Here is a 57,671-nt window from a genome sequence, read left to right on the forward strand (position 1 = left end):
CCGCCGTCCCCGTCGTTGAGCCTGTCGGCGCCGATATGCACCTCGCCGCCTTCGATGACGAAGCCCTTGCTGAACATGTTCGCGGCGTTGAACACGACCGCGCCCGCGCCGGTGCCGCTCACTGTCACGATGGAGTCGGGGCCCTCGATCTTGCCGTTGAAGATGAGCCAGCCGACGCCGTTTTGCGCAATGGAGAGGTTCTTACCCAGCAAGTCGGTGGCATCGTATTCGAGGAGGATGTTCGCGCCGATGGTGACGTCGCTCACACCGGTTTGCGTGATGAAGCCCGAGGCCGAGGCGGTGCGCCCCTGAAAGACAAGGTTGCCGGGGCCGGCAATCGTGAAGTCCTCGTCGGAGGCTCCCACGAGGAGGAGATTGTTGAGGCGGCGATCACCGGACAGGGTGATGGTGGCGCCGGCGAGATTGGCGAGGTCGGTGTTGAAGGTGACTTGCGCGCCTTTTATGTTGGGCTGCGCATCGGGCAGGTGCAGGCCGTCCTGCTTCATCCAGTTGTTGTTCGCCCAAACGTTGTTGGTCGCGCCATCCCAGATAAAAATATCGTCGAAAGGCAGGAGCACGCGAATGCCCTCGTCGTTGCGCTGCGCCACAACAGAGGTGGCGGAGTTGCCGCCGAGGACAACGCCGTTGATGATCGTGCCCTCGGTGAGACTGGTGCGGATGAGCGTCGAGCCGAGGCCCGTGATGGGGTCGGCGTCCCATCCAAGGAATGTCAGCAGGCTGTCGGTTTCATTGACCGATATGGTCCCGGTGAGGATCGAGACGGGGTTGTGCGCGGAGCCGCCGGAAACGTCGATGATCGCGCTGCCGGTGACGTAAATCGCGCCGTTGATCGTCTGCGCGAGCTGGTTGATGTCCAGGGTGCTGTTGTTGGTGAGATAAATGTTTTGCACGTTGGCCAGCAGGTTTGCGCGGGCGAGGTTCACGGTGCCGGCGTTGAGCGTCCAGTTGAGGGCGTTGAGCTTGACGCCGAGGGTGTAGTTTTGGGTGAAAATATTGTCGGCGACGAGCACGCCCTCCTGTCCGACGGTGTCGGAGCTGGCGAGCCAGCCGTTGTCGGCGAGCACGGTGCTGACGTCGGTGCCGGTGATGCGGAGCTGGCCGTTGTCGTTCAGGACAAAACTGTTGCTGCCGGTCAGGGTAACCGTCGCGCTCGCGGTCAGCGCGGCGACTTCAAACGCGCCCGCCGTGCCCGCGCCGGAGGCGGTTTGCGCGCGCCAGACGCCGGTGCCGAAGGCGGAGTCCCCGGCGGCGTGCGAACCGACTTGCGCGTTGTCGCCGGCCACGGTCGTGCGCACGACACCGGCCTGGACGTCGATGCCGTCGGAGATTTCGTTGTCGGTGTTGAGCAGTTCGAGGATGCCCGCGCCGGTCTTGGTGATGCCGCCGGCGGTGGATGCGTCCTTGTCCGCGAGCAGGGATTCGATGGAGAGGACCTGGTTGGCGGTGGTGACGTTGACGGAGAGGTCCGACTTGCCGTTGCGGAGGCTGATGGAGCCGGTGTCGAAGATGAGCGTCGTGGCGGAGCCGGCGTTGGTGACGGTGATGCCGTTGGCGCCGAAGTTGACCGCGTTGGACATGCGGATGGAGGTGGCGTCGGGGTTGATGCTGTCGGCCCCCACATACGCACCGATGACGGCGGTGTTTCTTATGATGTTGAGCGTGCCGGTGCCGAGCGCGCCGCTGACGAGGGTGCCGCTATCCCAGAACGAGTCGCGGCCGATGTGGATGGTCGCGCTTTGGTGGTTGATGTTGCCGGCAAACTCATTGGCTCCGAGGAATCGGATACTGCCGCTGCGCCCCCAGCTACTTTCAGCACCGGTGACAAAGCCGCCCGCGCCCGCGATGACGTGATCCTTGCCGAAGGTGAGAACGCCGCTGCCGCCGAGGCCTTGGGTTCCGGTGACGGTGCTTTTCTGACCGGTCGCGCCGCTGTCCAGATTGAAGACCAGATCGCCCTGATAATTGTTGCCGGCGGTGATGTTCAGCACATTGGAGAGCATGATCGTTCCGCTGCTGGATTGAATGCGCCCCACGTTGATTCCGCCCGAAAGGGTGAGCGTGCCCGTGCCGAAGGCGTTGTCGTTTTTTATGACGGCCTTGCCGGCGAGGTTGTAGTTGCCGGTGTAGCCGCTGTTGTCGCCGTTGTAATAAACAAAACCGTAACCCGTCTGGTGAATGTTGGCCGATCCTGTGATGTTGCCGTTAAAAACCGTGGTGGTGTAGTCGCCGGCGGCGGTCGTGGCCTGGGCGTAGTTATTGATGGTGTAGGTGACGCCGGTGCCGAGCGGGTCGTCGAAGACGCCGTTGCCGTTGAAAACAATCCGGGAAACCTCGCCGTATTGTCCGTTTGTGACCAACTGGCCCAGATCGGTCTGGCGGCGGTGGATGAGGTTGCCGCGCAGGATGAAGTCTCCATTGATGAAGCGTGTTGTGCTTGCCGGGATGACGGTGTTGCTGGAGGCAAGCTGCTCGTTGTAGGTTTCCAGATAGAAGGTCTTGTTGGTGCCGTCGCCGATGACGAACGTGCCGCTGCCAAAATACGCCCCGCCGTAGCTGGCGGCGTTTGCGCCGCCGAGCTGGATGACCGAGGAATCCCGCCAGGTGAAACCGCCGGTGTAATCGCTGTCCTTGTTCATCAACAGCAATGTGCCCGCGCCGGTTTTGGTGATGCCGCCGGAGCCGCTGACCGCGCCGGTCCATTTCAGGTAGCTGACCGTGGCGAGCGTGCTGGCGGCCAGTTCGATGTCGTTTTTCAATTCCACGGCGCTGCCAATGGTCAGGATGGAGCCGCCGTCATGCAGGATTCGCGACGCGGCCCCGGTGCCGGTGCGCTCGAAAACCAGCGTGCCCGATCCGCCGAGCGTGACAGCAGTTTGCACCGAGGTGACGTTCAGGCGCGAGAGCGTGTGGTTGCCGTTAACGTCGATTGTCTTGGCCGCGAGGTTTTCGTCGATGTCCTTGATGGAAACACTGAGGTCCACGCCGTCGGGCGCGACGGGCGTGAGCCAGTTGTTGTCGTCGTTCCAGAGGTCGGTTGTCCCTCCGCCGGTCCATTCAACGGTGGCGGGCGCGCTGGCGGTGAGATACCAATAGTTGTCGGCACCCTGCGTCAGCGTGACTCCGGATTCGTAACCGGTCAGGGAAATATTATCGAGCGACGTCAGGCCCGAGCTGTCGGCAAAACGTATGTAGGCTCCGAGGTCGTTGGTATTCCAAATGCCGCTGGTGTTTTGGACGGAAAGCAGCGCGGCGGTGGTCCAGGTGCCCGCTCCCGCAAAAGTGATTCCGCCGTCGGCCCCGAGTAGCAGCGAACCGCCGCTGGCGAGCAAGTTTAGATTGTCGAAGGATTGCGCGGTGCCTTCCACGCCGAGCGCGCCGCCATTCAGGTTAACATTAACCAGCGAGATCCCGTTGGCTCCGGTGACCTGATTGTTCGCGCGGAGTTGAAGCACGCCGCCGTCGAGGAGCAGGTTGCCGGAAATATTGTAGGTCAGCTGGGATTCCATGCTCATCATGCCCGAGCCGGCTTTGACGATGTTTCGCAGGCCCTTCACAACGCCGGCGCCGTTGGAACCCTTGCCCACGCCGCCGCCACCGGGATTGGTTGTGGTGTCGAGGTAGAGGTTGACGTTCTTGCCCGTGGTGACGCCGTCGTCGCCGAAGATGCCGCCGTCGAGCATCAAGCTGCCGGAGACGCGGAACTGCGAGTTGTTAGTATTATTGCCAACAACCTGGCTATCGGTGCCGAGCGTCACAAGGCCGCCGTTGTTAAAAGACATGAAGGTGGAGCCCAGGTTGATGATCGCCTTGTCGCCACCAGTGCCCGAAACCAGGGTGTCATAACCCTGCGTGTCCACTTGCAGCGTGCCACTGGTGACACTGATGCTGCCGGAACCGAGATAGTTTTTGCCGGCGTCCAAGTGGCCGATCACCAGTCCGCCCGCGCCGACCGTGGTATAGAGAACGCCGGCCGTCACGCGCAGTCCGCCGGAAAAGGTGTTGTTGCCGCTCAAGATCTCCATTGAGTATGCGCCCGACTTGGAAAGTCCGGCGCCTCCCACGAGATTGGTGCTGGCGCTAAAGGTCAGGGAAGCGCGATGGCCGGCGGGGTTGATGACGGCCTCATCGACGTTCATGTTGTAGAATGGCTTGATGCCGGCATTAAGCAAAACATCGCCGTTCCATGTAAAAGCCGTGTTGTTGGCGTAACTAAGGTCGGCCTCGATAAAAATGCGATTGGGAACACTGATTTTATTTTGATTGGCCTGCCCGCGAATGCCGCCGCCCTTGAAGATGATGGCGTTGGTCTCGCCGGCGAGCAGCGCGGCACTGGTAATGTTTCCCCAAGAGTTGGCTCCCTGCCGGGAAATGCGCCCCTGACTGACAATAATGTTACCCGTCCAATTCTCATTCGAGCCCCCGAAACGGTTTTCATGGGCGCCGGTGCGGGCAATGATGATGTCGTGCGTGCCGGTGATGCTGGGATAAAAATAGAAGCTCGCGTCTCCTTCCAAGCGCAGGTCCGAGTCCAGCCGGACGTTGCCGTTGAGTTGATTCCAACTATAAGTGTTTACCGACAAAACCGCCGGCGTGCCCTCCACGCCGCTGTCAAACACCAACGTGACGCCGGCCCCGGGAGTCACGGTATAAGTGGCGCCCGAATTGTTGCTCATGAACAGTTTTCCCAGAGTCCAAGTGCTTCCGCTAACACCAAAGTTCGCGCCGGTGACGGTCTTGCCGCCAAGGGAGCCGCCGAGGTCGCCAAGCACGGCCACGACACCCGGCGCGTTGGGCTGGGCGAGCTGATGCGTGATATTGGTGCCGACAGTGCGCCAGTTGTTGTAATTGGCGGTATCCATCGTGTTGGCCGCGCCCGTCCACTCGACTCGCAGAAAGTCCGGCGCGCCGCCAACCGTGCCGCCGACAGTCGGCGCAAACAATTCGCCGCCGCTGACAATGGCGCCGGGATTGTAACCGTGGAACCAAACTTGGTTCGTCGGGATCGCGCCGCCGCTGTAATGAACATGGTCGGCGTTCGCGCCGTATTGGTAATTGTAAATGCTCAGGTAACCCGTGGCGCCAAGAAAGTTGACATTGTCGAGCGTGAGCGAGGTCGAGGTGTCGATGCCGCCGCCCAGGTCGATGCGCGCCACCGCGCCGGCGCCGATGGTCACGTCGTCGAATGTTTGCGACCAGCCGCCGAGCCGCGCCGCGCCGGTCGAGGCGCTGTCGTAAACCAACACGCCGGAGAACTGGTTGCCCGCGCCAAAAACAAGGTCGCCCGCGCCGATGCCGACGCCGCCGTTCGCGGTCAGGTATGAGTTGCCAAGGTCAAAAACGCCCGCGTCGAGCCGAAGGCGGTTGGTCAGCGTCAAGTTTGTGATCGAGTCGTCCAGCGTGACGCGTCCCGAGCCGGATTTGACAAGCGTGCCCGAAATCGCGACCGCGCCGGCGACCGTGCGCGAAAGTGCCTGCGCGCCGCCGCCACTGAGGTTGATGCGGTAGCCTGCGTTGTCGATGATGCCCGTGTGGCTGTCGTGAAACGCCACGTTGCCCGCGAAATCAAATCCCGCGGCGGGCGCGTTCACAATCGAGGTGCTGCCAAGTATGACATTGCCCTGGTAATCAAAAAGGCCGCTGCCGCCCAGGTCGATGACGCCGCCGAGGAGCCCGAGCGTGGCGTTGCTCAGGCGAAATGTAGCCTGGTTGCTCAGTGTGATGTTCGCGCCGGCGATAATGTTGAGCGTGTGGCCCGGGTCGGCGCCGCGCACTTCGAGCGCGGAGCTGCCGCCGTCCACGCGAATGGTGCCCGAGCCAAAAACGCCCGAGCCCCCGCCGATGGAAAGCGAGGCGCTGTTCAAGTAACCGACGACGCTGCCCGCGCGAATATCGAGCAACGAAAACGTGCTGCCCGCGCCGCCAAGCGTGAGCACACCCGACCCCTGCTTGACGAGCGTGCCGCCACTGAACGCCTGATTCGCGCCAAACGCCAGCCCGGTGAACGCGCTCACATTAATCGTGCGCGAGACGCCGATGCCGGAGACCGAGGCCGCGGTCGGGTTGAACGTGAGCGTGCGCAACACCGTCGCGCCGCCCAAGTCGTCCCGGCTGACATGCAGGTCGGACGCTGAAATATCCAGCGCATTGGAAAGCGTTTGGTCGGCGTTGCCCGCGAGGTTGATTTTTTTCTCGTTGATGTTTGCGCCGAGCACGAGCGTGCCGGTGCCCAGCACGTTGTTCGCGCCGATGACGAGCGTGCCGTTGTTGAAGTTGACCGGACCGGTGACCGACGCGGGCGAGGACGATTCGAGCACAAGCCTGCCGCTGCCGTTCTTGACAAGCGAGCCGGCGGTCAACGCGCCGGAAACGAGGATGTCCGCCGAACTGGTGTCATTATAAAACGTGACCGTGTTCGAACCGGCGTTGAGCGCGCCGAGGAGACTGATCTTGCCGAGCACCGCGCTGTTATTGTTGATGGTGAGGTTGCCATTCGCGACCATGTTGGCGGCAAGCTGAAGGTTGATGCCGCCGGAAAGGGTGATCACCGAGGAAGCGGCGCCAAAAGTAAGCGTCGGCGAAGCCGCCGAGCCGATGGTCAGGGAACGGGTCAAATCGACCCCGTTGGGTCCGATGACATTGAGCGCGCCAATCGTGCGCGCCTCCCCGAGCGAGATGGTCTTGTTGGCGAGCGAGCTGTTCGAGGCGGCGTTGAACACAGCCGTGTCGCCGGCGTTCGAGCCGGGCATCCCGCCGGACCAGTTGGCCGCGTCGCCCCAGTTGGCACCGTTTCCGGTGAATGTGCCCGATGTGGTCTGCGCCGAAATGCCGAGCGCAAAACCTGCAAGTGCAAAAAGGCTGAAAGTGAGACGGAAGGTTGTGGGTTTTGTGCGCATGTGCTGATTTGTTGAAAATGATTTGTGGAAAGCATCATCCAAGCGTCCACTTTCATTGGAGGAAACGCCTGCGTTGATTGTATGTCGGATCGCCGTATTGTAAGAAAAATTAGCACTTTGTTGCAAATTTTTTTACACTGGCATCAAACAAGACCTAATAGAGTCGGCTAATTTGGCAATACTTTTGCATGTAGAATCCTTTTGGTATGCCTTTGAATTCTATCCATGCTCTAAAATATGCCCCAAAAGCCGCGCCCGCCCTTGTTGCCGGGGGCACTAAAATGGAGATCATCCATGGGCTTTGTTTAAGAACCTTCCCGCCGCAAATCGGCGCTACCCCATGATTGTCAGCGCAATTCCGATCACCACACCGATCACCGCGGGCAGTTTTTTACGACCGTTGGACTCATGGAAAATCAACAGGCCGCCCGCAAAGGCCACGAGCACGCTGGCGCGGCGAAAACTGGACACGAGCGAAACGAGCGCCTCGGGATTGCGCAGGACATCGAAGTAAAGGAAGTCCGCCGCGAGCAACGCCAGCCCCACAAGCGGAATGCTCCATCGCCAGTGAAATTCATTGCGCGGCCAAAGGCGCGCTTTCCACGCGAGCGCGAGCGGCGCGAAGATCGCCGCCAGATAAATCGCAAACCACGCCTGCACCGTCGACGCCTTGAAACCGACCGTGCCGAGCAAAAACTTGTCATACAATCCGCTGACCGCACCAAGCAGCGTGCCGCAAATCAACAGCCAAACGGATTTGTTTTTTGAAAAATTGATGCCCTCATGCCGCCCCGCCACCGAAAGGCCGAAAAACGCGCCGATGGTCGTCACCACACCGAGGATTTGCAACCACGACGGACGCTCGCCAAGCACGAGCAGCGCGCCGAAAAGCGTCCACACCGGCCCTGTCGCGCGAATCGGGGCGGCGAGCGAAACAGGCAAATGTTTCACCGCAAAATACGAGCATACCCACGACGAGGCGACGAGGGCGGACTTGGCGAACAACAACAAATGCTGATGCGCGTTGAGCGGTTCCACCCACAAAATCTCCGGCACCGCGCCGGGACTCGCCACCCGCGCGCCCATAAGCGCGAGCCACACCGCCGCGCTGCACACATTCGCAAAAAACAACACGGGCAGCACCGCGTTCCCACGCACGGACGCCTTGGTGAACAAATCGTAACACCCGAGGAAAAACGCCGAAACAAGACTCGCGACAATCCAGTGCATGGGGAAAATTTTGACAATAAAGCCTTCCAGCGTAATCCGCCGCCCGCCATTGCCAAAAACAAAATACCCTTGCTTTTGCATCCCGGTTCTATGTGCTGCGCCGTCTCGTTAGAGAAACGTTAGGTCAACAGAAACTGGTGAGTCGTCAGGAGAGCGCAGTTGTTCGAGTGATGATTTCGAAACCCGATGGTCGGGAACGGACTGGCAGCCACGCTCGCTCTACGAACTCAGATAATATGACAGGTAATTCAAAACTCTACGTCGGCAATATGTCTTTCAAGACAACTGAAGACGAACTCCGCGCCGCTTTCGGCCAATTCGGTTCAGTGACCGACGTCTATGTCGCCATGGACAAGATGAGCGGCCGCCCCCGCGGCTTTGCGTTCGTGACCATGGGCACCCCCGAAGAGGCAAAACTCGCGGCGGAAAAGATGAACGGCGTCGATCTCGGCGGCCGTAACCTCACAGTCAATGAAGCTCGTCCCAAGGAAGAAGGCGGTGGCCGTTCCTTCGGTGGCGGCGGTCGCGGCGGCTTCGGCGGTCGTGAGCGTCGTGGCGGCTTCGGCGGCGGTCGCGATCGTCGCGACTAATCCAGCAGCACCCGACCAAACAAAACGATTCACTAATAAATCGATTTTAAAAACAAAGGCGAAGCCTCAAAAGGGCTTCGCCTTTTTTGCGTAAAAACAAATGCGCCGGCGCCATGCCCCTGCCGCCCATAGCCACCACACGCCACCTCGTTTTGGGCTTCCAAATACACCTGTCCTTTGTTCCCATTTGCCCCGTTGTTTTTCCAGACAAATCCCTCAACTCCGCGGCCTTTTCCCCGCATCACACACCCATGACACGCGTCCTCCTCACCACCACCTCATTCCAAGACACGCCCGGAGCCCACCACGACATGCTCTCCGGTCTCGGCGTCGAAGTTGTCCGCGAACGCGGCCCGCTCCCCGAGTCGCGCATGCTCGAGCTCGCGGGCGAATTCGACGCCTTCCTCTGCGGCGACGACGCCATCACCGCCGCCGTCATCGACAAGTCGCTCCCGCGCCTCAAGGTCATCAGCAAATACGGCATCGGCCTCGACAAGATCGACGTCGCCCACGCCAGCGCGAAAAAAATCCCCGTGCTCTTCACCCCCGGCGTGAACCACACCACCGTGGCCGAGCACACGTTCCTGCTCCTGCTCGCGCTCGAAAAACAACTCCTCTTCCATTGCGACTCCACCCGCTCCGGCGGATGGAAACGCAAGACCGGCCATGAGCTCCTCGCCAAGACCATCGGCATCGTCGGCCTCGGCCGCATCGGCAAGGAAGTCGCCATTCGCGCGCGCGCCTTCGGCATGGATGTGATCGCCTTCGACGTCTACTGGGACGAAGCCTTCGCCGCGCAGCACAACGTCAGGCGCGCCGCCACAAAGGAGGAAATCTTCGCCGCCGCCGACTACATTTCGCTGCACACAAACCTCACCCCCGAGACGCGCGACATGATCAACGCCAAGTCCATCGCCACGATGAAAAAAGGCGCGATCATCCTCAACTGCGCCCGCGGCGAAATCGTGCACACCGCCGACCTCGTTGAGGCGCTCAACTCCGGCCAGCTCGGCGGCTACGGCGCCGACGTGCTCGACCAGGAACCGCCGCCCGCCGACCACCCGCTGCTCAAGCTCCCGAATGTCGTCATCACCCCGCACATTGGCTCGCGCACCTACGAAAGCGTCGTGCGCCAGGCGTGCTGCTGCGTCTCGAACTACAAATCCTTCCTTGAAGGCAAAATCGTCAACCAAGCGAACAAATTCTAAAAATACATAGGAGTCAGAATACAGGAGTCAGGAGCCAGGAGAAAAACCCTTCGGCATCTTTAAGCCTTCTGCATTCTGACTCCTGACTCCTGTATTCTGACTCCTTTACCAATGGAAACCTACCACATCGTTCCCGAAAAACAGCACAACGACCTCGTCGCCGCCGCCTACATGCACCGCGGCTTCCACGCCGACGAGTCCGGCGAGGCCGCGCGCTTCTGCGCCGACGCCACGCGCCACGGCATCCGCACGCACAACGGCATCAAGGCCCTCCACCTCGACCACCTCTTCGGCTCCGGCTCTAAAGGCTGCGTGCCCGGCGCGCAAATCGAGGAAAAACCCTCCCGCTTCGCAGCGACGAAAATCTGGAATGCCAACAAAAAACTCGGCCAGGCCACCGCCTACCGCGCCATGGACGCCGCCATGAAACTCGCCGACCAATACGGCACCGGCACCGTCGTCGTTGACAACGCCTTCCACTATCTCTGGGGCGGCGGCTACGTGATGGACGCCGCGCGCCGCGGTTACTACGCCTACACGAACTGCACGGCGGCGCTCGCCGAGGTCGTTCCCTTCGGCGGCAAATTCCCCACGCTCGGCACCAACCCGCACTCGTGGGGCTTTCCCACCACCGACGCCATCGGCTTCCCGATCGTGATCGACTGGGCGACATCGGTCGTCGCCATGGGTCGCGTGCAACAACTCCTGCGCGAAGGAAAACAACTGCCGCCCAACGCCGCCGTTGACGCCGACGGCAACCCGACCACCGACCCCGCGAAAGCGAAGTCGCTGATGCCCTTCGGCGCGCACAAAGGCTACGGACTCTCGCTCATCAACGAACTCGTCGGCGGCATGATCGGCGGCTCGCTCCCGACAATCCGCAACCGTTGGGAGCAAGTTTCCGAGGGCGACAAGGGCACCTGCTGCTTCTACTTCCAAGTCATCCATCCCGACGCGATCAGCGGCGGCGCGTTTGCCAAGGGCCGCACGCAATCGCAAAACGTGAAAGCCGTCCTTGAGGACATCCTTGGACACGGCAACGACAAGTGCATCCTCCCCGGCCAGATCGAGGCGGAGTTCGCGAAGAAAACGGCGGCCGCCGGCGGCCTTCTCTTCAGCGCGGCGGAAATCGAGGCGTTTAACGAAATCGCCAGGGAAGCGGGCCAGCCGCTCTGGGACCCCGCCTCGTTCAAAACGGTGGAGTTCTAAACAAAATCGTTTTCAACATTCTCAAGGCTCACATGGCGGCGGAAAAAATTCCGCCGCTTTTTTATTTTTATAAACACGCCCGACAAGAAGACGCGACTTTCTCAACGCAAATTCCCCGTCCGTGTTTCTGGCATGCTCAAAAGCCAGCGAACGCCGGCGGTCACTCCGGTTTCCGGCACAGCGCGGCGAAGCCGAGGCAGAGTTTGGTGTTGCGGGAGAACTTGTCGAACAGCGCGCCGGCGATGTTGTTCATCAGATACAGCGGCGCGCCAAACACGCCGAGCGCGCCGAACAGATACATGTTCATGATTTGGAAAAACGCCGCCGCGGAACCGCCGCGCGACAGGAGCGTTTCCATTTCAAAACCGGAATCGACGGCGAGCCGCGCCACGCCTTGCTGCGTGAATCGCCAGTTGTCCGCCGGATGCGGATGATGGAACCACACGTGCGGCACGCTGAAAAGCAGGCGTCCGCCGGGACGCAGAATGCGGCGCAGCTCGCGCATCGCCGCCCATGGTTGCGCGCTGTGCTCGATGACTTCGGTGCAGAGCACAAAATCAAAACCATCCGCGGGCAGTCCGGTTTGCTCGACCGTGCCGACATGGTCGACTCCGGGGCCGGGAGCGATGTCGAGCGTCTCCAGTTTCCAGCCGCGCGCCTCGAAAAGTTTTTTATACGGGCTTTGCTCGCAGCCGGCATCGAGCGCGATTTTGCGCGGCGATTCCGATAGCTCCGCGACGGCTTGCGTGAAAAGTTCGTTGATGTTTTCGGCGAGTTTGGAGAGCACGAGGTAATCGTATTTCCAAATCGAGGGGCGCGTGCGGTCGGTGGCTCGGTGCAGCGCGCGGTGAAACGCGGGACGTCGCGCGGGCGCGGTTTGCGGAGCGGCGCCGCCGTTGTCGGGGAGGTCGATTTTCACTGCCAGATTTCCTCGGCGCGGATGCAGGCGACTTCGCGGTTGTCGCCGGCCTCGAGTTTTTCGAGCGGCGGCACGGCGGCCTGGCAGCGTTCTTGCGCGTGCGGGCAGCGCGGGTGAAACGCGCAGCCGCGCGGCGGGTTGATCGGCGAGGGCGGATCGCCGGGCAGGACGATGCGTTTGCGCGCGCGCTCGACGTCGGGGTTGGGCGTGGGGATGGCGCTGATGAGCGCGCGGGTGTAGGGATGGCGCGGGTGCTCGATCACTTCAACCGCCGGGCCGAGCTCGACGATTTTGCCGAGATACATGACGGCCACGCGGTCGGAGATGTGTTTCACGACGGAGAGGTCGTGCGCGATGAAGATCAGGCTGAGGTTCATCTTGCGCACGAGCTGCGAGAGGAGATTGAGGATTTGCGCCTGGATGGAAACGTCGAGCGCCGAGACGGGTTCGTCGGCGATGATGATTTTCGGGTTGAGCGCGAGGGCGCGGGCAATGGCGATGCGCTGGAGTTGTCCGCCGGAAAACTCGTGCGGATATTTCTGCATGAAGCGCGGCGCGAGGCCGACGAGCGTCATGAGTTCGGCGACGCGCGGCGTGACTTCGGCGGGCGCGCACACGCGGTGCACGAGGAGCGGCTCGGCGATGGTGTCGTGCACCGTCATGCGCGGGTTGAGCGACGCGTAGGGGTCTTGAAAAACCATCTGCATGTCGCGGCGCACGGCGCCGATTTCGTCCGCGCCGCCGGCGGTGAGATTTTTGCCCTCGAGAATGACCGCGCCGCCGGTGGTGGGCACGAGCTGCATGATCGTGCGCGCGAGCGTGGATTTGCCGCAGCCGGATTCGCCAACCAGCCCGAGCACCTCGCCGCGCGCAAGCGCGAGGTTGACGCCGTCAACCGCTTTCACCGCGCCGGCGTTGCGGCGCACGAGAAACCCCTGATGCACGGGGAAGTGCGTCTTGACGTCGCGGAGTTCGAGGATGGGCGGCATGAGATAAATTTTGGATTTTGGATTGGGGATTTTGGATTGATAGGACAGATCGGGCTAATCAGTCGGTTTCAAATTTCCCCGGCTTGCACGCGCAGGCAGGCTTGTTGGTGTTCGGGGGTTACGGGTTTGAGCTCGGGTTGTTGTTGACGGCAGCTTTCCCTGGCGAGTTCGCAGCGGTCGGCGAAGGCGCAGCCGGTGAAGTTTTTTGAGATGTCGGGCGGAAGTCCCTTGATCGTGAAAAGTTCGCGGCCTTTTTGTTGCAGCGAGGGGATCGAGCGTTGCAGGCCGATTGTGTAGGGGTGCCTCGGCTGGTAAAAGAGTGTGCGCGTGCCGGCGGTTTCGACGATGCGCCCGGCATACATGACTTGCACGCGGTCGCAGAGGCCGGAGACGACGCCGAGGTCGTGCGTGATGAAGATCACGGCCATGCCGGACTCCTTCTGCATTTTTTTAATGAGCTCCAAAATCTGCGCCTGCACGGTCACGTCGAGCGCGGTGGTGGGTTCGTCGGCGATGAGAAGCTCGGGGCGCGTGATGAGCGCCATCGCAATCATGACGCGCTGGCGCATGCCTCCGGAAAACTCGTGCGGGTGATAGTGAATGCGTTTCGCGGCGTCGTTGATGCCGACGGCCTCGAGCATTTCGAGCCCGCGGGCGAGCGCGGCCTTGCGGGAGATTTTTTCGTGGATGATGAGCGGCTCGATGAGTTGTTCGCTGATGCGCAGGTAGGGGTTGAGCGAGGTCATCGGGTCCTGAAAAATCATCGAGATGCGCTTGCCGCGGATCGACTGCAACCGGCGCGGCGCGCAGTGGAGCAGGTCAACGCCGTCAAACATCGCCACGCCGCTTTCGATGCGTCCCGGCGGTTGCGGGACGAGGCCCATGAGCGAGTAGCACGTGACGGATTTTCCCGAGCCGGACTCGCCGACGATGCCGAGCGTCTCGCCGCGCTCCAGGTCAAAACTCACGCCGTCAACCGCGCGATACACACCGCTGCGCGTGTGAAAATAGGTGCGAAGATCTTTGACGGAGAGAAGCACGGGAAGAGAAAGGCTGAAGGACTGAAAAACTGAAAGGCTGAAAATTCGGAGCTTCGTTATGGGCGCGATTTTTTGGAGGTGTCGGGCTTGCGGCGGGTTGGGGCCTTCAGCTTTTCAGTCCTTCAGACTTTCAGCCTTTCCCTCCTCCGGCAGGCCGAAGTGCTCGAAGAGTTTTCGCCAGAGCGCGGAGGGGGCGGGATTGGTCGCGAGAAAATCGGCGGGGGCCTCGTAAACATCGGTGAGGCGCGGGCGGCGCCGGCCGGGGCGAACGAGGCCGAAGCGCTGCGGGCTGCGCGTGGATTTGGCCTCGCGATCGGCGCGCGCGGATTCGTCAAGATTCACAAACACGTCGGGATATTCGAGGCGGAGTTTTTTGAAATAACAACGCGATGCCAGGGCGCCGCGCGGCAGCTCGCGCAAGTAGTCGGCGGTGCCGTCGTCGATGAGCGGCTTGAGCGCGTCGAGCGCGTCCGCCGGCGCGAGGAGCGTGAGCTGCGTGTCGGGGCGCGACCGGCGCAAGTCGCGAAAGATCGGCAGCGCGGCGGCGAGTTGCGCGGGCGCGATTTTGTCCGCGGGGAAGCGCACCCACACGCGCGTTTTTCGCGGCATGGTGGCGCGCGTGAAACCGTGCGCGGCGAGGTCTGCGTCGAGATAATCGTTTTTCGTGTGAAAGCGGAAGCGCAGGGTCGGCCAGTTCTGGCTGCGCCAGCGCCCGTGGCTCCAGAGCCACGACGCGCACATGTTGTCGTCGTTGGAGAGCGCGTTTTCGAGCCAGCGGTTGAGCGCGATGGTGGCGTCGATCGCGCCACCACCGGTGACGATGTCAACGCACTCGTAGCCGATGCGCCAGAATCCGTAGCGGCGCGGATAAATGATCGTGAGGCGCGCGTTGTATTTTTCGACGAGCGTGCCGGGAAACTCCGTCGTCGAGCAGACGCGCCCGAGAAATGTCGTGAGCGCGCCGTGGTGTCCGGCGTTTTGGTCGAAGAGAATGCTGATGACGCCGCGCCGCTTCATGACGCGGAAAATTTCGAACAATCCGTCGCGCCGCGAAAACAGTTTCAACCCGTGGCGTTCGCGCGTGGACTTTATCCATGTGTTGAGATCGTCGTTCTTGAGCGGACGGAACACGACGCCGACCTCGCCGCGGTATTCCGTGAAAAGCGCGAGCCACGTGAGGCTTTCCCAATACGCGAGGTGCAGTGTGCCGATGACGCCCGGCGATTCGGGATTCTCGGCGATGCGGCGCGCGAGCGCGGCGTCAAACGACGGCGTGGCGCGCGCGACGCGGCGCAACCGCGCGTCGGACATGAACGGGCTCGCGAGCGAAAGCATTCCCGTCTCGATGAGCCGACGCGAGCTCTTGAGGGCGATCTTGCGATGCCAGGCGCGCGCACGCTTGGGAAACGCGTGATGCAGATTGGAAAAAACGATTTGCCGGCGCTTGGGCAATAGCAACACCACCGGGCCGAGCAGCCAGGCGGTGAAATGCAGCAAAAACTCAGGCGTGTGGGCGATGAGCCAGCCGAAAATCTTGAGGAAAAGGAGTGTCACGCGAAACACAGATGAAAAGGCGCGCGGGGCTTTGTGTGAAGCGAGTTTTTCCGTTTTCGGACAAATGAAAATTCGCCCGGATTTCCGGCATAAAACCATCGCGCGATTCTTCATCCTTCCTAATTTTCAATTTCTAATCTCTAATTTCGCCCATGTCCAAATGGCTCCTCATCGACGGCTTTAACCTCGCCTACCGCTGCTTCTTCGCGATTCCCGAGCTCACGCGCGCCGACGGGTTTCCGACCAACGCGCTCCACGGCTGGATAAAATCCATCTGGCGCCTCATCGACCAGGAACGCCCCGGCGGCACACTCGTCTTCTTCGACTTGGGCGGCTCGCAAGACCGCCTCGCGCTCCACCCCGAATACAAGGCGCAACGCGAGGAAATGCCCGACGCGCTCGCAAAACAAATCCCGCATTTAAAAACACTCAGCCGAGCGATGGGCCTCGCCGTCATTGAGCAAAACGGCGTCGAGTCGGACGACCTGCTCGCCGCGCAAGCCGTCGCGTTTGCAAACGCCGGGGACGACGCCCTGATCGTCAGCTCCGACAAGGACTTCGCGCAAATCGTCAACGATCGCATAAAAATCCTGCTCCCCCCGCCGACCGGCAACGCCAGGCTCGGCTGGCGCAAGCTCGATGCCGCGGGAGTTGTCGAAAAGTTTGGCGTCCCGCCCTCGCAAATCGCCGACTACCTCGCACTCGTCGGCGACGCCTCCGACAACATTCCCGGACTCAAGGGCGTCGGCCCAAAAACCGCCGTCAAGTGGCTGCAGCAACACAGTGGCCTCGAAGCCATCATCGCGGCCGCCGACACAATCGCGCCCGAACGTTTCCGCGACGCCCTCCGCGCCAACACCGACCTGCTGCGCCTCAACCTAAAACTCGTCACGCTCAACCTCGCGCTCCCCGTGCTCGACACCGCCACCGCAAAACAAAACCAGGAGCCCTGCCGCGCCGAACTCCTCGCCTTCCTGGAAGAAATGGGCATGAAAACCGCCCGCACCGAAGCCGAAAACCGCTACAGCGGACAGATCGAGTTGTTTTAAGGCAAGTCCAGCTGCACCGCCTACGGGCACCAGCAATCAATCGGTCGCATTTCGGTATAGAGAAACCACAACCTCAGTGTGTGGAAACAGTTTCTTTATCCGCGCTTCTTCCCCTTCATCAATTCTGAAGCCCTTCAAAATCAGCCGCTTAATTTTTACTTGGGTAAGCTCGTCAGGAATTGAAATTTTATCCGTAAAGAAAAGCTCCAAATTATCTATTTCTCCCACGGAAAACAAAGCGGGCGGCACTGTGGTCACACGTAAACGAACCCACCCGCCCATCCCTTCATCCACGTCTTTCATATCCATCGCTATCTTTTGTTTAAGTGCTTCGTGGCGCACATCTTTTTTTCGGATCATCCAGCCAATTTTGGGTGTGAGAGCATAGTTTTCTCCATTTTGCTCAAGCCCCACAAACCCCGCCCACAGCTCAAGTGGCGTCGTGGTTTTCTTAATGAGATCAATATACTTCAAATCAACCTTGACGATCTCGTCCGGCAAATCATCACCGCCAACAAGCTGGCGAAGATCATTGCGCTTTCCTTTTTTATTATAAGGGAAAAACTTCACGATCCATCCATCAATAATATTAGGTGCTCCATATTGTTTCTGGGAATGATATTTAAACATGTTTCTCCAGAAAACCTTGTTCACATCACCTTTCGACGCCTTCACAAATTCCTCCAGTAGCGGCTCCAATTCGCGCGTCCACCACGAGAGATCATAATCTGCCAGAGCCTTTGTTTTATCGAGCACACGCTGCCAGTCTTCCGATGTGCCCTTAAGCGTTATTTCAGGGATCCCGCACATGGCACGCATTACGACAAATTCGAAATATGGTTTCATCGCCTCCATAATGGTAATTTGCGATGCGACCGCCTCGACGGGTGTGGTTGTGGAAAAATTTGCGGAGAGAGTTTCGACCAATCGATTTCCTGTATACTGTGCGATTTGTTTGGTGAATCCCGGGAAAATTTCCTCCCACGCCGCACCGGAATTATCGAGCATGTCTCCCTTTGCTTCCACAACGAGCGAAACTTGGCCTGAAAAATTCACAAAGCGCTCGCGCAGTTGTTCGGCATTGGCACTGACGTGACGCGCAAATCCCTGGCTGATCAAAAGCCACATCATATCAGGTGAAAGCACAAACGGCCGATGCTCGGCATAAGCCCGATACATGCCGCTAAAAAATGAGTTGTAGCCAAAATTGACGAGTGGCGTGTCAACTTTGCTCTGCGCGATTATCGCATAATGATAGTTAATGTCTTTCTCCGCATGGCCATAATCCGCGCCGTTATCCATACGGATCAATTTTTCATATATGCTCGTTATAGATTGCGCAGGGAGGGATTCCTTAGGTTTGGATAATCTCTCTATTTTGAATGTAATGCCGTCCTGCGCGGGAAGCAGAGTTGTGCCCAAAAACATAAACAGCGTTAGTAATTTCTTCATAGGGTATCGGGGATACTGACATCAGTGTGCGCCCATTCGTTCATGAGGAAAGCCAAATCAACCTCACGGAACACACCTCCAAAACATTCCCACCAATCCTTTCTCTTGCCTCTTTTCACGCCCCGCCCACATCATCGCCACCTATTATTTTATGGAAAAGCTAGCCTTACTCTCCGTCAGTGACAAAACCGGCCTCGTCGAATTCGCGACGGCCCTTGTCAAGCAACACGGCTTTCGCCTGCTCTCGACCGGCGGCACCGCCAAGCTGCTCGCCGAAAAGGGCCTGCCTGTCACCGAAGTCAGCCAGCACACCGGCTTCCCGGAAATCATGGAGGGGCGCGTCAAAACCCTTCACCCGAAAATCCACGGCGGGTTGCTCTGCCGTCGCGACAAGCCCGGGCACCTCGCCGAGGCCGCGAAAAACGACATCGCCATGATCGACCTCGTGGTCGTCAACCTTTACCCGTTCGAGGCCACCGTTGCGAAGCCCGGCGTCGCATTCGAGGAAGCCATTGAAAACATCGACATCGGCGGACCCTCCATGCTCCGCAGCGCCGCAAAAAACCACGAGAGCGTGACCGTCGTTTGCGATCCCGCCGACTACAACGCCGTGCTCGGCGCCTTCGCCAAATCCGACGACACCGCCGGCCTGCTCGCGTTGCGCCGCCGCCTCGCGCTCAAAGTTTTCCAACGCACCGCCGCCTACGACGCCGCGATTTCCGCGTATCTCGAAAAACAAGCCGCGGCCACCGCAGCCGCGCCCGATCTCGACGCGCTCGCCGGACTGCCCGACCAGCTCAATCTCTCTTACAAAAAAGCCCAGTCGCTCCGTTACGGCGAAAACCCGCACCAGAAGGCCGCGCTCTACGGCACGTTCCACGACCAATACCAACAACTTCAGGGCAAGGAACTTTCCTACAATAACATCCTCGACATCACCTCGGCGACCTACCTCATCGGCGAGTTCGAGCGCCCCACCCTCGCGATTCTCAAGCACACCAACCCGTGCGGCGTGGCCAGCGCCGACGACCTCGTGACCGCGTGGCACAACGCCTTCGCCACCGACCGCCAGGCGCCCTTCGGCGGCATCATCATCGTCAACCGCACGCTCGAGGCCGACCTCGCGAAAATCATCAGCGAAATTTTCACCGAGGTTATTATCGCCCCGCATTTCACCGACGAGGCGCTCGCCATTTTTGGCAAAAAGAAAAACCTGCGCCTCATGATTGCCAAGGGCGGCATCGGCGCGGATTCGCTCCTCGATGTGCGCTCGTGCGTCGGCGGCCTGCTCGTGCAGGATCGCAATATCAAGCTCGGCAACCAAGCCGACTTCAAAGTCGTGACCAAGCGCCAGCCCACGCCCGAGGAATGGGCCAACATGATGTTCGGCTGGCGCGTGTGCAAACACGTCAAGTCAAACGCCATCGTGTATTGCCGCGACGAACGCACGCTCGGCGTTGGCGCGGGCCAGATGGCACGCGTGGACAGCTCGCGCATTGCCGTGTGGAAGGCGGGCGAGGCCAAGCTCGACCTCAAGGGCAGCGCGGTGGTCAGCGAGGCGCTGTTCCCGTTTGCCGACGGACTCATCGCAGCGGCGGACGCCGGCGCGACCTCCGCCATCCAGCCCGGCGGCAGCATCCGCGACGACGAAGTCATCAAGGCCGCCGACGAGCGCAACATGGCCATGGTCTTCACCGGCATCAGGCATTTCAAACACTGAGATTTTCAATCGCGGAAGCGCGAAGGGGCGGAAACACGGATCAGGAATTTTAAAAAGCTTTTCCGCGCTTTCGCTCCTTCGCGCTTCCGCGATTAATCAACATCCTTCATGGCACAGTCCGCCCTTCCCTTTCGTCTTCCCGCCCCGCGCACCTCGCACGTGGACCTGCTCGTCATCGCGGGCGAGCATTCGGGCGACCAGCACGCGGCGCGCATGGTGCGTGAATTCCTCTCGCACGACCAGGGCAACAATCTTTCCGTCTGCGCGCTCGGCGGCCCCGAGCTCGCCGGCGCGGGCGCGCAGCTGCTCCACGACATGACCGCCACCTCGGTGATCGGCTTCGTGGAAGTGCTGAAACATTTCTCGTTTTTCAAGGCGCTCTTCAACGAAGTGCTTCGCTGGGTCTCCGTGTATAAACCGCGCGCCGTCTGCTTTGTCGATTACCCCGGCATGAATCTGCGCCTCGCAAACGAAATGCGCAAACGCGGCCTCTCGGTGAAAGGCGGCGGCCCCACGCGCACGCTCTTTTATATCAGCCCGCAAATCTGGGCGTGGAAAGCCGGGCGCCGTTTCTCGATGGCGCGCAACCTCGACGCGATGGCCGTCATCTTTCCGTTCGAGCCCGCGTGTTACGACGACACCTCGCTGAAAGGCTGCGTGGAGTTTGTCGGGCATCCCTTCGTCGCCGCCGACTACGCCGCGCCGGTCACCTACGATCCCGACGGCCCGATCCTGCTTCTCCCCGGCAGCCGCAAGCAAGCCGTCACGCGCATCTTCCCCGTGGTGCTCGCGGGATATGAGCGCTACCGTGCCACGGCCAATCCCCGCCCCGCCGTCGTCCTCTATCCAAGCGCGGAAGTGCTGTCCGTTTTGCGCACGTTTCCCATTCCCGACAGCATCACGCTGCGCCCCACCGGCGAGCCGGTCGCGGCCTCGGCGGTGCTCACCAGTTCCGGCACGATGTCGATGCACTGCGCGCTCGCGGGAATCCCCGGCGCGGTCGTGTATCGCATCAGCCCGCTGACTTATCTTTTCGGACGCCTCCTCGTGAAAGTGCCCTACATCGGTATCGCGAACCTGCTGCTCAAGGAGCCGATGTATCCCGAGCACATCCAGGGCGCCGCCTCGCCCGAGGCGCTCGCCGCGCAACTTCACGACTGCATTGAAAACCCCGCCCGCCTCGTGCACACCGAAACCTGCGCGGCAAAGCTCCGCGAAATCCTGCGCCAGCCGACAACCGGCACCGCCGCCGACTGGCTCGCGCGGCAACTGGCGTGATTGGCAGGGCGAAGCCTCCGGCTGAGCCGCTCATTCGTTTCGATATGCGTCGGCTCAGCCGGAGGCTTCGCCCTACCCGCAAACACGCGCGGCGTGTTCACACGCGCACCAGTTCGTAATCGCGCGTGCCGACGCCGACCTTCTCGGCGTGCGCAAGTGTGTCGCGCCAGTTCGTGCTCGAAAAAACTGTCGTGAAATGATCGCACCGCATTTCGTTTTCGCCAGCCGCCCCGTCGCCCGCGGCCTTTTTCAAAACGCGCTCGAGCACGCTGCCGCCCATGACCGGCTGGCGGTTGCAGGCATCCGCGCACGCCTGGTCGATCGCGACGGCGTCGAACGAGGCGAACATGCCCACGTCGGGAATGATCGGAATGTCGTTTTCGCCATGGCAGTCGCAGAAGGGCGAGACTTGCGTGACGATGTTGATGTGGAACTGCGGGCGCCCCCGCACGACGGCCAGCGCATACTCGGCCATTTTTTTCGATAGCATCTCGTTTGAGTCGCCGCTCGTGTTTTCGATGGCGTCAAAATTGCACGCGCCAATGCAGCGTCCGCAGCCGACGCATTTTTCAGTGTCGATGCGCGCGATGCCGCGTTCGTCGTGGGAAATCGCGTCCTGCCCGCACTCTTTGCCGCATGTTTTGCACTTGCGGCACTTGGACTCGCTCACCTGCGGCTTGCCGGAGTTGTGCTGCTCCATTTTTCCGGCGCGCGAGCCGCAACCCATGCCGAGGTTTTTGATCGCGCCGCCGAAGCCCGTGCACTCGTGCCCCTTGAAATGGTTGAGCGAAATAATCACGTCGGCGTCCATGATTGCGTGGCCGATTTTCGCCTCCCTCACATACTCGGTTCCGGCGAGAGGCACGATGGTTTCGTCGGTGCCCTTCAGGCCGTCGGCGATGATGATCTGGCATCCGGTGGACAGCGGCCCAAAGCCGTTTTCCATCGCGCAGTCGAGGTGATCGAGCGCGTTCTTGCGGCTGCCGACATAGAGCGTGTTGCAATCGGTGAGAAACGGTTTCGCGCCGAGCGGCTTGAGCACGTCCACGAGGCGTTTCGCGTAGTTGGGGCGCAGGAACGACAAATTGCCCAGCTCGCCGAAGTGGATTTTGACGGCGACGAACTTTCGCTCGAAGTCGATTGTCTCAATGCCCGCGCGCCTGACGAGGCGTTCAAGCTTGTCCGGCAAGCTCAAGCCGGGACGCGTGCGCATGTCGGTGAAATAAACGGGGGATTTCTGTTTCATGAATCGAGGGAGTATTGAAAGTGTGAAAATTTGTGATGACGGGAGATTGCACGCCGAGAGAGGGATTGTCGATAGCGTGAAAAGCGCGGGCAAGCTTTCGCGGGTTTGCGCGGCGGCGCATTTTTTGGGAACGCGCTACAATCAGCGCGCGCTTGCGCCGGAACGCCCGGTCATGTTCATTCGCCGCATGAAAAGCATGACAGGCTTCGGCCGCGCCACCGCCCCCCTCGGCACCAGCACACTCACCGTCCAGGTGAATTCCGTGAATCGCAAAACACTCGATCTCGCGATCTCGCTCCCGTCCGAATGGGCCGAATACGAGGCGCCCGCGGGCGAGCTTGCGCGCAAATACGCCGCGCGCGGAAAAATCAACATCCGCTTCGACGTGACCGGCGCCGATGGCGCGCAAAGCCAAGCCTTCAACTGGGACGAGGCTGCCGTTGACGCCGTCCTCGAAAGGCTCAAGGCGCAGGCCGCGCGCAACGGGGTCGGGCTCGAGATCACGCCCGAGCTTTTGTGGAGCGTCGTCGGCTCGCAGCGAAAGAAAGCCGACCTTCCCGCCGGCGACGACGTGCGCGCCACCGTCCTCGCAACGCTTGAGGAGGCGCTGCGCGCGTTCTCCTCCATGCGCGCGCGCGAGGGCGCCGCGCTGCTCGCCGACTTCGAGGATCGTATCCAAAAAATAAATACACACGTCCGCTCCGTCGCGGAGCTCGCGCCGTGCGTCGCGCCCGCGTGGCGCGAGCAGCTTCTGAAGCGGCTGCGCGACGCCGGGCTCGAGATCAACCCCGACGACGAGCGCGTGCTGAAGGAGGTCGCGCTCTTCGCGGACCGCTGCGACATCGCCGAGGAAATCACGCGCCTGCGCAGTCACCTCTCGCAATTCGCCGCGTTGCTGCGCGGCGACGCGGAGATCGGGCGCAAGGCGGAATTCATTTTGCAGGAGATGGGGCGCGAGGTGAACACGATTGGAAGCAAGGCGAACAACATCGAGATTTCGCGCCGCGTGATCGAGATGAAGAACGAGCTCGAGCGCGTGCGCGAACAAATCGCCAACATCGAATGAGCGCGAACACGCAAAACAAAAATGCATTTAGCGAAAAAATTTTGTTGAGGTTCCACCCTCTCCCACACACAAAGGATGACGATCATGGCATCAAAAACCAAAAAACCGGCCGCTAAAAAAGCGGTGAAAAAAACCAGCGTTGCTAAAAAAGCTCCCGCCAAAAAAGCGGCTGCCAAAAAAGCTCCTGCCAAGAAAGCGGTTGCTAAAAAAGCTCCTGCCAAGAAGGCGGTTGCTAAAAAGGCTCCCGCCAAGAAGGCGGTTGCCAAGAAGGCTCCTGCTAAGAAAGCAGCGAAGAAGAAATAATTCTGCTTCGCTTTACACCTCCAACCGCGCCCTGGTTTTCGGGGCGCGGTTTTTTGTCGCCTCGCAAAAACGGGCGCCACGTTTCCCCTCGTCAAATGCCATGCGGAGCATGTCGCGCGAGCTGCCGGACCCGCCCGTTTAAAAAATTGAAACACAAAGAGACTTGGCGCGCCCGCGTTACGAACGCGCGCGCAAGGCAATCACTCCCGCCTTCTCTCGCGCACCGCGCTCATGATTGTGGTGCCAATGTAGATCACCACTCCGGCGACGATGCCGATGTCGGCGATGTTAAACGCGGGCCATGCGTAGCCGGCGAAATGAAAATCCAGGAAGTCGATCACGTGCTTGTGCATGACGCGGTCAACGAGGTTTCCGGCGATGCCGCCGCACAACAGGCCGAACGCGATTTGAATGGCGCGCACATGCAGCTCGAGTGTTTTGCGGAAGAAAAAAATGGCGGCCAGCACGACGGCGGCAAACACCGCGAGCCATTCGCTGTGCCCGCTCAGAATGCTCCACGCGGCGCCGGTGTTGCCCACGTGCACGATGTTAAAAAAACCGGGAATCACCTCGATGTGCTCGCCCGGCCCGTAGGAGTTGAACGGCAGTCTTTCGTTGTTGTGAATCCACGCCTTGGTGAGTTGGTCGAGCGCAAACACAACGATCGCGCAAATGTGCAGCCTGCGATACGCAAGTATGCGCTGCATGCGCGTGGGTGTTTTTGGAGGGGCGGATTGCATGTGCATACAAACAAAAAGCGGAATGCGGACTATTCGGCAATCCGCATTCCGCATTCGGGAACCAGGGTCACTCCTCCTCGACGTTGGTGTCGTCGCCGCGTCCGGAGTCGTCGCCCATTTCGGCGAAGAGCCCCGCGGCGGTGCGCACGCGCATGCGGTTTCTCTCAATGTCCTTCTGCGCCTCGGCGGAGTAGCGGGTGAAGGGCACGGCGAGCAGGCGCTCCTTGGCGATGGGTTTCTGCGTGACCTCGCAAATGCCGTAGGTGCCGTTTTGGATGCGCTTGATGGCGGCGTCGATTTCGGTGAGCGCCTCCTGCTCGTTGGCAACCATGCTCAGCGCGAAGTCGCGGTCGAACGTGTCGGTGCCGGCGTCGGCCATGTGCTGCCCGTAGCTCGACAGGTCGCCCGCGTCCTCCTTCGTGGAGCGGCGGAGCGTTTCCTCGGTGTGCAGCGAAAGTCCCTCGGTGAGCGAATTGCGCAGCTCGATGAGAAGTTTGTAATAGCGGCGGTATTTCTCCGGGATCGTGCTCGGGTCGGCAAAGAGCGACGGCTTCTGCGCCTTCTTCGGATTGAAGCCGAGGATGTCGGCGAGCGACGCCGCCTTCACATGCGAGGGCGCGATGGCCTTGGCGAGTTTTTCGAGGTCGGGCTTGGCCGGCGCGGCGGGAGTTTTTGCGGAGGCGGACACGGACGCGCTTTCGGACGCGCTTGCGGTTTTGGCGATTTCGCGAGCCTCATCCAAGGTGAAGGCAACGGGCCTGAGTGATTTTTTCCCGCCCATGATGTTTTTGCGCAACAGGTCGCGCTTTGTCTCGGGCTTCGCCGGGACGGAAACGACCTTGGCCGGCGCGGGCGCGGCGGCGCGCCCCTTTTTCGCGTCTGCCTTGGGCGCGCGCTTTTTCGCGGGCGCGACCTTGGGCTTGGCCGCGGATTTTGCGGGCTTTGATTTTATTGCGGGTTTCTTCGCAGATTTGACGGCTTTGGACACGGGTTTCGATTTTTTCTTAGGAGCCGCGGGTTTCGCGGCGGATTTCGGCGATGCTTTTATTTTTTTTGCGGGCGTTTTTTTCGCGGGCTGTTTTTTTGCGGAGGCTTTTTTGACCGGCGCTTTTTTTGCGGGTGCCTTCGCCGGTTTCTTTTTTACCACATTTTTCGCGGCGGTTTTTTTGGGCGCGGCTTTCTTTTTTGGAAGAGGTTTTTTGGACGGCTTTTTTCCAGCCGGCGTTTTTTTGGCCGGCGCTTTTTTGGACGCTGACTTCTTTGCAGCCGGCTTTTTGGACGCGGCTTTTTTTTCTTTTCTGGCTGATTTTTTAAGGGGGGCGTTTTTTTTGGGTTTGGCCATGATCTTTGTTCTTGTTGGTTGTTTTTGCTGAAGCTTTTACTTGTCCACCTGAAATGCTTGGAGCGCCTCGGCGCAGCGCGGGCATACGTCGCCGTGAGGCGTCGCGTGAAGCGCGGGCACGGAGCGCCAGCAGCGCGGGCAGCGGTGCAGTCCGCGTTCGGACGCAAGGCTCACTTCGATCGCGGGCGCGCCGGGCGCATCGGCAATCTCGACTTGCGAGACGATGAAGAGCTCGGGGAGAAAATCGCGGTGCTTTTCGTAGAGCGCGCGCTCGGGCGCGCCGGCGGCGGCGTTGAGCGTGATGACGGCGTCGAGCGACTTGCCGATCTTGCCCGCGGCGCGAAGCGGCTCGATGGCCTCGGTGACGGCGGCGCGCGTCTTGAGCAGCGCGGCGATGTCGGTTTCGAGCGTGGCGTCGGTCCACTCGGCGGGCGCGACGGGCCAGTCGCGGAGGTGGATGGAGTCGCCGTCGATGTATTCGGTTTTCGCCGTGGCGAACGACCACGCCTCGTCGGTCGTGAAGGCGAGCACGGGCGCGAGGAGTTTCGCGAGCGTGTGGAAGATTTCGTGGATCGCGGTTTGCGAGGAGCGGCGTTGCGGGCTGTTCGTCGCGTGCGTGTAGAGGCGGTCCTTGAGGATGTCGTGATAGACCGCGGAGAGCGTCACCGAGCAGAACTGGTTGCAGAGTTGATAGACGCGGTGGAACTCGTAGGCGTCATAGGCCGCGGTGCATTCGCGGATGAGCGCGGCGGCCTGGTGGAGCGCCCAGCGGTCGAGCGTATCCATTTTTGAATACGGCACGGCGTCGCGCGCGTGGTCGTAGTCGAAGAGGTTCGAGAGCTGGTAGCGGAAGGTGTTTCGGAAAAGGCGGTATGCCTCCGCAACGACGTTGAGGATGCTCGCGGGGTTTTTGAGGTCCGTGTCGAGATTGGAGACGCGGAGGTCCTCGGTGAAATTTTGCGAGGCGAACAAAAGGCGAATGACGTCGGCGCCGTATTGCGCGATGTAGTTGTCGCTGGTGGGCGGTTTTTCGTATTGGCCGGACTTGGAGATTTTTTTGCCGTCCGCGCCGACGATGAAACCGTGCGTGAGGACGCGCTTGTAGGGCGCGGCTCCGTAGGCGGCGACGCTTGTCCAGAGCGAGGACTGGAACCAGCCGCGGTGCTGGTCGGAGCCTTCGAGGTAGAGGTCGGCGGGCCATTGCGTGCCGCCTTGTCCGCGCTTGAGCACGGCGGCGTGCGACGAGCCGGAGTCGATCCAAACGTCGAGCGTGTCGCGTCCGCACGCGAGCGCGTCGGCGGCGGGCCAGGTGGCGGGAAGCGCAACGCCTTCGAGGATTTGCGCGGGCGTGGCGTCATACCAATAGTTGGTGCCGTGCTTCTCGATTTTTTCGGCGACGGCGCGAATCACGTTCGCGTCGAGGTAGGGATTTTTTTTGTCGTCGTAGAAGGCGATGATGGGCACGCCCCACGAGCGCTGGCGGCTGATGCACCAGTCGGGGCGCGACTCGACCGCGCCGGTGATGCGTTTCTCGCCGCTGGCAGGCACCCACGCAACGTCGTTGGCGATGGCGGCGAGGGCGGTTTCGCGCGGGGATTTTCCGTCGGACGAGCCGGCCTTGTTGTCGAGCGAGACAAACCATTGGTCGACGGCGCGGAAGATGATCGGCGTTTTCGAGCGCCAGCAATGCGGGTAGCTGTGCGTGTATTTCGCCTTCGCGAGGAGCGCGCCGGAGGCGTCGAGTTTTTTGAGGACGGCGATGTTGGCGGGCGAGGTGCGCTTGGCGGCGAGATCCTCGACGGTTTCGAGCGTGGTGAGGCCGACGAGGTCGGCGGGGATTTGTCCGTCGTCGATGTATTTGCCGTCGTCGGCGACGGGGCAGTAGATGGGCAGGCTGTATTTGAGGCCGGTGAGATAATCCTCCGCGCCGTGGCCGGGCGCGGTGTGCACGCAGCCGGTGCCGCTGTCGGTGGTCACGTAGTCGGCGAGAACGACGGGCGCGGCGCGGTCAATGAAAGGATGGCGCGGCGCGAGTTTTTCGAGCGCGGCGCCGGTGAGTTTTTTGTCGATGACGGGCGCGGTTTCGATTTTCGCGGCGGCGAGCACGGACGGCAGCAGCAGCTCCGCGACGACGATGCGCTCCTCACCGAGATCGGCCACGACGTATTCGACGTCGGGATTCACCGCGATGGCGAGGTTGGCGGGAATCGTCCACGGGGTTGTTGTCCAGATGACGACGGAAAGCGGCTTGTCGGCGGGCAGGTCGTATTTGTGCGCCTCGCCGGTCGGCACGGGAAATTTCACCCAGATGGCGGGGCTGACGTGGTCCTTGTATTCGATTTCAGCCTCGGCGAGCGCGGTTTCGAACGGGATCGACCAGTAAACGGGTTTTTTGCTGCGGTATACGAGGCCCTTTTCAACAAACGCGGCGAACGTGCGGATGATGTCGGCCTCGAACGCGGGAGCCTTTGTTTTGTATTCGCTGGCCCAGTCGGCGAGCACGCCGACGCGTTTGAACTGTTTTGTTTGGTGCGCGATCCACTTTTCCGAAAACTCGCCGCAGAGGGCGCGCATTTCGGCGGTGGAGACGGTTTTATTTTCGGCGCGAAGCTGCGCGGTGACTTTTTGCTCGATGGGCAGGCCGTGGCAATCCCAGCCGGGCACGAAGGGCGTGCGAAAGCCGCGCATGGATTTGTAGCGGTTGACGATGTCCTTGAGAACCTTGTTGAGCGCGGTGCCGATGTGGACGTCGCCGTTGGTGAACGGCGGGCCGTCGTGGAGGACGAAGGCGGGGGCGCCGGCGCGTTTTTTCTGGATGGCGGCGTAGAGGTCGAGTTTCTCCCAATGGGCAATTCGCTCGGGCTCGCGCTTGACGAGATTTGCGCGCATCGCGAAGTCTGTTTTCGGAAGTTGGATAGTGTTTTTTAAATCGGTTGCCATGCCCAAAAAATTAAGCGCGGAAGGCTATTCGCGCGCCGGGGGTAGTCAACAAGGGAAAGGGACAAATTATCGTGGTTTTTCGGCCCAAAGCGGTTTTACTGGAGGCGTGACCAAAAACGATATTGCCGATGTTTTGAGGGAAATCGCCGTGCTGCTTGAGTTGAAGGGCGAAAATCCGTTCAAGATTCGGGCTTACGAAAACGGAGCCCGCACCCTGGAGTCGCTCACGGACGACCTCGGCGAAGTGATCGCCGCCGGAAAGCTCTCCGAAGTCAAGGGCATCGGCGAGGCGCTCACGCAGAAAATCACCGAGCTCCACAAAACGGGCCGGCTGCGCTTCCACGAGGAACTGCGCGCATCGGTCGCCCCCGGCCTTGTTGAGATGTTGGAAATCCCGAATCTCGGCCCGAAAAAAATCAATGCGCTGCACGACAAGCTCGGCATCTCAAGCATCGCCGCGCTTGCCAAGGCGTGCGCCGACGGCCTCGTGGCGGAACTGCCCGGCTTCGGCGAAAAAACCCAGCAAAAACTCCTCGAGGGAATCAAGCACCGCGAGGCCTACGGACGGCGCCATCTCTGGTGGGACGCGCACGCGGTTGCCAGGCCGATTGTCGCCGGATTGCGCAAACTGCGCGGCGTGAAACACGCCGAGGCCGCGGGCAGCCTGCGCCGCGGACTGGAGACAGTCGGCGACCTTGACTTCATCGTCGCGGCGGACGCAAAGGACCCGAAGGCCGTCGAACAAATCGTCGAATGGTTCACGTCCCGTCCGGGCGTCTTCGAGGTGACCGCGCGCGGCGAGACAAAAACAAGCGTGCGCCACGAAAACGGCCTGCAGGCCGACTTGCGCATCGTGCCGGAGGAGCAATTCGCGTTTGCGCTGCACCACTTCACCGGCTCGAAGGATCACAACGTGCAAATGCGCCAGCGCGCCCTCGCTCGCGGCCTGAGCCTCAGCGAATGGGGCCTTGAGCCCGCCGATGGCGAGGGCACCGTCAAAACAAAAGCCGCCGCGCACGCGGAGACGCGCGCGAAAATCACAAGCGAAACGGAGCTCTTCGCCGCGCTCGGCCTGGCGTTTATCGAGCCCGAGTTGCGCGAGGGACTCGGCGAGATCGAGGCCGCGGAACTCACAAACAACAGGCTCCCGCATCTCGTGGAGCACACCGACCTGCGCGGCGCGTTTCACAACCACACCACCGCGTCGGACGGCCGCGGCACGCTCGAGGAAATGATCGCCGCCGCGCAAGCGCTCGGTTGGGAATACATCGGCATCGCCGACCACTCGAAGTCGAGCCACCAGGCGCGCGGCCTCGACGAGCAACGCCTCGCCGACCAGCTCAACTGTATCCAAAAAATAAATACATCGGGGCGCTTCAAAACGCATGTCTTCGCCGGCACCGAATGCGACATCCTCACGGACGGCTCGCTGGATTTTGACGACCTCACGCTTGCGCAACTCGACTTCGTCGTCGCCTCGGTGCACAACGCCTTCTCGCAAGGCGAGGAACAGATGACCGCGCGCATCATCCGCGCCATCGAAAACCCGCGCGTCACCATGCTCGGTCACATGACGGGTCGGCTGCTGTTGCGCCGCGAAGGCTACCGGGTGGACGCCGCCAAGGTGATCGACGCCGCGATCGCCAACGGTGTGATCATCGAACTCAACGCCAGCCCGTGGCGTCTCGACATGGACTGGCGGCTCTGGCGCCGGGCCGCCGAACGCGGCCTGCTCTGCTCAATCAACCCCGACGCGCACGAACCCGGCCACCTCGCCTTTGTGCGCACGGGCGTGAACATCGCCCGCAAGGGCTGGCTCTCGAAACAAAACATCATCAACACCAAGCCCCTCGCCGAAATGCGCGCGTGGCTTGAAACCCACCGCGCGTGATCTCGTGGCTCAAGCAACAATGGGCGAGGCTGCGCGGCGCGGCGACGCCGGCGCGCACCGAAAAACAAAAGCACGGCGCCGCCGGTGAGTCCGCCGCCGCGCGCTTCCTGGCAAACGAACGCGGCATGACCATTCTCGCGCGCAACTGGCGCAGCCCGAAGGACCGCCGCGACGAAATCGACATCATCTGCCGCGCACGCGAAGGCGCGCTCGTTTTTGTCGAAGTGAAAACCTATCAAACCGCGCGGCTGCTTAACGGCTACGAGGCGGTGAACACGCGCAAAAAAAACGTCCTCAAGCGCGCCGCCGGCACCTATCTGCGCACCCTCGGCCCCCGCTGGCGCGACTTGAGCTACCGCCTTGATGTCGTCGTTGTGGAACGAACGGACGACGGCCGGCTCATCCCGCACCATTTCGAAAACGTGCCGCTGTTTTCAAAAGGAAAGCATATCTGAAAACGGGGAGCGCGTCCGTTTGCCTGCCATCGGAAACACGCCGGGCGCCTTTGACGTTTGCATCCGGCTTTTGTTCTCATTCCACTCAAAGGCGAAAATCAATTTTCCCATGCGCATCGGCTCCGTCCAACTTGACTCACCGCTCTTTCTGTCACCGCTCGCGGGCTACACAAACCTGCCCATGCGCCTGACGATTCGCGAGCTTGGCGGGCTCGGATGGGCGACCACCGACCTGGTGAACGCGCGCTCGCTCATCGAGCGCAACCCGAAGGCGCTGCAACTTATCCGTTCCACGCCCGCCGACCGTCCGATGGCGATCCAGCTTTTCGGCTCAGACCCGGCGGAGATGCGCGACGCGGCGGTCATTTGCGAGCAGGCCGGCGCGGCATCCATCGATATCAACATGGGCTGCCCCGTGCCCAAGGTCGTGAAAGTTGGCGGCGGCTCGGCGATGATGACCGAGCTCGACAAAACCGCGAAACTCGCGCGCGGCATGGTCGGGGCGGTGAAAATTCCCGTCACCGCAAAAATGCGCCTTGGCTGGGACGACGCCAACATCACCGCGCCCGACCTTGCGCGCGTGCTGGAGGACGCGGGCATCGCGGCGGTGTTTGTGCACGGGCGCACGCGCGCGCAGGCATTTTCCGGCACGGTCAACCTCGCCGGAATCCGCAAGGTCGCGGAGGCGGTGAAAACGATTCCCGTCATCGGCAACGGCGACGTGATCACGCCCGAGTCCGCGCGCAAGATGATCGACGAAACCGGTTGCGCGGGCGTGAGCATCGGGCGCGGCGCGTTTTACGATCCGTGGATTTTTCGTCGCACGGAGCACCTGCTGCGCACGGGCGAACTGCTACCCGAGCCGACGTTTGCCGAGCGCGTGCGTGTGATGTCGCGCCATCTGGATTTGATGATCGAAGTGTTCGGCGAGGAGCTCGGCTGCCGGATGTTTCGCAAAATCGCGCCGTGGTATGCGCGCCGCTTGGGTCCGTCGAAGGACTTCAAGCAGCGCATCGTGAAAATGAACACGCGCGCGGATTTCGAAACGATACTCGACGCGTATCGCAAGTGGCGCGCGCCGTTTTGCGAGAATGGAAACCCCGACGCCGAGCCACTGCCGCGCTTCCGTCCCGCGCCGCTCGTGGCGTCGTTCATGCGCCCCGCGGGCGAAACCGCGGACGCCGGCGAATCCATCCCCGTGCCCAAGGGGCCGGTGGATTTTTGGTGAAATCGGAACGGCGGTTTTCTTACCGCGGGACGCGCGTGTTTGACGATGTGTCGTGCACGCGCGAAAGCGCGAATGTCCGATGAGGATAAACAAAACCGGCAAACGAACGCCGTTTGAAAACGGGTCGTTTGCCGGCTTGTTGATTAGCGCTCGAATAGATTATGCGCCCGCTTTCGGGGCCGGATAGGTTTTGGCGGCTTCCTCGGCGTAGTGCTTGAGCTCTGAGGCAAGGCGCTCGGGCGTCCAACCGGCGGCGGCGGCCATCCAGCGGCCCACTTCCTCCGCGCGCGAGGGCATGTCGGGAATGTAGAAGTGCCAGCTCGTGCGGCGCATGATCACGTCGGCGAGGGAGATCGCCCACTCGTTTTCGACGTAGTGCTTCACCGCGGCCTCGCCATAGGCGGTCGGGATGATGCCACTGTAGGTCGCCGCTTCCTCGGGCGTGAGGAGGGGCTCCTCTTTCGTGCGGCAGGGCTTGGCATTGAGACTGAGGCTCTTGACAATCTTGGTGACGGCTTGCTCGGCCATGAGGCGGTAGGTGGTGAGCTTGCCGCCGGCGATGTCCCACCAGCCTTCCGTGACGAGTTTGATCTGGTGCGCGCGCGAGGTGCTCGAGGGCGAGCCGTCGCGGTTGGCGATGAGCGGGCGCAGGCCAACCCAGGAGCTGATGATGTCCTCGCGGGTGAGCTTGACCGTGGGGAAGGTGGTGTTGACGGTCTGCAGGACGTAGTCGATGTCCTCGAGGTCAACTTTCACGTCCTCGGGCCGCGCGTCGTAGTCGGTGTCGGTCGTGCCGATGATGAGGCGTTCGCCCCAGGGGATGAGGAAGAGGATGCGCTTGCCCTCGACCATCGTGACGGCCTCGCCCTCGTCAACGTGGATGCGCTTGCGGTCAACGACGATGTGGATGCCCTTGGTGAGGCGGAGTTTGATCTCGCTGTGCGGGATTTTTTCGAGCCAGGGGCCGGCGGCGTTGAGGATGGCGCGGGTCTTGACGGTGTATTTTTCGCCGGTGAGCGTGTCCTCGATTTCGCATGTCCAGATGCCGTTTTCGCGCTTGGAGTCGATGAAGCGCGTGTAGTTGGAGATGTGCGCGCCGTGCTTCACGGCGGAGCGGAGGGTGTCGAGCGTAAGGCGGGCGTCGCTGGTGAGCGCGTCGTAGTAGCGCACGGAGCCGCGCAGTTCGTTGGTGTTGATTTGCGGAAGGTGCTCGAGGGTTTCCTTGACGGTGAAGCCGCGCGAGGGCTTGAAGTTTTTGCCGTTGCAGAGCAGGTCATACATTTTCACGCCGATGCGCATCATCCAGAGCGGGAAGCCGTTGACCTTGTAGACGGGGAACATGAACCCGAGGGGCTGGCCGAGGTGCGGCGCGATTTTGTGGACGACTTTTTTCTCGACGCTGGACTCGTGCACGAGGGCGACGCGGCCTTGCTCGAGGTAGCGCAGGCCGCCGTGGAGGAGGCGGCTGGAGCGGCTGCTGGTGCCGTAGGCGAAGTCGTAGCGGTCGACAAGGCCGGTGCGAAGTCCGCGCATGGCGGCATCGCGCGCGACGCCGCTGCCGACGATACCCCCGCCGATGACGAGGAGGTCCAGGGTTTCCCCAGCGAGCTGGGAAAGCGTTGATTTGCGTTTCTCTTGGTATGTGGTGCTCATGTTATTTCGATTGGAATATTTATGCGCGTTGGTTTTAGGTGAGTCCGATGTTGGTTGTGGTGAAAAAAACGGGGGTCGTTGGCGGGGTGACGGTGTGTGTTTAGCGCGATCCGGTAAGCATCTCTCCGAGGCCGGCGAGGTTTTCAACAATAATGTCGGCCTTGACCGAGGATTCCTCGGCGTCCTGTCGCGTGGCTTCGCCGGAGAGGACGAGCACGCCCGTAACGCCGGCGTTTTGAGCCATGGCGATATCGGTGTAAATACGGTCGCCGACCATCGCGACTTCCTCCGGGCGGAGGTTGTGGCGCTGGAGGATGCCGGTGACCATCGAGGGATCGGGTTTTCCGAAAACCTTGTCGGGAGCGCGTCCCGTGGCGGATTGGATTGCCGCGCAGATGGCAGCGCAATCGACGAGCACGGTGGGCAGGTCGGTGGGGCAAATGCGATCGGGGTTGGTTGCGAAATAGGGGCGGCCTTGCGAGGCCCACCACGAGGCGCGGCAGAGGCGCGCGTAGGTGAGGCTCATGTCGAAGGCGGCGATAACGGCGTCGGGAACATCGGCGGGATCGTCGTTGGCGGATTCGTAACCGGCCTTGGTAAATTCGCCGATCATGCTGGGCGTGCCCAGAAGGAACAGGCGGCGGAACTCGGGATGATTGGCTTTCAGCCAGTCAATGGTGGCCTGCGCGGAGGTGTAGAGTTGCTCGGGCGCGGAGGGAATTCCGATGCGCTCCAAGTGCGCGAGATAATCGGCGGAGCTCTTGGAGGGATTGTTGGTGAGGAAGGTGTAGCCGATGCCGTGCCGGGTGAGGGAATCGAGGAACGGTTTTGTCCAGGGAAACAGCGTGCCGCCCTTGTAGATGGTGCCGTCCATGTCGAGGACGACATGGCGAATGCGGGAGGTGTCGGCGTTGGTTGTGGCGGATGCGGTCATTGGAACGGAACAGGATAGGTCAGAATCGGGGGGTTGTTTTTCACAACAATAACCATGCGTTTTCGGGAGTCAGGCAAGGGCAAAAGTGAGAACCCCGGCCAAAATCGGCGTGTATTGCGCGCATGGTTTTTGTTGGGCGCGGTTTATTTTATTTCCCACGCGCCGCCGGGGCCGAAGAGGGCGTCGAGCGCGGGCGCGAGCCAGCCGGTGCGCACGGCGACGTCGAGGACGGTGAAGCGGCGGCGGATGTGGTAGGCCTTTGTGAAGGTTTCGCGCAAACGCTGGCGGGTGATGCCGATTTGCTCGGGCTCGAAGGGCGCGCCGACCGATTGCAAGCGCTGCTTGATGTCGGCAAAGGGGATGAGCTGGCGGCGGAGCTTGGCGCAGATCGCGGGCCACTCGGCTTTCAGGAGCTCGAGTTGTTTGCGGAGCGCGGCGGCATCGACGTATTTTGTCATGGTTTCGCGGACGGCGGTCTCCTTGAAATCCGCCGTGGCGAACAGGGCGGCGGTGTTGGCCTCGACCGTCTTCGCGTCGGGCCAGGCGGCGCAGATCGCGTCGATGTCGAGGGTGGAGGCGTCCATGCGGAGCAGTTGCTCGTAGAGGCTGGTGATGGCGAGCGTGCCGATGCCGACCTTGAAGCCGTGCGAGGGCGCGGCGCCGTTGTGCGTGTGGTGCTCCATGTCCCAGAGATGGCTGAACTGGTGCTCGGCGCCCGAGGCGGGACGGCTGGACTTCGCCCATTGCATGGCAAAGCCGCCGAGTATGAGGCCCTCGGTGAGCGCGTTGATCGCGGCGGTGTCGCCCGCGCGGGCGGCGGCGGGATCGGCGAGCGCGTCGCGCAGTCCGCCTTGCACGATTGTCCAGGCCTTGGTCTCGATGGGTTCCTCGCCGAGGGAGTCGGCAAATATCCAATCGGCGCCGGCGGGAACTTTCGCGAGCAGGTCGGCGTAACCGGAGGCGGTCATTTCCGGCGGGGCTTTTTTGATCACGTCGATGTCCGCGAGCACGGCTTGAGGCGCGGGGCAGACGAGCGTCTGCTTGGCGTTTTCATAGGTGATCGACGCGCCGAACGCGGTGTAGCCGTCCATCGAGGCGGCGGTGCCGACGCAGACATACTGGCGGCCCGTCTCGTGCGAGGCGCGCTTGGTGAGGTCGTTGATCGTGCCCGAGCCGACTGCGACGGGGATGGCGTCGTGCGTCTTGAACGAGGCGATGAGTTGCTCGACGTATTTGTATTCGGCGTAGAGTCCCGGATCGGTGAAGATGAACGGCTCGAGCACGGTGACGCCATCGGCCGCGAGCGCGTCGCGAACGGCATTGCCCGCGACCGCCATCGTGTTTTGGTCCGCGATGACGACGGCTTTGCGTCCGGGGAATTGTTGCTTGAACACTTGGGCGACCTTCCCGAGGCAACCGGGTTCGAGCACGAGCGCCTTGGTTTCGCTCGCGGCGGCAAGCGCCTCCTGCGGGGAGAGGCGCGTGATGCCGAACAATGTGTCTGCGTCAATCGGTTGGATCGAGGAGGGAGTGTTACTCATGATGCTGTTTTCTTCGTGATTTTTGAGATGTTAAAACTGTGGCGGACGGGAATTACTTCTTCCCGCGTTTGGCGTAGTATTTTCTGATTTCAAGCATGGCGACGTCGGGATGGTCGGTGGCAAAAGAGGCCACTCCGAGATCCATCAGCTCGGCGTAAACCCCGTCGCGGGACATGTAGGGAAGCGATTGATACAGGATGCCGAGGGAGCGCAGGCGCTCGCCGAGCCTGATGATGAAGGAGCGCGTGTGGTTGAACGGCTCGGAGGGATCGTCGGTGCAGGGGATTTTCTTCCAATCCCTGCCGCCGTCGGTGCTGCGATCGTAGTTTGCGCCGTTCCGGTTGGGGTGCACGTGCAATTGCATCGAGGTGATCGATTTGATGTCCCCGCTGGCGACAAGCTCGTCGATCATCTTGGTGATCTCCTGCTCGCCCGCGGACATCCAGAGGAGCGTGCCGGACTCGGGCACGAGTTTTTTCCACTCGATATGATGCGCGGGATGGCGCGAGGCGAGGATGACGCGATCGGCGACGCCGGCGTCCTTCACCAATTTTGCGAGCACGGCGAAGTCCACCTTCTTGATGTCGAGGTAAAGGCGCAGGTCGGGATTGTCGGCCATGTAGGCGAAGATGTCGCTCATTTTTGGAACGCGGCGGCCCCTGAATGAATCGCCTTTCCACGCGCCGACATCGAGGGTTTGGAGAAACTCCCATGTGCTTTTTTCAACGGAGCTTTTTTTGAGCACCGGGTCGGCATCCTTGATCAGGCGCTTGAAACTGCCGTCGTGGAAGGAGACGATGACGCCGTCCTTGGTGGCGCGAATGTCGGATTCGGGAATGGTGCCCAGGGCCCAGCCGAGTTTGAACGACTCAAGGGTTCCCTCCTCGGCGAGATTGCCCGCGCCGCGGTGGCTTTGCACGACGAAATCTTTCAGTGCGATGTGGTCGGTGACGTTCCAGGCGCTCTTGGGCGCGGAAGTTTGCGCTTGCGCAAACAAGGCGGTGGGGGCGGCGGCAACAAGCAGCCAGGCGAGGGCGATACGGGGGCTCATTTCTTTTTCTTGGTTGATTTTGTTTTTGTGGATTGTGCGGAATAGTTAAGCAAGGTGCGCGCGCTGGGCTCGTCGATGATGATGCCCTTGAGAAAACCGCCCTTGATGGCGGCCATGATCGAGGGGGCCCGGTCGTTGCCCGTCACCACGCCGATGACTTGGGGGATTTTGGCGAGCTGGGAGAGCTCTATGCTCATCACGCAGTCGCGCCAGGGAGTGTCGCACTCCTTGCCCGCGGCGTTGAAGTAGCGCCCGCACGCCTCGCCGACCGCGCCGGCGGCGCGCAGGGCCTCGATCTCGTTTTCCTTGAGAACGCGGCGCTCGGTGAACACGGAATTGTCCAGCGCGCCTATGCCGATGACCGCGAGGTGGGCGCGGTCGAAATAGTTGTTCACGGTGCGGATCTGCTCAAGGTCGAGCAGGGCGTCGCGCATTTTTTTCTCGTGCACGTAGGCGGGCGTGTTCATCGCCACGAAGTTGCCGCCGAGACGCTGGGAGAGCACGCGACCGATTTCCTGGGCATCGAAAGTGTTTATGTTGGAATCGACGCTGCCCATTGATTGCACGATGGTCGGCGCCGTGCTCCTGGATTCGCGGACATTTTCGACGAGCGCGTGGATGGTGCGCCCGCCGCCAAGGGCAATGATGCTCTTGGTCTCGATGAGCGACTCGAAAACGCCGGCGGCAAACAGGCCGATCGTTTTGCGCAAGTCGGCGGCAGGCAGGTTTTCGGCGGCCCTGATGACGATGGCCGTCGAAAGCCCGAGCTGGACGCGCAGGCGGGTCTCAAGTTCGCGGTCGCGCGGCTCGTAATCAGCGACCGTGATGCGGACGATGCCGCGCTCGCGCGCCATCGCGAGAAGTCGCGACACCTTGGCCTGCGAAACCTTCACGAATTTGGCCACTTCATCCTGCCCCAAGCCCTCCACATAATAGAGGCGGGCGGCAAGATGCAATTGGTCGTCTGAATAACTATTCCGCATTACAATTTAGAGGTTTGATTCCTCGCCCAGAGGATGTCAAGGCGTGAGCAACGTAATTTTTATACAGAAAAATGATGGAAGGCCTGCGCACAAGGCGCGCGGCGGGTCCGCGCGGCCTCTTGCAAATGATCTTGTATTATTCTCATTTACCCTTTGACAGAGACTGTGCGCGAAGATTCTTTTCTGTCGCGGACACGCATCGCCCCGCGGCATGCGCGGAACACACCTTTCAACGAACAGTTACAAAATGGCTTCAAACCTCTTAGGTTACTTCTCCAACGACATCGGCATCGACCTCGGCACCGCCAACACTCTTGTCTATGTGAAGGACAAGGGCGTTGTTCTGCGCGAGCCAAGCGTCGTCGCGCTCGACACCAACACGCGCAAGGTTCGCGCCGTCGGCGACGACGCCAAGCGCATGCTTGGACGAACCCCGGGCAACATCACCGCCATTCGCCCCATGAAGGACGGCGTCATCGCCGACTTCGACGTGACCGAGGCGATGCTCCGCTACTTTATCGGCAAGGCGCGCATCCACTCGCTGCGCATCCCGCCGCGCGTCGTCATCGCGATTCCCTCGGGCATCACCGAGGTCGAAAGACGCGCCGTGAAGGACTCCGCGTCCCGCGCCGGCGCGCGCGAGGTGATCACCATTCCCGAGCCCATGGCCGCCGCGATCGGCGTCGGCCTGCCCATCGACGAACCCGCCGCCAACATGATCGTGGACATCGGCGGCGGCACGACCGAAATCGCCATCATTTCGCTCGCGGGCATCGTGTTTTCAAAGTCCGTGCGCGTTGCGGGCGACGAGCTCGACAGCGCGATCGTCAACTACATGAAGCGCGCCTACAACCTTCTCATCGGCGAGCGCACCGCCGAGGAAATCAAGATGCGCATCGGCTCGGCGTATCCGCTCGACGAGGAAATCGACATGGAGGTGAAGGGCCGCGATTCCGTCGCCGGGCTGCCGAAAACAATCCACATCACCTCGCAGGAAATCCGTGACGCGCTCGCGGACACCATCAGCGCGATTGTTGACGCCGTGCGCGCGACGCTGGAGCGCTGCCCGCCGGAGCTTTCCGCCGACCTGGTTGACCGCGGCTTTGTGCTTGCCGGCGGCGGCTCGCTCATTCGCGGCATCGACCGCCTGTTGAGCGACAAAACCGGCCTGCCCGTCACCGTGGCCGAGGATCCGCTTTCCGCGGTCGCAAACGGCACCGGCGCCGTGCTGAACGACATCAACTGGTTGCTGCAAAATGTCTGACGGCATTTTTGCCGGTTTTGGATTTTCGACTCTCGATTTTGGATTTTGGAGCCTCCGCTCCGATTTCGCTTTCGTTTCCGCGCGGTAGCGCGTAATCCAAAATCCAGACTTCAAAACCCAAAATTTCTTCGTGCAATTCAAGCGCTTCGACCAGACAAAACCATTCATCGTTCTCGCCATCGTGTTCGCGGCGTGGATGTTTTTGCCGTTCGCAGCGAAACGCCTCGCGAGACACGCGTTTTTTGAGTTCCAAGCGCCCATCGACGTAAGCGCGGCGACCATCCGCACGTTTCAGGATTACTGGGCGATGCGCACGCGCAATCCGAACGACCTCATCGAGGCGGGACAGGAAATCGCGAGACTGAACTCATTTTACGAAAACAAAATCAGGGAGGCCAAAACGCTTGAGGGCGAAATCGCCCGGCTCGAGGCGCTGCTCAACCTGCCCGTGTTTAACGAATACCGCCACGAGGCCGCGCGGGTTGTCCGCCGCGATTACAACGCGTGGTGGCAGCGCATCACGATTCGCAAGGGCCGCAACTACGGCATCACCGTCGGCTCGCCGGTGATTTTTGCGGGGGGGGTCGTGGGGCGCGTGAGCGAGGTGGGGCTCTACACATCCGTCGTCGATCTGCTCAGCAGCCCCGGCGTGCGCCTTTCGGCTGTCATTGAAACGGACGGCAAACATCGCCCCGTCAATTTTCAGGGACGCTCAAGCTCGGCGTTTTCAAACGCAACCGGCTCGCTCGAGTTTGTGCCGCTCGATATTTTTATCGCCTCCGGCGAGGCGCCGCGCGTCGTCACCTCCGGCCTGGGCGGCGTGTTTCCGCCGGGGCTTTCCCTCGGCGTGATACGCAAACTCGAGCCCGACAGCGACGGGCTTTTCCAATCCGCCGAGGTGAGCCTCGACTCGCGCCTGGCCTCCCTCATGGAGGTCACCGTGCTCGTGCCGCTCGCCCCCAAGGAACCGCCGAAGGGAGGCGCGCGATGATCTCCCTCCACCGCCAGCCGCTTGTCGTGATTGTCTGCGGCATCTTGCTTTGGACGATCACCGCGCAAATCAACCACTACCTCGCCGTGTGGCACCTCAATCTTTTCACGGGCGGATTAATGGTCGCCCACGCTGCGCTGCGCTTTCGGTCGCGCGTCATCTGGCGCATCACGCTGCCGCTCGGCCTGTGGCTCGACGCCGCGTCGGCCGTGCCCTTCGGCATGCACGCGGCGCTTTTTCTGCTGGCGGGCGTGATTATTCACCGCGTGCGCGGACGCACGCCGCGCGTCGACACCGCCTCCGGCGTGATCGCCGCGGTGAGCGCCAACGCCATCCTGTTTGTCGTGATCGCGATCGCCTTTGCGATTCGCGGCCCCGTGCAAACCGGCGTCCTCTTCACGCTGCTTGTGAACCTCGCGCTTTCGAGCGCGTTTGTGGCGCTGATCGCGCCGTGGTATATCGCGCTGCAAACACGCGCCCTCGAACTCGCCGGCATCAACGCGCACATGCAGCTCGGCCTCTCCGCGCACGACTAAAAAAATGCAGCCGCCCGACAAGACAGACCCGCGCTCCGGCACGCTCGTTGAGGCCCACAAAACCTACGACAAACGCATCATCATTTTTTATCCCGCCATCGGCGTCCTCCTGCTCATCGTCGCCATCGGGTTCGCCTACCAGCAGCTTTTCAAGGCCAACGAATACGCGGAAAGCGAAAAAATCCAAAGCCTGCGCCGCATCCTCACACCCGGGCCGCGCGGCAACATCTACGATCGCGAAGGCCGCCTGCTCGTCGGCAACCTCGCCCGCTACGCCGTCACCATAAACCTTGACGAACTCCGCGCCGAGTTTCGCCGCGCCTACCTCATCACGCGCCGCAACTACCGCGAGGCGGACGACAAAAACATACCCTCGTCCAGGCAGCTTTGGATCATTGCGCGCTACGCGGTCATGCAACGCTACCTCGACCGGATAAACGAAATCACCGGACGCGACGAGACGGTGAACGCCACGCGTTTCCAGCGCCATTTCAACCAGCAGTTGCTCATCCCCTACACGCTGATCGACGACCTCACACCCGGGGAATACGCGCGCCTCGCCGAGCAACTGCCCGTCAACTCGCCGCTCCGGCTCACCGCCAGCAGCATCCGTTATTATCCGCACGGCAGCGCCGCCGCGCACGTGCTCGGCTATATCCGCTCCAGCGACGACCTCGACGCCGAGGGCTTCCCCGGCGAAAACCTGACCACCTTCAAAATGCGCGGCACCACGGGACGCGACGGGCTCGAGCTAAGATTCAACGAACACCTCCAGGGCAAGCCCGGCTACACCATCTACCGCGTCGATCCCGCGGGCTACCGCATCGAGCCCCCGCTCGAGCACCAGCGCGCCGTCCAGGGACAAAGCATCGTCACCAGCCTCGATATCGACCTGCAAAAAGTCGCCGAGGCGCAACTCGGCGACATCGACAACGACGGTTATCGCGGCGCCGTGGTCGCGCTTGATGTGCTCACCGGCGAAGTCCTCGTGCTTGCCAGCAACCCCGGCTACAACCCCAACGACTTTTTCCCGCGCCTCAGCCAGACAACGGTGGACAAGATGAACACGCAAGGGGCATGGTATAATCTTGCCACCCAAGGGCTGTATCAACCCGGATCCACATTCAAAATCATAGACGCCATCGCCGGATTCCGGCACAACGTGCTCAAGCCGGACACCGAGTATTATTGCGACGGCATACTCCGCGTCGGAAACCGAAACTTTGTCTGCAACAACCACAGCATGCGCGGCGAAATGAGTTTTCGCGACGCGATCGCCAAGAGCTGCAACATCTTTTTTTATCGCGAAAGCCTCGTCCTCGGCGCGCAACCCATCGCCGACGAAGCGCGCCGCTTCGGGCTCGACCAACGCACCGGCATTGAGCTCCCCACCGAATACAAAGGAAATATCCCCGACCCGATCCAACGCCGAGCACGCGGCCAACCATGGGCGGGCGGCGATACCGTCACCATGGCAATCGGACAAAACGAGATTGTCGTCACCCCATTGGAAATGGCCTGTTTCGCCGCCTCGGTCTCACGCAATGAAACCCGCACACCGCCCACGCTTTTGCACGATCCCAACCGTCCTCGCCTGCGCACCGCCCCCATCGGCTTGACGTCCGAACAACGCATCGCGCTCGTCGATGCGATGCGCGAGACCATGAAAACCGGCTCCGGCCGGATGCTCACCAATCCGCGCTTCAAGGCGCTCAACCTTGGTTATCTCGACATCGCCGGAAAAACCGGCACCGCCCAGCGCGAAATGAGTGCAAATGGCAAACGCGGCATTGGCCATCTGGGATGGTTCATTGGATTTGCGCCCGCTGAAAACCCGCGCATTGCCGTTGCGGTAGTTCTTTCAGGCGACATCCCCGGCGAAGATGTTGGCGGCGGCGCCAACGCCGCACCCATCGCGGGCTACGTGCTAAAAAAGTATTTCGAAAAACACCCCGACCAAATCCCCGCGCAAACGGAAATGTAACGCCAACGGACTGTCCCCGTAGGGGCGCACCTACGCGCGCTGCATATCCACCTCCATCCCCTCACTCGGCGGCGGCCAATACGGATTCCCTCCGGTCGCATTTTTCGAATATCCCGCCAGGGCAAAACCCGCCAAACCTGCGTTCAAGAATGGCGGTGGAGCCTGACTTGAACGCTTTGAATCACACAACGCTTCATCTGATCCAGCACAAATCGGAAGGCGGGGTATCCGGTTTTTGAGTTAACATTAACAATGGCGATCGCATTTTCCGGCCCCACGCGAATTGCATAGTCGCGCAGCTTGTCGGCATATTCTTCCGGAGTCACAGGTGTTTTCTCCCACAATATAGTATCATTGTCGGATACCGTGATATTGAGAATATTTTTTGATAATTCCGGATTGTTCCGAAGTTTTTCAGTATGATCCGAATACTTAAGAGAAACGCCTCCGCCTACTTCGACCTTGAACCCCACCCGTCCACGTTCCCGATAGTTTGTTTCAAAGAAAATCTGTTCGATGCCTGCCCGAGTGGCAGAATCAATAACCGCAACAACAGGGCCGCACGTTGCGAAATCATCGCCGGTGAGCAGAATTGAAGCGGGTTTCTTTAAGACATCTTGAGTGGCCTTGTGCATGTCCATCCGCGCAGGAATGTCGTCCAAATCCGAAGGCATGACGATGATCTCGTCATCAGGATTGTAGGTGTAACGGTCAACGTCGCCAGGGCGGACAGGAATATGCGAAACATACACAACCGTCGCTTGCGAAACCTGCACAACCAGAGGTTCACGGTCGTAGAAGATTGATTCTATCGAAAGGGGCGGGGGCACCCAATCCACCTCCGCCTCTTTTTGCTCAATTGGAGGGGGCGTTTTTTTCGAGCACGCCGCCAGGATGAGAATCGCCGAAAACATGACGACAAGAACGACAAATGGTTTGCGCATGCTCATGGCGGGGGCTGTTGATTCGCTGAAGTTTGATTGTCAGGCTGACATGTCGTGTCGCGTCATCAAGCAAACAAAAAAACCGCCAATTCAAAATCGGCGGCTTTGAAACCCGGGATTTGCGATCTGAAATCGCGTCGCGCGCTTATTCGCCGTCGTTGCCGATGGCCTCGACCGGGCAGCCCTCGAGGGCTTCCATGCACAGCGCCGTGTCTTCCTCGGTCGCCGGCTGCGCTTGCACGTAGGAGTATCCGCCCTCGTCGCTGCGCGCGAAAAACGCGGGAGCCGTCTCGCGGCACAGGTCGCAGTCGATGCATTGCTGGTCGACATAGAATTTACCGGGAACATTGGAGGGCCATTTATCGTCTTTGTTTGCCATGATGACAGGCAAACAAAACGAAAACTTCGCGCTGTCAAGTTAGCTCATTTCCCCCGTGGGCGCAAAAACACGCGCTTGCGCCCGCAAATTTTCACGGACGAGTGCTTGTGTTTGCCGGCTTATCGGGCAAGTTTTGCCGCCTCTCCGCCAAGACAGATTCCCTCTTCAAGATGTCATTCTCAGACAGATCCTACGTTCGCGACAATTACAGGAACACCCAGCGGCAAACCAGCACGCTGGTGTGGCTGCTTTGCGCGATTGGCGCAGGCTTTATCATACAGTCAATTTTTGAGCGGCTCGTGCCCGGCGGGGACGGCACTTTCACGCAGGCCGCCGCACTCGTGCCGGGCCTGTTCGTCAAGGGTCGCGCGTGGACGCTCGTCACCTACACATTGCTTCACGGCAACTGGCTGCACCTGCTTGTGAACGGCATCACGATTTACTTCATGGGGCGCGAGGTGCTTCCGCTGCTTGGCAACAAACGCTTCGCCTGGTTCTGCATCGCGGCGGCGGCGGGCGGCGGGCTGATGTGGCTTGCCGTCAATTTCCACCATCAGTATTATACGCTCATCGGCGCGAGCAGCATCTCGCTCGCGCTGCTGATTCTCTTCGCGTGCTTTTATCCGAACAACAAAATCACGGTTTTGCTGTTCTTCATCATACCGGTTTCCATCCGCCCGAAATACCTGGCCATCGCCGCCGCCACGCTCGACCTCTGCGGCCTGTTGTTTCTCGAAATCCCCGGCAGGCACACCGACATTTCAGTCGCCTACTCGGCGCATGTCGGCGGCATAATCGTGGCGGTCTGTTATTATTTCCTGATCCACAAACGGGCCTGGCGCAGAAGTGAGGCAGCCCGCGAGTCCGCGCTGCCCGAATGGCTCCGGAAAAAGAAAAAGCCCGCCGCGGTCGTCGCGCCCAAATACACGGTCAACATCACCAGCCGCGCCGATCTGCGCGCCGAGGTCGACCGCATTCTCGACAAGATCAACAGCCAGGGATTCGCCTCGCTGACCGACGAGGAAAAACGCACGCTCGACAGCGCCAAGGACATGCTCAGCGGAAAGTAGCACCGGCCTGCCGCGCGTTTTTCGCGCTTGGTTTTTTCGGCAACCGGCATTGGCTTGGAAGCGCATGTTGCTCGTGTCCGTTTTCACCTTCCCATCACTATCCGTGTTCATGTTGATCACAATCATGAAGTCCTTCGCCGCCCCTCCGTTCGCGGTCATGCTTTTGCGCCGCGTTTTCCCCGCGGTCATTGCAAAATCGAACTGACTGATTGCGTCGACCCTTTACTTAAAGCCTTCCGATTTTAAACCAGTAAACCCGCAATAGAAACATAACAACAAAGCCATGAAACTCCACTATTCCGCCAGCCCGGACACCACCAACAGCATGACCACGGAGCAGCTCCGCGACACCTATCTCATCCAGGGTATTTTCCAACCCGGCCAGATCATCGCCCACTACACCGACCTCGACCGCATGGTCGTCGTCGGCGTGCAGCCCGCCGGCGCGCCCCTCAAGCTCGGCAATTACAAAGAAATCGGCTCGTCCTACTTCCTCGAGCGCCGCGAAATCGGCATCCTCAACATCACCGCCACGCCCGGCGCCGTCACCGTCGGCGGCAACAAATACGAGCTCGGCCACCTCGACTGCCTCTACATCGGCCTCGGCGAGCAGGACGTCACCTTCTCCGGCGACACCCAGTTCTACTGCATCAGCACGCCCGCCCACATGAAGCATCCGACCGCCGTTCTCCGCGGCGAGGACATCAAGACCCCGCCCATCGGCGACCCGGTCAACGCCAACAAGCGCGTCATCCGCCGCTACATTCACCAGCTCGAGGGCGGCATCAAGAGCTGCCAGCTCGTCATGGGCTGCACCACGCTCGAAACCGGCAGCGTCTGGAACACCATGCCCTCGCACGTCCACAGCCGCCGCACCGAAGTCTATCTCTATTTCGACGTGCCGCGGGACCAGATGGTCGTGCACCTCATGGGCGAGCCCAACCGCACCCGCAACATCATGGTGCAGGACCGCGACGTCGTCCTCTCCCCCGGCTGGTCAATCCACTCCGGCTGCGGCACCGCCGCCTACCGCTTCGTCTGGGCCATGGGCGGCGACAACCAAAAGTTCGAGGACATGGACGCCGTCGAAATCAAGGACATGCGCTGAGTCTTCCCTCACCCAATCGCCAACCAAAACAATCAATAATCAAATGAGCAAATTACTCGATCTCTTCAAACTCGACGGAAAAGTCGCCATCGTCACCGGCGCTGGCCGCGGCATTGGCCAAGGCTACGCCCTCGCCCTCGCCGAAGCCGGCGCGGACGTGGCGCTCGTTGACGTCATCCCGATGGATGAAACCGCCGCAAAAGTCGCCGCCCTCGGCCGCAAGAGCGTCAGCATCACCGCCGACCTCTCCAAGGGAGACGAAGCCGCCCCCGGCATCGTCGCCGAAGTCGTGCAAAAACTCGGCCGCGTTGACATCCTCGTGAACAACGCCGGCATCATCCGCCGCGAACCCTTCACCGAGCACAGCGCGAAAAACTGGAACGACGTCATCGCGATCAACCTCTCCACGCCCTTCTTCCTCAGCCAGGCCGTCGCCAAGCAGATGGTCGCGCAAGGCCAGGGCGGCAAGATCATCAACATCGCCTCGATGCTCTCGTTCCAGGGCGGCATCCTCGTGCCCGGCTACGCGGCGTCGAAAGGCGGCATCAAGAGCCTCACCATGCTCATGGCCAACGAACTCGCGCCGCACAAAATCTGCGCCAACGCGATCGCCCCCGGCTACATCGCCACGGAAAACACGCGCCCGATCCGCGAGAACCCGGAGCGCAACAAGGCGATCCTCGACCGCATCCCCGCCGGACGCTGGGGCACGCCCGAGGACCTCATGACGACGGTCGTGTTTCTCGCCTCGCCCGCCTCCGACTACATCAACGGCCACACCCTCGCCGTGGACGGCGGCTGGCTCTCCCGCTAAGCGAACACCCAGCGCACGCAACCACACTCAAACAAAAAGCGCGCCGGAATTCCCGGCGCGCTTTTTTATTTCCCCTCCCACGCTTCAGCCCTTCAGTCTTTCAGCCCTTCAGCCTTTCCCCCGTCCTCCCCGAATTCAACAACCGCGTCCACCAGCGCGTGCATGCACTCGATTTTGGCGGACGGCGTGATGCCATGCCCCAGGTTGAAAATATGCCCGCCCGGCAACCCGCGCATCGAGCACAGCAAGCGCACCGCCTCGTCGCGCACAATCTCCGGCGTCATTTGCATCAGCGCCGGATCAAGGTTGCCCTGTAGCGCCACGCCCGCCGGCAATCCGCGCCGCAGCGCCGCCAGGTTCACCGTCCAGTCCACGCTCAACACGCGAACACCCGACTTCGCCTGCGCGCCATGCTGCGCCGCGGCGCCCCTGGCATACAAAATCAACGGGAACCCCTCGGGCAGCGCCGCCGCGATCTCGCGTATCCATTTTAAGGATACATATTCGTAGTCATGCGCCGCGATGATTCCGCCCCACGAGTCGAAAATCTGGATCGCGTCCGCCCCCGCCGCGACCTGCATCCGGAAATACGCGATCAACGCGTCCGTGAGCTTGCGCATCAGCGCCTCGAACGCGCCGCGGTCCGTGTAATAAAGCTGCTTCGCGCGCGCAAAATCGTCCGAGCTTCCGCCCTCGAGCATATACGCCGCCAGCGTCCACGGCGAACCGCCGAAACCGAGCAGCGCCTTGCCGCCCGGAGCCATCTCGCCCTTGAGCAAACGCAGCGCGCCGTCCACATACGCAAGCCGCTCGGGCACGGCCTCCGCCGGCGCAAGCGCGTCAATGTCCGCTCGCGACCCGATCCGCCGCGCCATTTCAATTCCCCCGCCCTCGCGAAACGCATACGCCTGCCCGAGCGCCTCGGGAATCACCAGGATGTCGGAAAACAAAATCGCCGCGTCCAGCCCCGGAAACCGTTTCAACGGCTGCAAGGTGACCTCCGCCGCCAGCTCCGGCGTGCGCACCATTTCAAGAAACGACGAACGCGCCTTCAGCTCGCGGTATTCCGGCAGATAACGCCCCGCCTGCCGCATCACCCACACTGGCGGGCGCGACAACGGTTGCGAGGCGCACGCGGCGAGAAATCGTTCACGGGAAGTCATGGCAAATGGGAAGAACGGGAAGTGAGCGGGGAGCGGTGAAAAAACAGACTTCGGACAGGGTGTCCGGCCTCTGGTTTTCCGACTCCCGCCCTTTGTGTTCTGTTTCCCCGACTATCGCTTTTTCCCGAGTGGAATCGACAGGCTTCCGCCGCCGGTTGTCCCCGTGCTGTTGCCCGATTCGCCCCAGGCGCGGAACGACTGGCAGCCCGACATCAACACGCACACCGCCGCAACAAGCGCCAGCACGCCCGCGCGGAAAAAGCCCCGCCCGCATTTTCCCGCGCTTAATCCTTCGTTATGATTGTTCGAGTTCATTTGCATTCATTCATGTTGGTTGGCGCCGATTGGCGATAAAAAACTGTCTCACGGAATGCGCAGCTCCATTCCCACGCGCAACGGTGTGTTGCGCGACTGGAGCTGGTCGCGGTTGGCGTTCACAATCGCGTCCACCTGCGCGTTGCGCGCCGAGCCGTAATGCTGCCTCGCGATGTTGTATAAACTGTCACCCTGGCGCACCACGTGCCGGCGCGCGGGCGCGGCCTGTTGCGGCTGCGGCGCCGGTTGCGAAACGGCCGCGGGCTGCGCGTCGGGTTGCCGGGTCGCGACCGGAGCGGCTTGGGAAAACTGCGTGTTCCGCGATGTGACGACGATCGGATTCTCCGCCGCCACGACGCGCCCCGTTGTCTGCTGGCTCGTGTTTATGGGAACGCGCGCCGCCGCCGCTTGCGCCACGGCGAGGTCGGCGCGCAGGCGTTCGTTTTGCGCGCGAAGCCGGTTGATTGTCTCGGCGTAATCCGGGGACGCCCCGGACAAATCCAGCGAGGGCCGTCCGGGCAGCGTGCTCATGTAGTCGCGCTTTGCCGCGTCGATCCGCTGCTCGATCATCGCGCGCTGCGGCGAGTTCCGCATTATGGCCATGTATTTTTGATAATGATAAATCGCCGTCAGGTAGTCGCGCACCTGCTGCTGGTAAATGATCGCCATGTCCAGGTGCGTCTCCGGCGCCTTGTTGAGCCCGCGCTTGACGAGCACCCGGTCATACGCGGCCAGCGCCTCCGACGTGCGCCCCTGCCTGACCATTTCCTTCGCCTTTCTGTAATCCGGCTCGTCAACCTCCGCCACTTCCGCGGTGCTCTCCGCGCGCCAGCATCCCGCCGCCAAAAGCAGCGCGGCGCACAGGCAAAAAAACACGGAAAACAGGGACCGGCGGGATCTCATCTTGAAAAGCTAGACGGAAAAGGATTTGAACGACAATAAACTCCTTCGTAATTTTTGCAACAAACCGGCAGAGACAATTCAAATCAATGACACTTTCCACAAAAATCGCCCTTTCCCGAGCCCGCGCCTGCATCCGCACCGAAATGGACGCCCTCAAGGCAACCGCCGCCGCACTCGATGAGGAGTTCGCCGTCTGCGCCCGCATGGTGGGCGACACCGCCGCGAACGGCGGCAAGCTCGTCTTCTCCGGCGTGGGCAAATCCGCGCACATCGCCCAAAAACTCGCGGGCACTTTCAACAGCACCGGCATCGTCTCCTGCTTCCTCGATCCCACGCAGGCGCTCCACGGCGATTTCGGCATCTGCGCCGAGGGCGACACGGCCTTCCTCATCAGCAACTCCGGCCAGTCCGAGGAAATCCTCCGCATCATTCCCGCCCTGAAACGCTTCGGCCTGAAAATCCTCGCGCTCACCAGTTTTGCAGACTCCGACATCGCGCGCCACGCCGACTGCCGCCTGCTCTATCGCGTGCCCCGCGAAGCCTGCCCGCTCGAGCTCGCCCCCACCGCCAGCACCACCGCGGCCATGGCCCTCGGCGACGCGCTCGCCATGGTGCTCCTCGAAACACGCGGCTTCACGCGCGAGGATTTCGCCCTGCGCCATCCCGCCGGAAACCTCGGGCGCCTGCTGCTGCTCAAGGTGAAGGACATCATGCGCACCGGCGACCGCCTCCCGCTCATCACGGCTGACGGCACGCTCCAGGAATCCATCCTCGCCATGACCGCCGCCAAGTCCGGTTGTATCGCGATCATCGACCCGAAGACAAAAAAGCTCGCGGGCATCCTCACCGACGGCGATTTCCGCCGCGCCGCGCTCACCGGCAACAATTTCCTGTCCAAACCCGTCTCCAAGTTCATGACGCGCACGCCGAAGGTCATCGACGAAAACGCCCTGGGCGTCGAGGCCATGCGCCTTTTCGAAAAGCACAAGATCGACGATCTCATCGTGGTTGACAAAAAAGCCCGCCCCGTCGGCGTGATCGACGGCCAGGACCTGCCGAAGTTGAAGATCGTGTAAGCGCGTGGTGAAACGACACGCGCACGCAATTCGCAGGGGCGCACTTTACGTGCGCCCGCGTATGCGAAAGACTGTTTGTCCGACCTACGAAAGCACTTGCCTGCGCGTGGCTCAGATTTAACGTTAGGCCGCTATGCCAGACCACCCCAAAATCAATTGGCAGTTTCAGGACTTGCACGCACCGAGTCCAAACCGCGATTGGGTAGCGCTCCAGAAGCTGGAGGCTGACATCTGTTTGTTCTATCAGCAGCAAGCACACTATTCGCATGTCATGGGCGACCTTTACTACGGAGATGTGTATTCTCTGCCGTATTGGGAGATGTTGAGTCTCGAAGACTTGGACGGAGAGAGGTTGGAGTTCGTGCAGTCCGGCTGCTTGATGATTTTGCTCGCGATGAGCTGGGAGCTTATCGACGGCTCTGGCAGCTATTTGATGCCGCATGTTTCAGAAGCGCTGGCTGGTGTTCGTGCATCTAAGCCTGCCACCAGCCGCGTGGCTCGTCTTCGGCAGCATGTCGAGGATATTTTGAGCTACCTTCAGGACAAGCGCCCCAGTCTATCAGCAGTTGAGGAGGAGCGCGAGTGGTTCGGATTTGTGGACACTTCGCAGTGGGCGCATCGCGAATTTGTGTTCGGATACTTTCGGAATTGGTGCGATGAATTTATCAAGAATCCATATTATCACGGTGGAACGGTCTAACCATGCGTTGCAGCGGAGCAGCCGAGGTCTTGCCTTTTGACATAAAGGCGGCAACGCGGACGAACACCATTCGCCGATGAATTCGAAACCCGGATACGCGAGGTGCGCCCCTACAAGCAAACTAGCGCGTTTTGAGGCAGAGCGGTTGCCACCAACCCAAAAGGTTCCGCCATTGACACCCATGATGATAAGCAAACAATTCTTGCCATGTCCCCCGCAATCCCAAAAACGAACTTGGCTCAATAGCGCTGATCAGCAAAGCAAGTATTGGCACTATGAAAACGAAAATTCTAATGGCACTCGGTGCAGCTATAGGGTTCGCTATCTACGAAATGGTCGAGCACGGTATAAAGCAGGCCGACTGGCGGCGGGTCGTCGCTGTGCCGATGATCATGTTCGTGCTGCTATTGTTTGTTCCAAACCGATGGTTCGAAATAAAGAAAACACCAAATTCATGACATGTTGCAGAAGATGCTGCTACTCCGAGAAAAAATTCAAATTGTATTGATTGCCCTCGGGATGTTTTTCTGCGGATTTGGTTTTGCGCTATTCAAACCATTTGCGACCGAGGAAGAACCTCCTTCACCGCCTGTGCATAAGGTCGGGTTTTGGAAGGATGGAGGCATATCAAAAGAAGCGGGACGTCGGTTTGCGCCATGGGTTATGGCTGCTGGTGTTGTATCGTTTGCTGGCGCATTTCTGATGCGCGATCGTAGATGATCCCTGAAAGGCAAAATCACGCATGTATGTGGTGGGCGGAAGCGGAAGGTAGGGCGAACCGTCCCGGTGAGCCGGTCGCATTATCGACTCACCGAGACGGTTCGCCCTACCTTAAACCTGAAAACCGCGATTGGAGATTAATTTTGCAGCAGGCCCGGGGGGATGTTCCTTGGTTTTTCACCGGGCTGTTCCAATCGCGGCGCGATTGAACGGCACCATCGCAATGTTTGTTCGATCATCGGCTTGCGTTTTTCCAACCCGCCCCAGCTGCTGCTCATGTGCAGCACATGCTTGTGCCCGCTTCGTCCGCCCACCGCTCCGCACAGGAACACCTCCATGCGCAGCGTCACCGGACGCTTGTATTCGCGCTTTTCGCCCAACGCCGCCCCCTGCCACACACTGAGCAGGTTGAAGAGCATCAGCACCGAGCGAAACGCCGCCTCCGTCGCAAAAAACTCCCGCCGGCAAAAACTGTCCGCCGCCAAGTCGTCCTTGAGTTCGCATATGCGCTGCTCGATTCGCGCGCGCTGGTTGTAATCGCGCCACAACGCCTCGGGCGCATCGTTGCGATTGGTCACGAACACGCGGTGGGTGTAACCGGGCACATCGATAAGCTTGCGCCCCACCGCCCGCTTGTTCTCACGCACGCGTTCGCGCACCACAATGAACCGCCGCTCGCCCGCCCAGCCTTGCAACGCGGTCCGGAACTCGCCCACCGCGTAGTTTTCATCCAGCTCGCGCCACTCGCGCACCCCCGCGCAATGCAGCTTGATCGACTTGGTCATGCGCGCCACCACGATGTAACAAAGCTCCCGCGCCTCCAAAAACCCCAGCAACGCCTGATCGAAAAAACCGCTGTCCGCCCTGAGGCAACGCAACCGCCAGCCCTCCGGCAAAAGTAACAACGCCTCCGTCAGAAACGCCATCACGCCGCGCCCCGCGGTGGTGTTGCCGCTGCGCAACCAACCATGCAGCACAAACGCCGGCTCGGCCAAAACCGCCAGCAACGGATGATGCGAAGCCCTGCCGGGACGCCGGGGATTGTAACCCTTCTTCGCCCCCTCCTGCCTCCCATACCGCTCGAACACCGTCGAATCCAGATCAAGCGTGACGCCCTGGCGCTTCAGTTTTGCGAGCAACCACGCGTTAAGCGCGGGGAAAAACGCGTCGATTTGTTTCCAGCCAAAGCGGCCGAAAAACGCGCGCGTGGCATCCTCCCCCGGCCAACGCTTCCAGCCGAGTAACTCACGCAAGGCCACGTCCGAACGCAGCAAATTGACATGCGCGAAGCGCCGCGCTCCCGCCGCCACGCCCAGCCAGAAGGCGAGCAGGATGTTGAGCGGCCCATGCGAGTTGGGCGAAGTGTAGTCGAAGGGCAAAAGCGAACGCACCGCGCCGGGCAAATCGAGCTGCCGCCAGAACTCGACCAGGACGGCCAGGCCGCCGAAAGGCGTGACCGGCCGCGGAGTGGAACGCAAAATGGCTTTGCGTCCGTCGCCCAGACGGTAAAACTCGTGATGCACTGTTTCGTTCGCTTCGTGAATGTTGTTTTTCATCACCCAACATCTTGACGAAGTTTTCCTTAGGGCGAAACAGTGCTCTTTTCCCCCTCCTTCAATCGCTGTTTTCAGGTTGAATAGTAATGGCATTCGCTTATTTCTTCCGCACCAGGCGCTCGATTTCGGCGCGCGTGGGCGCGGAGGGTTGGGCGCCGAGGCGGGTGACGGAGATCGTCGCGGCGGCGTTGGCGAAACACACCGCGTCGGCCAATGAGCGGCCTTCGCTGAGGGCGACGGCGAGCGCGCCGTTGAAGGTGTCGCCGGCGGCGGTCGTGTCCACCGCCTTCACTTTGCGGACGGGGACGAGTTTGCTCGTTTCGGCGTTGCACAGATATGCGCCTTTCGAGCCAAGCGTGATGATCACGTTTTTCACGCCCTTGCCCATGATCACGCGGGCGGCGGCCTCGGCGCTGGCGGTGTCGGTGACCTTGATGCCGGAGAGAAACTCGGCCTCGGTTTCGTTGGGCGTGATGATCGAGACGAGCTTGAGCAACGAGGCCGGAAGCGGCGCGGCGGGCGCCGGGGCGGGATTCAATATGACGGGCACGCCGTGCTTTTTCGCAAGGCGCGCGGCGGCCGTGATCGACGAAATCGGGTTTTCAAGTTGCGTCACGAGCATGTCGGCGTTTTTGAAGGCGGCCTCGGCGTTTTGAACGTCCTTTGGGAGCAGTTTTTCATTGGCACCCGAGGCGACGGCGATGCTGTTTTCGCCGGACTCGGACACGAAGATGAGCGCGACGCCCGAGGGCGCTTTCGGGTCGCGCTGAATGTGGCGCGTGTTGATTTTGTCGGCCTTGAGTCCCGCGAGCGCCCGGTCGCCAAACATGTCGCGGCCCACGCGGGCGACGAAGGTGACGTCGGCCCCGGCGCGCGCGGCGGCAACGGCCTGGTTGGCGCCCTTGCCCCCGGCGGCGGTCACAAACCGTCCGCCGATGAGCGTTTCACCGGGACGCGGAATGCGTCCGAGTTTTATTATCATGTCGGTGTTGGAGCTGCCGACAACGAGGATGCGAGGTTTTTTCATATTGGGAAAATGGCGTTTAGAGCTTCGAGATGACGAGGAAGGCGATGCCGATGAAGAAGGTAATAAACATGGCGGCGAGGAGCGAGGAGGTGCCCTTGGGCGCGCCCTTGAATTCCTTCCAGATGAACACCCCCCAGACGGCGGCGACCATTGTGGCACACTGGCCGAGCGCGTAGGACAGGGCGGCGCCGGCGGCGGAGGCGGCGATGAGGCTGAACGCCATGCCAAAATTCCAAACCGTGCCGCCGAGGATGCCGACGGCGTGCAGCCGGAGATTGCCCTTGGTGAAGTAGTCGCTCACGGGCACGGGTTCGCCGCGCACGGGTTTTTTCGAGGCGATGGTGTTCCAGACGAAGTTGGAGAGGAAGAGTCCGAGCGCGAACACGACGAGCGCGGTGTAGGGCGTCATCAGGCCGGGCTCGGGCGCGGCGAAGTTTTGAATCATGCCCTTGGAAACAAGGCCGAAGAAACCGCCGCCCATGAGGAGGCCGGCGACGACGGAGATCACGATGCCAAACGCGGAGCCGCCGGACTTGCCGCCGCCGCTCTTGGCGGCCATGAGTTTTTTGTAGGCGAGGGCGTTGAGGACAATGGCGACGGCGACGAGCGCGACGCCGATGTAGAGTTGCGTGGCGTTGCCGACCTCGCCGGGGCGGAAGAATGCGGTCTGCAGCGTGCCGACGACCAGCGCAAGCCCGACGCCAATCGGAAACGCGACGGCGAGGCCGGCGATGTCGATTGCGATGACGAGCAGGATGTTTGAAAGGTTGAACAAAACGCCGCCGAGAAACGCGAGCGCCATGTGGTTGGTGCCGGCCTGCGAGATGTCGGCGAGGAAGGAGCGACCCTCGGAGCCGATGCTCCCGATGGTGAACGCCATGACGAGCGCGGAGAGCAGCACGCCGAGGCCGTAGTCCCAGTAGAAGAGCTGGTATTTCCACTCACGGCTGGCGAGCTTCTGGGTGTTGCCCCACGATCCCCAGCAAAGCATGGTCACGAAGCACAGGATCACCGCGACAGGGTATGATTGTATTGTTAGCATGATGTTTTATATTTTGGGTTTATATTTTGTCTTGCAGGTTTGATGTTGGATAATAACGGCGGAAAAGTGAGACGGGGCGGACGACAGGACGCGCGGCGCGGACGTTTATATTATTTATACTAATTTATACTAATCCAGTTTTCGCACGGACTGCCTGATGACGAGCGAGGTGGGCAGGCACAGTCCGCTTTTCGTCGCGCTCGACGGGGCGCGCATTTCGTCGAGGAGGAGCTTGACGGCGGCGGCGCCCATTTCGAGGTGCGGCTGCGCGACTGTCGTGAGCGGCGGGGAAAGGTGCGCGAGGTAGGGCTGGTCGTCGAAGGCGATCACCGAAATGTCCCCGGGCACGCCGCGGTTTTCCTCGCGCAAGGCTCGCAGGGCGCCGAGCGCGAGAAGATTGCTCATGGCGAAGATCGCCGTGATGTCGGGGGTCGCGCGGATGAGGAGCTTGGTGTCGAGGTAGCCGCTTTGCTCGCCAAAGGAATCGCCGACGACGAGGCGCGGATCAAAGGGAACGCCCCGCTCCTTGAGCGCGGCGGTGTAGCCGCCGACGCGCGCCTCGCTGGGCGCGGTGCCGACCATGCCCCGCAGGCATGCGATGCGGCGGTGGCCGTTGTCGAGCAGGTGCGCGGTGGCGTTTTTCGCGCCGGCGAAATTGTCCGCGCTCACATAGGGCAGGCCGAGGCCGGGGAAGACGCGATCGACCAGCACCAGCGGGCGTTGCTCGCGCGCGTAGCGTTCGAGGTAATCCGGCGTCTGGCCGACCGGGCAAAGAATCATGCCGTCAACCTGCCGCGCCCAGAGCAACTCGATGGACTGCTTTTCAAGCGCGGGGTTTTCCTCGCTGTCGCAAAGCACGATTGAGTAGCCGTGCGTGCGCGCCACGTTGACGACCTGGCTGGCAATGCCGGCGAAAAAGGGATTGGCGATGTCGGGAATTATCAGGCCGATGGTGTGCGTTTTTTTGAGGCGCAGGCCTTTCGCAATCGGGTTTGGCGTGAAGTTTTCCTTCGCGGCGAAGTCCTTGATTGCTTTTTCGGTTTCAGGGCTAATTCGGTATTTCTGGGCCTGTCCGCTGAGCACACGCGAAACCGTGGTTGGCGAAACGCCAAACTTTTCCGAGATGAGCTTTAGGGAGTTGCGAGGCCTGGAATTCATTCCAAGAAAACGGATTATATTGATAACAAAGACAAATGCGCGGGCGGGGGTTTACTGGTTTTGCGCAATCGTTAGAGTTCATTTCAACACGACCGTCAATGAAAAAATAATTCATTGAACATTAAGTAGATGTGAATTAATAAATCAGATTTTTAGTTTCATGGCGCAGGTTAATTTATGCGCCCCCATACCATTGGATAAATAAAGAGCCCCTTTGATTATATCACAACTGAATGATTTACACTAAATTACACTGCAAATCAATCTGCGCAAACGATTGTGTTGACACGAGTGGCATATTTCTTCTCATTGCCAATTCAATCCCGCATTTTGGAAGCCCTACAAGTGCTTCACTTGGTGCCGTTTTTGTCTTCCCTCCCAAAAATCCACACGATT

The 57,671-nt window shown here is 60.9% G+C and carries 48 protein-coding genes; 23 read left to right on the plus strand and 25 right to left on the minus strand.

Annotated features, from left to right (window positions below; translation table 11 throughout):
• The coding region (locus M2103_RS11695; protein WP_277510741.1) for an autotransporter-associated beta strand repeat-containing protein at positions 1-6,914 on the minus strand (6,914 nt) is incomplete at its 3' end.
• A 333-nt stretch (positions 6,915-7,247) separates the two neighbouring features.
• The gene (locus M2103_RS11700; RefSeq protein WP_277510742.1) at positions 7,248-8,144 is read right to left on the minus strand and encodes a DMT family transporter; all 897 of its coding nucleotides are present in this window, start codon (positions 8,142-8,144) and stop codon (positions 7,248-7,250) included.
• A 236-nt stretch (positions 8,145-8,380) separates the two neighbouring features.
• On the opposite strand from M2103_RS11700, the gene M2103_RS11705 reads away from it, so the two are divergent.
• The 3 genes from M2103_RS11705 to M2103_RS11715 all read left to right on the plus strand — a co-directional run bounded on the left by M2103_RS11705 (position 8,381) and on the right by M2103_RS11715 (position 11,151).
• Entirely contained in the window at positions 8,381-8,734 is a 354-nt protein-coding gene (locus M2103_RS11705) for an RNA-binding protein (protein ID WP_277510744.1), read from the plus strand.
• Between the two features lie 251 nt (positions 8,735-8,985).
• Positions 8,986-9,942, plus strand: a complete 957-nt coding sequence (locus M2103_RS11710) for a phosphoglycerate dehydrogenase (protein ID WP_277510745.1) — start codon at positions 8,986-8,988, stop codon at positions 9,940-9,942.
• A gap of 111 nt (positions 9,943-10,053) precedes the next feature.
• The gene (locus tag M2103_RS11715; protein WP_277510748.1) at positions 10,054-11,151 is read left to right on the plus strand and encodes an Ldh family oxidoreductase; all 1,098 of its coding nucleotides are present in this window, start codon (positions 10,054-10,056) and stop codon (positions 11,149-11,151) included.
• Between the two features lie 160 nt (positions 11,152-11,311).
• Here M2103_RS11715 and M2103_RS11720 read toward each other — a convergent pair whose 3' ends face one another.
• The 4 genes from M2103_RS11720 to M2103_RS11735 form a co-directional block, all read right to left on the minus strand.
• Positions 11,312-12,070: a class I SAM-dependent methyltransferase gene (locus tag M2103_RS11720; protein ID WP_277510750.1), complete on the minus strand. Its 759-nt coding sequence runs from the start codon at positions 12,068-12,070 to the stop codon at positions 11,312-11,314.
• Complete coding sequence (locus M2103_RS11725; protein ID WP_277510753.1) at positions 12,067-13,059, minus strand: oligopeptide/dipeptide ABC transporter ATP-binding protein; 993 nt, start codon at positions 13,057-13,059, stop codon at positions 12,067-12,069. The genes M2103_RS11720 and M2103_RS11725 overlap by 4 nt, the downstream gene beginning before the upstream one ends.
• A 68-nt stretch (positions 13,060-13,127) precedes the next feature.
• Complete coding sequence (locus M2103_RS11730; protein ID WP_277510755.1) at positions 13,128-14,099, minus strand: ABC transporter ATP-binding protein; 972 nt, start codon at positions 14,097-14,099, stop codon at positions 13,128-13,130.
• 114 nt (positions 14,100-14,213) lie between these two features.
• Positions 14,214-15,653, minus strand: coding sequence for a hypothetical protein (locus M2103_RS11735; RefSeq protein ID WP_277510756.1), 1,440 nt, complete (start codon positions 15,651-15,653; stop codon positions 14,214-14,216).
• A gap of 152 nt (positions 15,654-15,805) precedes the next feature.
• Here M2103_RS11735 and M2103_RS11740 point away from each other — a divergent pair, with 152 nt between their 5' ends.
• A complete protein-coding gene (locus tag M2103_RS11740) occupies positions 15,806-16,702 on the plus strand; it encodes a 5'-3' exonuclease H3TH domain-containing protein (protein WP_277510757.1) in 897 nt (298 codons plus the stop codon).
• A gap of 36 nt (positions 16,703-16,738) precedes the next feature.
• Here the strand turns inward: M2103_RS11740 and M2103_RS11745 are convergent, their stop codons facing one another.
• Positions 16,739-18,154, minus strand: coding sequence for a DUF4419 domain-containing protein (locus M2103_RS11745; protein WP_277510758.1), 1,416 nt, complete (start codon positions 18,152-18,154; stop codon positions 16,739-16,741).
• A 151-nt stretch (positions 18,155-18,305) separates the two neighbouring features.
• Between M2103_RS11745 and purH the strand changes: the two genes are divergently transcribed.
• Positions 18,306-19,874 (plus strand): bifunctional phosphoribosylaminoimidazolecarboxamide formyltransferase/IMP cyclohydrolase, encoded by a 1,569-nt coding sequence (gene purH, locus M2103_RS11750; protein WP_277510761.1) that lies wholly within the window; start codon positions 18,306-18,308, stop codon positions 19,872-19,874.
• Between the two features lie 108 nt (positions 19,875-19,982).
• The gene (locus tag M2103_RS11755; protein ID WP_277510763.1) at positions 19,983-21,152 is read left to right on the plus strand and encodes a lipid-A-disaccharide synthase; all 1,170 of its coding nucleotides are present in this window, start codon (positions 19,983-19,985) and stop codon (positions 21,150-21,152) included.
• 97 nt (positions 21,153-21,249) lie between these two features.
• On the opposite strand, the gene M2103_RS11760 is transcribed toward M2103_RS11755, so the two are convergent.
• Entirely contained in the window at positions 21,250-22,398 is a 1,149-nt protein-coding gene (locus tag M2103_RS11760; RefSeq protein WP_277510765.1) for a DUF362 domain-containing protein, read from the minus strand.
• A 187-nt stretch (positions 22,399-22,585) separates the two neighbouring features.
• Here M2103_RS11760 and M2103_RS11765 point away from each other — a divergent pair, with 187 nt between their 5' ends.
• A complete protein-coding gene (locus M2103_RS11765) occupies positions 22,586-23,464 on the plus strand; it encodes a YicC/YloC family endoribonuclease (RefSeq protein ID WP_277510766.1) in 879 nt (292 codons plus the stop codon).
• 84 nt (positions 23,465-23,548) lie between these two features.
• Positions 23,549-23,767, plus strand: a complete 219-nt coding sequence (locus M2103_RS11770; RefSeq protein ID WP_277510767.1) for a hypothetical protein — start codon at positions 23,549-23,551, stop codon at positions 23,765-23,767.
• Positions 23,768-23,967: 200 nt separating this feature from the next.
• Here M2103_RS11770 and lspA read toward each other — a convergent pair whose 3' ends face one another.
• Both lspA and M2103_RS11780 read right to left on the minus strand, forming a co-directional pair.
• Positions 23,968-24,474, minus strand: a complete 507-nt coding sequence (gene lspA / locus M2103_RS11775; protein WP_277510769.1) for a signal peptidase II — start codon at positions 24,472-24,474, stop codon at positions 23,968-23,970.
• A gap of 100 nt (positions 24,475-24,574) precedes the next feature.
• Positions 24,575-25,195 (minus strand): TraR/DksA C4-type zinc finger protein, encoded by a 621-nt coding sequence (locus tag M2103_RS11780; protein WP_277510771.1) that lies wholly within the window; start codon positions 25,193-25,195, stop codon positions 24,575-24,577.
• Between the two features lie 55 nt (positions 25,196-25,250).
• Here M2103_RS11780 and M2103_RS11785 point away from each other — a divergent pair, with 55 nt between their 5' ends.
• On the plus strand, positions 25,251-25,880 hold the full coding sequence (locus tag M2103_RS11785) for a hypothetical protein (protein ID WP_277510772.1): 630 nt from the start codon (positions 25,251-25,253) through the stop codon (positions 25,878-25,880).
• Between the two features lie 5 nt (positions 25,881-25,885).
• Here M2103_RS11785 and ileS read toward each other — a convergent pair whose 3' ends face one another.
• Positions 25,886-28,789, minus strand: coding sequence for an isoleucine--tRNA ligase (gene ileS, locus M2103_RS11790; RefSeq protein ID WP_277510773.1), 2,904 nt, complete (start codon positions 28,787-28,789; stop codon positions 25,886-25,888).
• A 106-nt stretch (positions 28,790-28,895) separates the two neighbouring features.
• Here ileS and polX point away from each other — a divergent pair, with 106 nt between their 5' ends.
• From polX to dusB, 3 genes are all read left to right on the plus strand, one after another.
• Positions 28,896-30,680, plus strand: coding sequence for a DNA polymerase/3'-5' exonuclease PolX (gene polX / locus M2103_RS11795; RefSeq protein WP_277510774.1), 1,785 nt, complete (start codon positions 28,896-28,898; stop codon positions 30,678-30,680).
• Positions 30,677-31,135, plus strand: coding sequence for a YraN family protein (locus M2103_RS11800; RefSeq protein WP_236919203.1), 459 nt, complete (start codon positions 30,677-30,679; stop codon positions 31,133-31,135). Before polX ends, M2103_RS11800 begins: the two co-directional genes overlap by 4 nt.
• Positions 31,136-31,244: 109 nt before the next feature.
• Positions 31,245-32,363 carry a tRNA dihydrouridine synthase DusB gene (gene dusB, locus M2103_RS11805; protein ID WP_277510777.1) on the plus strand — a complete coding sequence of 373 codons (1,119 nt, stop codon included), beginning with the start codon at positions 31,245-31,247 and terminating at the stop codon, positions 32,361-32,363.
• A gap of 159 nt (positions 32,364-32,522) precedes the next feature.
• Here dusB and M2103_RS11810 read toward each other — a convergent pair whose 3' ends face one another.
• From M2103_RS11810 to M2103_RS11830, 5 genes are all read right to left on the minus strand, one after another.
• Positions 32,523-34,016: a glycerol-3-phosphate dehydrogenase/oxidase gene (locus tag M2103_RS11810; RefSeq protein WP_277510778.1), complete on the minus strand. Its 1,494-nt coding sequence runs from the start codon at positions 34,014-34,016 to the stop codon at positions 32,523-32,525.
• Positions 34,017-34,116: 100 nt separating this feature from the next.
• Positions 34,117-34,950: an HAD-IIA family hydrolase gene (locus M2103_RS11815; protein WP_277510779.1), complete on the minus strand. Its 834-nt coding sequence runs from the start codon at positions 34,948-34,950 to the stop codon at positions 34,117-34,119.
• 143 nt (positions 34,951-35,093) lie between these two features.
• Entirely contained in the window at positions 35,094-36,491 is a 1,398-nt protein-coding gene (locus tag M2103_RS11820) for a sn-glycerol-1-phosphate dehydrogenase (protein ID WP_277510780.1), read from the minus strand.
• 52 nt (positions 36,492-36,543) lie between these two features.
• Complete coding sequence (locus M2103_RS11825; protein WP_277510782.1) at positions 36,544-37,542, minus strand: glycerophosphodiester phosphodiesterase family protein; 999 nt, start codon at positions 37,540-37,542, stop codon at positions 36,544-36,546.
• A complete protein-coding gene (locus M2103_RS11830; protein ID WP_277510784.1) occupies positions 37,539-38,525 on the minus strand; it encodes a sugar-binding domain-containing protein in 987 nt (328 codons plus the stop codon). The genes M2103_RS11825 and M2103_RS11830 overlap by 4 nt, the downstream gene beginning before the upstream one ends.
• Positions 38,526-38,772: 247 nt before the next feature.
• On the opposite strand from M2103_RS11830, the gene M2103_RS11835 reads away from it, so the two are divergent.
• The 4 genes from M2103_RS11835 to M2103_RS11850 all read left to right on the plus strand — a co-directional run bounded on the left by M2103_RS11835 (position 38,773) and on the right by M2103_RS11850 (position 43,300).
• Positions 38,773-39,789 carry a rod shape-determining protein gene (locus M2103_RS11835; RefSeq protein WP_277510785.1) on the plus strand — a complete coding sequence of 339 codons (1,017 nt, stop codon included), beginning with the start codon at positions 38,773-38,775 and terminating at the stop codon, positions 39,787-39,789.
• Between the two features lie 130 nt (positions 39,790-39,919).
• The gene (mreC, locus tag M2103_RS11840) at positions 39,920-40,780 is read left to right on the plus strand and encodes a rod shape-determining protein MreC (protein WP_277510786.1); all 861 of its coding nucleotides are present in this window, start codon (positions 39,920-39,922) and stop codon (positions 40,778-40,780) included.
• Complete coding sequence (locus tag M2103_RS11845; RefSeq protein WP_277510789.1) at positions 40,777-41,316, plus strand: hypothetical protein; 540 nt, start codon at positions 40,777-40,779, stop codon at positions 41,314-41,316. The genes mreC and M2103_RS11845 overlap by 4 nt, the downstream gene beginning before the upstream one ends.
• A gap of 4 nt (positions 41,317-41,320) precedes the next feature.
• Positions 41,321-43,300 carry a penicillin-binding transpeptidase domain-containing protein gene (locus M2103_RS11850; RefSeq protein WP_277510792.1) on the plus strand — a complete coding sequence of 660 codons (1,980 nt, stop codon included), beginning with the start codon at positions 41,321-41,323 and terminating at the stop codon, positions 43,298-43,300.
• Positions 43,301-43,443: 143 nt separating this feature from the next.
• On the opposite strand, the gene M2103_RS11855 is transcribed toward M2103_RS11850, so the two are convergent.
• Together M2103_RS11855 and M2103_RS11860 are read right to left on the minus strand one after the other, a co-directional pair.
• Positions 43,444-44,250 carry a hypothetical protein gene (locus tag M2103_RS11855; RefSeq protein WP_277510793.1) on the minus strand — a complete coding sequence of 269 codons (807 nt, stop codon included), beginning with the start codon at positions 44,248-44,250 and terminating at the stop codon, positions 43,444-43,446.
• A 139-nt stretch (positions 44,251-44,389) separates the two neighbouring features.
• A complete protein-coding gene (locus M2103_RS11860) occupies positions 44,390-44,623 on the minus strand; it encodes a ferredoxin (protein WP_108824775.1) in 234 nt (77 codons plus the stop codon).
• 170 nt (positions 44,624-44,793) lie between these two features.
• On the opposite strand from M2103_RS11860, the gene M2103_RS11865 reads away from it, so the two are divergent.
• The 3 genes from M2103_RS11865 (at position 44,794) to kduD (ending at position 47,615) form a co-directional block, all read left to right on the plus strand.
• Complete coding sequence (locus M2103_RS11865) at positions 44,794-45,693, plus strand: rhomboid family intramembrane serine protease (protein ID WP_277510795.1); 900 nt, start codon at positions 44,794-44,796, stop codon at positions 45,691-45,693.
• Positions 45,694-45,976: 283 nt separating this feature from the next.
• Positions 45,977-46,801, plus strand: coding sequence for a 5-dehydro-4-deoxy-D-glucuronate isomerase (gene kduI, locus M2103_RS11870; protein ID WP_277510796.1), 825 nt, complete (start codon positions 45,977-45,979; stop codon positions 46,799-46,801).
• A gap of 43 nt (positions 46,802-46,844) precedes the next feature.
• Positions 46,845-47,615 (plus strand): 2-dehydro-3-deoxy-D-gluconate 5-dehydrogenase KduD, encoded by a 771-nt coding sequence (gene kduD / locus M2103_RS11875; protein ID WP_277510798.1) that lies wholly within the window; start codon positions 46,845-46,847, stop codon positions 47,613-47,615.
• 92 nt (positions 47,616-47,707) lie between these two features.
• Here kduD and hemE read toward each other — a convergent pair whose 3' ends face one another.
• The 3 genes from hemE to M2103_RS11890 form a co-directional block, all read right to left on the minus strand.
• Positions 47,708-48,778: a uroporphyrinogen decarboxylase gene (hemE, locus tag M2103_RS11880; RefSeq protein WP_277510799.1), complete on the minus strand. Its 1,071-nt coding sequence runs from the start codon at positions 48,776-48,778 to the stop codon at positions 47,708-47,710.
• Positions 48,779-48,889: 111 nt separating this feature from the next.
• The gene (locus M2103_RS11885; protein WP_277510800.1) at positions 48,890-49,093 is read right to left on the minus strand and encodes a hypothetical protein; all 204 of its coding nucleotides are present in this window, start codon (positions 49,091-49,093) and stop codon (positions 48,890-48,892) included.
• 48 nt (positions 49,094-49,141) lie between these two features.
• Positions 49,142-49,996: a LysM peptidoglycan-binding domain-containing protein gene (locus tag M2103_RS11890; protein WP_277510801.1), complete on the minus strand. Its 855-nt coding sequence runs from the start codon at positions 49,994-49,996 to the stop codon at positions 49,142-49,144.
• A gap of 86 nt (positions 49,997-50,082) precedes the next feature.
• Here M2103_RS11890 and M2103_RS11895 point away from each other — a divergent pair, with 86 nt between their 5' ends.
• The 4 genes from M2103_RS11895 to M2103_RS11910 all read left to right on the plus strand — a co-directional run bounded on the left by M2103_RS11895 (position 50,083) and on the right by M2103_RS11910 (position 52,492).
• Complete coding sequence (locus M2103_RS11895; protein ID WP_277510802.1) at positions 50,083-51,072, plus strand: KpsF/GutQ family sugar-phosphate isomerase; 990 nt, start codon at positions 50,083-50,085, stop codon at positions 51,070-51,072.
• A gap of 133 nt (positions 51,073-51,205) precedes the next feature.
• Positions 51,206-51,772, plus strand: a complete 567-nt coding sequence (locus tag M2103_RS11900; RefSeq protein ID WP_277510803.1) for a hypothetical protein — start codon at positions 51,206-51,208, stop codon at positions 51,770-51,772.
• A 275-nt stretch (positions 51,773-52,047) separates the two neighbouring features.
• Entirely contained in the window at positions 52,048-52,230 is a 183-nt protein-coding gene (locus M2103_RS11905) for a hypothetical protein (RefSeq protein WP_277510805.1), read from the plus strand.
• Position 52,231: 1 nt separating this feature from the next.
• Positions 52,232-52,492, plus strand: a complete 261-nt coding sequence (locus M2103_RS11910) for a hypothetical protein (protein WP_277510807.1) — start codon at positions 52,232-52,234, stop codon at positions 52,490-52,492.
• Between the two features lie 137 nt (positions 52,493-52,629).
• Here the strand turns inward: M2103_RS11910 and M2103_RS11915 are convergent, their stop codons facing one another.
• From M2103_RS11915 to M2103_RS11930, 4 genes are all read right to left on the minus strand, one after another.
• Positions 52,630-54,048, minus strand: a complete 1,419-nt coding sequence (locus M2103_RS11915; protein WP_277510810.1) for an IS1380 family transposase — start codon at positions 54,046-54,048, stop codon at positions 52,630-52,632.
• A 97-nt stretch (positions 54,049-54,145) separates the two neighbouring features.
• Positions 54,146-55,075, minus strand: coding sequence for a ribokinase (gene rbsK, locus M2103_RS11920; RefSeq protein ID WP_277510812.1), 930 nt, complete (start codon positions 55,073-55,075; stop codon positions 54,146-54,148).
• Between the two features lie 16 nt (positions 55,076-55,091).
• Complete coding sequence (locus M2103_RS11925; RefSeq protein WP_277510814.1) at positions 55,092-56,117, minus strand: GRP family sugar transporter; 1,026 nt, start codon at positions 56,115-56,117, stop codon at positions 55,092-55,094.
• A 129-nt stretch (positions 56,118-56,246) separates the two neighbouring features.
• Positions 56,247-57,275, minus strand: a complete 1,029-nt coding sequence (locus M2103_RS11930; RefSeq protein WP_277510815.1) for a LacI family DNA-binding transcriptional regulator — start codon at positions 57,273-57,275, stop codon at positions 56,247-56,249.
• Positions 57,276-57,671 lie beyond the last annotated feature (396 nt).

This window comes from Ereboglobus sp. PH5-5, from assembly GCF_029504805.1.
Taxonomy (GTDB): Bacteria; Verrucomicrobiota; Verrucomicrobiia; order Opitutales; family Opitutaceae; genus Ereboglobus.

Excerpts from the sequence above, each read along its gene's own strand:
- M2103_RS11700 (WP_277510742.1), bottom strand. The coding sequence starts at position 8,144 with ATGCACTGGATTGTCGCGAGTCTTGTTTCGGCGTTTTTCCTCGGGTGT.
- M2103_RS11705 (WP_277510744.1), top strand. The coding sequence starts at position 8,381 with ATGACAGGTAATTCAAAACTCTACGTCGGCAATATGTCTTTCAAGACA.
- M2103_RS11710 (WP_277510745.1), top strand. The coding sequence starts at position 8,986 with ATGACACGCGTCCTCCTCACCACCACCTCATTCCAAGACACGCCCGGA.
- M2103_RS11715 (WP_277510748.1), top strand. The coding sequence starts at position 10,054 with ATGGAAACCTACCACATCGTTCCCGAAAAACAGCACAACGACCTCGTC.
- M2103_RS11725 (WP_277510753.1), bottom strand. The coding sequence starts at position 13,059 with ATGCCGCCCATCCTCGAACTCCGCGACGTCAAGACGCACTTCCCCGTG.
- M2103_RS11740 (WP_277510757.1), top strand. The coding sequence starts at position 15,806 with ATGTCCAAATGGCTCCTCATCGACGGCTTTAACCTCGCCTACCGCTGC.
- M2103_RS11745 (WP_277510758.1), bottom strand. The coding sequence starts at position 18,154 with ATGAAGAAATTACTAACGCTGTTTATGTTTTTGGGCACAACTCTGCTT.
- purH (WP_277510761.1), top strand. The coding sequence starts at position 18,306 with ATGGAAAAGCTAGCCTTACTCTCCGTCAGTGACAAAACCGGCCTCGTC.
- M2103_RS11755 (WP_277510763.1), top strand. The coding sequence starts at position 19,983 with ATGGCACAGTCCGCCCTTCCCTTTCGTCTTCCCGCCCCGCGCACCTCG.
- M2103_RS11760 (WP_277510765.1), bottom strand. The coding sequence starts at position 22,398 with ATGAAACAGAAATCCCCCGTTTATTTCACCGACATGCGCACGCGTCCC.
- M2103_RS11765 (WP_277510766.1), top strand. The coding sequence starts at position 22,586 with ATGAAAAGCATGACAGGCTTCGGCCGCGCCACCGCCCCCCTCGGCACC.
- M2103_RS11770 (WP_277510767.1), top strand. The coding sequence starts at position 23,549 with ATGGCATCAAAAACCAAAAAACCGGCCGCTAAAAAAGCGGTGAAAAAA.
- lspA (WP_277510769.1), bottom strand. The coding sequence starts at position 24,474 with ATGCAGCGCATACTTGCGTATCGCAGGCTGCACATTTGCGCGATCGTT.
- ileS (WP_277510773.1), bottom strand. The coding sequence starts at position 28,789 with ATGGCAACCGATTTAAAAAACACTATCCAACTTCCGAAAACAGACTTC.
- dusB (WP_277510777.1), top strand. The coding sequence starts at position 31,245 with ATGCGCATCGGCTCCGTCCAACTTGACTCACCGCTCTTTCTGTCACCG.
- M2103_RS11810 (WP_277510778.1), bottom strand. The coding sequence starts at position 34,016 with ATGAGCACCACATACCAAGAGAAACGCAAATCAACGCTTTCCCAGCTC.
- M2103_RS11815 (WP_277510779.1), bottom strand. The coding sequence starts at position 34,950 with ATGACCGCATCCGCCACAACCAACGCCGACACCTCCCGCATTCGCCAT.
- M2103_RS11820 (WP_277510780.1), bottom strand. The coding sequence starts at position 36,491 with ATGAGTAACACTCCCTCCTCGATCCAACCGATTGACGCAGACACATTG.
- M2103_RS11825 (WP_277510782.1), bottom strand. The coding sequence starts at position 37,542 with ATGAGCCCCCGTATCGCCCTCGCCTGGCTGCTTGTTGCCGCCGCCCCC.
- M2103_RS11830 (WP_277510784.1), bottom strand. The coding sequence starts at position 38,525 with ATGCGGAATAGTTATTCAGACGACCAATTGCATCTTGCCGCCCGCCTC.
- M2103_RS11835 (WP_277510785.1), top strand. The coding sequence starts at position 38,773 with ATGGCTTCAAACCTCTTAGGTTACTTCTCCAACGACATCGGCATCGAC.
- M2103_RS11845 (WP_277510789.1), top strand. The coding sequence starts at position 40,777 with ATGATCTCCCTCCACCGCCAGCCGCTTGTCGTGATTGTCTGCGGCATC.
- M2103_RS11850 (WP_277510792.1), top strand. The coding sequence starts at position 41,321 with ATGCAGCCGCCCGACAAGACAGACCCGCGCTCCGGCACGCTCGTTGAG.
- M2103_RS11855 (WP_277510793.1), bottom strand. The coding sequence starts at position 44,250 with ATGAGCATGCGCAAACCATTTGTCGTTCTTGTCGTCATGTTTTCGGCG.
- M2103_RS11860 (WP_108824775.1), bottom strand. The coding sequence starts at position 44,623 with ATGGCAAACAAAGACGATAAATGGCCCTCCAATGTTCCCGGTAAATTC.
- M2103_RS11865 (WP_277510795.1), top strand. The coding sequence starts at position 44,794 with ATGTCATTCTCAGACAGATCCTACGTTCGCGACAATTACAGGAACACC.
- kduI (WP_277510796.1), top strand. The coding sequence starts at position 45,977 with ATGAAACTCCACTATTCCGCCAGCCCGGACACCACCAACAGCATGACC.
- kduD (WP_277510798.1), top strand. The coding sequence starts at position 46,845 with ATGAGCAAATTACTCGATCTCTTCAAACTCGACGGAAAAGTCGCCATC.
- hemE (WP_277510799.1), bottom strand. The coding sequence starts at position 48,778 with ATGACTTCCCGTGAACGATTTCTCGCCGCGTGCGCCTCGCAACCGTTG.
- M2103_RS11885 (WP_277510800.1), bottom strand. The coding sequence starts at position 49,093 with ATGAACTCGAACAATCATAACGAAGGATTAAGCGCGGGAAAATGCGGG.
- M2103_RS11890 (WP_277510801.1), bottom strand. The coding sequence starts at position 49,996 with ATGAGATCCCGCCGGTCCCTGTTTTCCGTGTTTTTTTGCCTGTGCGCC.
- M2103_RS11895 (WP_277510802.1), top strand. The coding sequence starts at position 50,083 with ATGACACTTTCCACAAAAATCGCCCTTTCCCGAGCCCGCGCCTGCATC.
- M2103_RS11900 (WP_277510803.1), top strand. The coding sequence starts at position 51,206 with ATGCCAGACCACCCCAAAATCAATTGGCAGTTTCAGGACTTGCACGCA.
- M2103_RS11905 (WP_277510805.1), top strand. The coding sequence starts at position 52,048 with ATGAAAACGAAAATTCTAATGGCACTCGGTGCAGCTATAGGGTTCGCT.
- M2103_RS11910 (WP_277510807.1), top strand. The coding sequence starts at position 52,232 with ATGTTGCAGAAGATGCTGCTACTCCGAGAAAAAATTCAAATTGTATTG.
- M2103_RS11915 (WP_277510810.1), bottom strand. The coding sequence starts at position 54,048 with ATGAAAAACAACATTCACGAAGCGAACGAAACAGTGCATCACGAGTTT.
- rbsK (WP_277510812.1), bottom strand. The coding sequence starts at position 55,075 with ATGAAAAAACCTCGCATCCTCGTTGTCGGCAGCTCCAACACCGACATG.
- M2103_RS11925 (WP_277510814.1), bottom strand. The coding sequence starts at position 56,117 with ATGCTAACAATACAATCATACCCTGTCGCGGTGATCCTGTGCTTCGTG.
- M2103_RS11930 (WP_277510815.1), bottom strand. The coding sequence starts at position 57,275 with ATGAATTCCAGGCCTCGCAACTCCCTAAAGCTCATCTCGGAAAAGTTT.